37 protein-coding genes and 4 pseudogenes (1 of these 41 cut by a window edge) are annotated in these 57,671 nt (G+C 68.4%); 18 read left to right on the top strand and 23 right to left on the bottom strand.

All coding sequences use genetic code 11. The annotated features are described in order from the left end of the window. From ABT063_RS17090 to ABT063_RS17080, 3 genes are all read right to left on the bottom strand, one after another. Nucleotides 1-504, bottom strand: partial view of a TetR/AcrR family transcriptional regulator gene (locus ABT063_RS17090; protein ID WP_351058239.1) — the 5' portion only. It extends 252 nt beyond the left edge of the window; the window shows 504 of its 756 coding nt (coding positions 1-504); the start codon lies at nt 502-504; the stop codon falls past the left edge of the window. A gap of 117 nt (nt 505-621) precedes the next feature. Next, complete coding sequence (locus ABT063_RS17085; protein ID WP_351058143.1) at nt 622-1,029, bottom strand: VOC family protein; 408 nt, start codon at nt 1,027-1,029, stop codon at nt 622-624. A gap of 198 nt (nt 1,030-1,227) precedes the next feature. Continuing rightward, a complete protein-coding gene (locus ABT063_RS17080) occupies nt 1,228-4,695 on the bottom strand; it encodes a DNRLRE domain-containing protein (RefSeq protein ID WP_351058142.1) in 3,468 nt (1,155 codons plus the stop codon). Nucleotides 4,696-5,117: 422 nt separating this feature from the next. On the opposite strand from ABT063_RS17080, the gene ABT063_RS17075 reads away from it, so the two are divergent. From ABT063_RS17075 to ABT063_RS17065, 3 genes are read left to right on the top strand one after another with little or no spacing between them, the layout of a single operon-like run. Beyond that, entirely contained in the window at nt 5,118-12,350 is a 7,233-nt protein-coding gene (locus ABT063_RS17075; protein WP_502990828.1) for a polymorphic toxin-type HINT domain-containing protein, read from the top strand. A gap of 19 nt (nt 12,351-12,369) precedes the next feature. Next, the gene (locus tag ABT063_RS17070) at nt 12,370-12,804 is read left to right on the top strand and encodes a DUF4259 domain-containing protein (RefSeq protein ID WP_351058141.1); all 435 of its coding nucleotides are present in this window, start codon (nt 12,370-12,372) and stop codon (nt 12,802-12,804) included. Beyond that, nucleotides 12,801-13,580 carry a hypothetical protein gene (locus ABT063_RS17065; RefSeq protein ID WP_351058140.1) on the top strand — a complete coding sequence of 260 codons (780 nt, stop codon included), beginning with the start codon at nt 12,801-12,803 and terminating at the stop codon, nt 13,578-13,580. The genes ABT063_RS17070 and ABT063_RS17065 overlap by 4 nt, the downstream gene beginning before the upstream one ends. Before the next feature lie 107 nt (nt 13,581-13,687). Here the strand turns inward: ABT063_RS17065 and ABT063_RS17060 are convergent, their stop codons facing one another. From ABT063_RS17060 to ABT063_RS17020, 9 genes are all read right to left on the bottom strand, one after another. Continuing rightward, complete coding sequence (locus tag ABT063_RS17060) at nt 13,688-13,885, bottom strand: DUF397 domain-containing protein (RefSeq protein ID WP_351058139.1); 198 nt, start codon at nt 13,883-13,885, stop codon at nt 13,688-13,690. A gap of 10 nt (nt 13,886-13,895) precedes the next feature. After that, a complete protein-coding gene (locus tag ABT063_RS17055) occupies nt 13,896-14,282 on the bottom strand; it encodes a DUF5753 domain-containing protein (RefSeq protein WP_351058138.1) in 387 nt (128 codons plus the stop codon). Between the two features lie 134 nt (nt 14,283-14,416). Then, a complete protein-coding gene (locus ABT063_RS17050) occupies nt 14,417-15,193 on the bottom strand; it encodes a hypothetical protein (protein WP_351058137.1) in 777 nt (258 codons plus the stop codon). Between the two features lie 86 nt (nt 15,194-15,279). Then, the gene (locus tag ABT063_RS17045; protein ID WP_351058136.1) at nt 15,280-15,894 is read right to left on the bottom strand and encodes a Uma2 family endonuclease; all 615 of its coding nucleotides are present in this window, start codon (nt 15,892-15,894) and stop codon (nt 15,280-15,282) included. 196 nt (nt 15,895-16,090) lie between these two features. Then, nucleotides 16,091-16,870 carry a succinate dehydrogenase iron-sulfur subunit gene (locus tag ABT063_RS17040; RefSeq protein WP_351058135.1) on the bottom strand — a complete coding sequence of 260 codons (780 nt, stop codon included), beginning with the start codon at nt 16,868-16,870 and terminating at the stop codon, nt 16,091-16,093. After that, on the bottom strand, nt 16,870-18,624 hold the full coding sequence (gene sdhA / locus ABT063_RS17035; RefSeq protein WP_351058134.1) for a succinate dehydrogenase flavoprotein subunit: 1,755 nt from the start codon (nt 18,622-18,624) through the stop codon (nt 16,870-16,872). The genes ABT063_RS17040 and sdhA overlap by 1 nt, the downstream gene beginning before the upstream one ends. 19 nt (nt 18,625-18,643) lie before the next feature. Continuing rightward, nucleotides 18,644-19,126, bottom strand: a complete 483-nt coding sequence (locus tag ABT063_RS17030; protein ID WP_351058133.1) for a succinate dehydrogenase hydrophobic membrane anchor subunit — start codon at nt 19,124-19,126, stop codon at nt 18,644-18,646. A 5-nt stretch (nt 19,127-19,131) separates the two neighbouring features. After that, nucleotides 19,132-19,512 carry a succinate dehydrogenase, cytochrome b556 subunit gene (gene sdhC / locus ABT063_RS17025; protein ID WP_216377600.1) on the bottom strand — a complete coding sequence of 127 codons (381 nt, stop codon included), beginning with the start codon at nt 19,510-19,512 and terminating at the stop codon, nt 19,132-19,134. 171 nt (nt 19,513-19,683) lie between these two features. Further along, nucleotides 19,684-20,277, bottom strand: a complete 594-nt coding sequence (locus ABT063_RS17020; RefSeq protein WP_351058132.1) for a 2-oxo-4-hydroxy-4-carboxy-5-ureidoimidazoline decarboxylase — start codon at nt 20,275-20,277, stop codon at nt 19,684-19,686. A 155-nt stretch (nt 20,278-20,432) separates the two neighbouring features. Between ABT063_RS17020 and ABT063_RS17015 the strand changes: the two genes are divergently transcribed. From ABT063_RS17015 to ABT063_RS17005, 3 genes are all read left to right on the top strand, one after another. Then, a complete protein-coding gene (locus tag ABT063_RS17015) occupies nt 20,433-22,106 on the top strand; it encodes a beta-N-acetylhexosaminidase (protein WP_502990827.1) in 1,674 nt (557 codons plus the stop codon). 105 nt (nt 22,107-22,211) lie between these two features. Beyond that, a complete protein-coding gene (locus tag ABT063_RS17010) occupies nt 22,212-22,727 on the top strand; it encodes a hypothetical protein (protein WP_351058131.1) in 516 nt (171 codons plus the stop codon). 77 nt (nt 22,728-22,804) lie between these two features. Continuing rightward, entirely contained in the window at nt 22,805-23,386 is a 582-nt protein-coding gene (locus ABT063_RS17005) for a hypothetical protein (RefSeq protein ID WP_351058130.1), read from the top strand. 24 nt (nt 23,387-23,410) lie between these two features. On the opposite strand, the gene ABT063_RS17000 is transcribed toward ABT063_RS17005, so the two are convergent. Next, nucleotides 23,411-23,872 carry a DUF1877 family protein gene (locus ABT063_RS17000; protein WP_351058129.1) on the bottom strand — a complete coding sequence of 154 codons (462 nt, stop codon included), beginning with the start codon at nt 23,870-23,872 and terminating at the stop codon, nt 23,411-23,413. Nucleotides 23,873-24,038: 166 nt separating this feature from the next. On the opposite strand from ABT063_RS17000, the gene ABT063_RS16995 reads away from it, so the two are divergent. Continuing rightward, the gene (locus ABT063_RS16995) at nt 24,039-24,431 is read left to right on the top strand and encodes a hypothetical protein (RefSeq protein ID WP_351058128.1); all 393 of its coding nucleotides are present in this window, start codon (nt 24,039-24,041) and stop codon (nt 24,429-24,431) included. A gap of 148 nt (nt 24,432-24,579) precedes the next feature. On the opposite strand, the gene ABT063_RS16990 is transcribed toward ABT063_RS16995, so the two are convergent. The 3 genes from ABT063_RS16990 to ABT063_RS16980 all read right to left on the bottom strand — a co-directional run bounded on the left by ABT063_RS16990 (nt 24,580) and on the right by ABT063_RS16980 (nt 29,125). Beyond that, a complete protein-coding gene (locus tag ABT063_RS16990) occupies nt 24,580-27,267 on the bottom strand; it encodes an FG-GAP-like repeat-containing protein (RefSeq protein WP_502990835.1) in 2,688 nt (895 codons plus the stop codon). 213 nt (nt 27,268-27,480) lie between these two features. Next, nucleotides 27,481-28,419, bottom strand: a complete 939-nt coding sequence (locus ABT063_RS16985) for a L,D-transpeptidase family protein (protein ID WP_351058126.1) — start codon at nt 28,417-28,419, stop codon at nt 27,481-27,483. Between the two features lie 220 nt (nt 28,420-28,639). Further along, nucleotides 28,640-29,125 (bottom strand): hypothetical protein, encoded by a 486-nt coding sequence (locus ABT063_RS16980; RefSeq protein WP_351058125.1) that lies wholly within the window; start codon nt 29,123-29,125, stop codon nt 28,640-28,642. Nucleotides 29,126-30,396: 1,271 nt separating this feature from the next. Between ABT063_RS16980 and ABT063_RS16975 the strand changes: the two genes are divergently transcribed. After that, the gene (locus ABT063_RS16975) at nt 30,397-38,121 is read left to right on the top strand and encodes a golvesin C-terminal-like domain-containing protein (RefSeq protein ID WP_351058236.1); all 7,725 of its coding nucleotides are present in this window, start codon (nt 30,397-30,399) and stop codon (nt 38,119-38,121) included. Nucleotides 38,122-38,255: 134 nt separating this feature from the next. Beyond that, complete coding sequence (locus tag ABT063_RS16970; protein ID WP_351058124.1) at nt 38,256-38,705, top strand: hypothetical protein; 450 nt, start codon at nt 38,256-38,258, stop codon at nt 38,703-38,705. Nucleotides 38,706-38,844: 139 nt separating this feature from the next. Here the strand turns inward: ABT063_RS16970 and ABT063_RS16965 are convergent. Then, a pseudogene (locus ABT063_RS16965) lies at nt 38,845-39,594 on the bottom strand (IS110 family transposase); the annotation flags it as partial. Nucleotides 39,595-39,764: 170 nt separating this feature from the next. Between ABT063_RS16965 and ABT063_RS16960 the strand changes: the two are divergent. The 4 genes from ABT063_RS16960 (at nt 39,765) to ABT063_RS16945 (ending at nt 42,970) form a co-directional block, all read left to right on the top strand. Next, nucleotides 39,765-40,196, top strand: a complete 432-nt coding sequence (locus tag ABT063_RS16960; RefSeq protein WP_351058123.1) for a hypothetical protein — start codon at nt 39,765-39,767, stop codon at nt 40,194-40,196. Continuing rightward, complete coding sequence (locus ABT063_RS16955) at nt 40,193-41,044, top strand: hypothetical protein (RefSeq protein WP_351058122.1); 852 nt, start codon at nt 40,193-40,195, stop codon at nt 41,042-41,044. Before ABT063_RS16960 ends, ABT063_RS16955 begins: the two co-directional genes overlap by 4 nt. Before the next feature lie 118 nt (nt 41,045-41,162). Next, nucleotides 41,163-41,780, top strand: coding sequence for an RNA polymerase sigma factor (locus ABT063_RS16950; RefSeq protein WP_351058235.1), 618 nt, complete (start codon nt 41,163-41,165; stop codon nt 41,778-41,780). A 239-nt stretch (nt 41,781-42,019) separates the two neighbouring features. Continuing rightward, nucleotides 42,020-42,970 carry a hypothetical protein gene (locus tag ABT063_RS16945; RefSeq protein ID WP_351058121.1) on the top strand — a complete coding sequence of 317 codons (951 nt, stop codon included), beginning with the start codon at nt 42,020-42,022 and terminating at the stop codon, nt 42,968-42,970. Between the two features lie 890 nt (nt 42,971-43,860). Here ABT063_RS16945 and ABT063_RS52200 read toward each other — a convergent pair. Continuing rightward, nucleotides 43,861-44,325 carry a hypothetical protein gene (locus tag ABT063_RS52200; protein ID WP_502990826.1) on the bottom strand — a complete coding sequence of 155 codons (465 nt, stop codon included), beginning with the start codon at nt 44,323-44,325 and terminating at the stop codon, nt 43,861-43,863. Between the two features lie 281 nt (nt 44,326-44,606). Here ABT063_RS52200 and ABT063_RS16935 point away from each other — a divergent pair. Next, nucleotides 44,607-44,732: pseudogene (locus ABT063_RS16935) on the top strand (IS5/IS1182 family transposase); the annotation flags it as partial. An 89-nt stretch (nt 44,733-44,821) separates the two neighbouring features. On the opposite strand, the gene ABT063_RS16930 reads toward ABT063_RS16935, so the two are convergent. Then, complete coding sequence (locus tag ABT063_RS16930; RefSeq protein ID WP_351058120.1) at nt 44,822-45,472, bottom strand: uridine kinase family protein; 651 nt, start codon at nt 45,470-45,472, stop codon at nt 44,822-44,824. 564 nt (nt 45,473-46,036) lie between these two features. On the opposite strand from ABT063_RS16930, the pseudogene ABT063_RS52195 reads away from it, so the two are divergent. After that, nucleotides 46,037-47,115, top strand: a pseudogene (locus ABT063_RS52195) (IS630 family transposase). A 124-nt stretch (nt 47,116-47,239) separates the two neighbouring features. Here ABT063_RS52195 and ABT063_RS16910 read toward each other — a convergent pair. Next, on the bottom strand, nt 47,240-47,560 hold the full coding sequence (locus ABT063_RS16910) for a hypothetical protein (RefSeq protein ID WP_351058118.1): 321 nt from the start codon (nt 47,558-47,560) through the stop codon (nt 47,240-47,242). Nucleotides 47,561-48,167: 607 nt separating this feature from the next. Between ABT063_RS16910 and ABT063_RS16905 the strand changes: the two genes are divergently transcribed. Further along, nucleotides 48,168-51,446 carry an RHS repeat-associated core domain-containing protein gene (locus ABT063_RS16905; RefSeq protein WP_351058117.1) on the top strand — a complete coding sequence of 1,093 codons (3,279 nt, stop codon included), beginning with the start codon at nt 48,168-48,170 and terminating at the stop codon, nt 51,444-51,446. 410 nt (nt 51,447-51,856) lie between these two features. On the opposite strand, the pseudogene ABT063_RS16900 reads toward ABT063_RS16905, so the two are convergent. Beyond that, nucleotides 51,857-52,602, bottom strand: a pseudogene (locus ABT063_RS16900) (IS5 family transposase). Between the two features lie 172 nt (nt 52,603-52,774). Continuing rightward, a complete protein-coding gene (locus tag ABT063_RS16895) occupies nt 52,775-53,647 on the bottom strand; it encodes a glycoside hydrolase family 3 C-terminal domain-containing protein (protein WP_351058234.1) in 873 nt (290 codons plus the stop codon). A 962-nt stretch (nt 53,648-54,609) separates the two neighbouring features. Here ABT063_RS16895 and ABT063_RS16890 point away from each other — a divergent pair. Both ABT063_RS16890 and ABT063_RS16885 read left to right on the top strand, forming a co-directional pair. After that, complete coding sequence (locus tag ABT063_RS16890) at nt 54,610-55,272, top strand: RNA polymerase sigma factor (RefSeq protein ID WP_351058116.1); 663 nt, start codon at nt 54,610-54,612, stop codon at nt 55,270-55,272. After that, entirely contained in the window at nt 55,272-56,366 is a 1,095-nt protein-coding gene (locus tag ABT063_RS16885; protein ID WP_351058115.1) for a hypothetical protein, read from the top strand. Before ABT063_RS16890 ends, ABT063_RS16885 begins: the two co-directional genes overlap by 1 nt. A gap of 277 nt (nt 56,367-56,643) precedes the next feature. Here the strand turns inward: ABT063_RS16885 and ABT063_RS16880 are convergent, their stop codons facing one another. Continuing rightward, on the bottom strand, nt 56,644-57,501 hold the full coding sequence (locus ABT063_RS16880; RefSeq protein WP_351058114.1) for a L,D-transpeptidase family protein: 858 nt from the start codon (nt 57,499-57,501) through the stop codon (nt 56,644-56,646). Between the last annotated feature and the right edge of the window lie 170 nt (nt 57,502-57,671).

Here is a 57,671-nt window from a genome sequence, read left to right as displayed (position 1 = left end):
GTCCCGCAGTTCCTCCGGCACCTTGGTCCTCGTCGCGCCGGCCAGCACCTCCCGGTGGACGCTGATGGCCTCCACGCGCGCGTGCTCCGACTCGGAGGAGAAGGGGCTGAGCGGGCTGTCGGGATCGGCGGCGTTCTTGAAGAACTGCACCGCGAACTCGTGGTACGGCGCCGCGATGTCCAGCCACACTTTCAGGACGCCCGCCAGCCGCGCCTCCAGGTCGCTCTCCCGGGCCAGCACGTCCCGGACCGCCACCTGGTGCTCGGCGGCGATCCGGTCGTAGAAGCCCTGGATCAGGTGCTCCTTGCCCGCGAAGTAGTAGTACGCGTTGCCGACGGAGACCCCGGCCTCCTTGGCGATGGCCCGCATGGTCGTCTTGTCGTAGCCCCGCTCCTGGAACAGCCGCATCGCCGTCTCCAGGATCAGGGCGCGGGTCTGCTCGGACTTGCTGGGGGTGGCGCCGTCGTCGGGGTCGTCGTCGGGGTCGTCGTCGTTCGTGGGCACGGAGTTCGCAGGCACGGAAAAGAGCCTAACGAGTGGCGCGGGGAGCGCTGTCGCAGGTGGTCCAGGGCCAGGAGCTGCCGGTATCCCTCTTCGGGCACGGAATGATCGAACTCGCCCTTACGATCGCCCGAGCTCCGGCCGCTTGGAGTAGTCCGTGAACCCGATGACGTTGCCCCAGGGGTCGGCGACCTCGACCGTCCAGCCGGTGGCCACGGAGAAGGGCTCGTCCAGCGGGACGATGCCGGCGGCGGCCAACTCCCCGGCGGCGCGGCGCGCGTCCGGCACCTCCAGCCATACGCGCGGAGAGGGCCAGGGGGGCGGCCGATGCCCGAACTCCTCCTCCTGCCTCAGCAGAATGCCGGGCGTCTCACCCCCCACCTTGAGCAACGCGATCCCGCCCTCGTCGAACCGGAACCCCACCGCGAACCCGGCGCGCTCGTAGAACCCGACGGCCTCGGCGAGGTTCCCGACGGGCAGGAGGACGTTGTCGAAACCGAGCAGTTCGTACGACTCGTCATCTGACATGCGATCAGATTAGGTGCGGGGGCGCCGCGCGCCGGGCGGACCGACCCGCGAGGTCACTCATTGGGCCGAGGCGTCGGCCGCCACGTCTCGCCCGACCTGGCCCTCATCCCTGGCCGAACCGGGTCCCTCACGACATTCCGCGCCGGCTCGGCCCGCTGGGCCACACGTCCGACAGTCCTCGGCCGAGGGCCCTTCCACTCACCCGATCGCGATGCGCTTCGCCCAGTAGCTCGCCTTGGCAACGATCTCCGTACCGGACCCCGACAAGGCGGTCTTGCTCCCCGCGTAGAAGCGCACGGATCCGTCGGACCGCACGGTCCAAATGTCGGGGACGGAGTCGCCATTGGCGTCGGGCGTGCCCATCAGCAACGGGATGCTGTCGCTGTGCCAGCCGGAAGCCCCGTACTCGGTGTCCAGCCCGCCCGCGGAGTTCGCGGCGGACGCCAGGGAGTTCAGAACGGTTCCGCCGCCGCTCGCGGCGATACCCTTGCGCAGCAGCAGTCGCCCGGACACGTCGGAACGGAAGACGATGTCGGCGGCTCCGTCACCACTGACGTCCTGGACGGTCACCAGATCGCGCTCGGTCCAGGCCGAGGAGGACAGGCTGATCGCTTGGTCGACGGTCGCCCCGTGGTAGCCGGTGAAGGCCCACAACGCGTCGCCGACCGTGGCGAGGAAATCGGTACGGCCGTCGCCCGTGATGTCGCCCGCGGCCACGATCTGGGTGAGGGCGGAGGGGCTGGGCGCACCTGTCGGCAGCAGGATCTCCTGACGGCGGTCGATGTTGACAGCCCCGTAGCCGTCGCCGGGATACACCCAGAGCCTGCCCTCGACCCGGACGACCAGGTCCTGGAGGCCGTCGCCGCCGTAGATGTCGCCGTTGTGGGTGATCAGGGCGCCCTTGAAGTGTCCACTCGGCGCGGCGACGTAGGGAGGCAGGTCGTCCCCGTTGGGATCCTTGTCGGGGTTGGCCCGGTAGGCGCCCGCCATCGAGTAGTCCAGGTCGCCCGTGCCCTTGGCCAGATCGGTGGTGGCCTGGGAGGGGTACAGGCCGAGGTTGCCGAACTCGGTGACCACCATCATGTCGGGCAACTGGTCGCCGGTGAAGTCGCCCGCTTTGTCGGCCTGGTCGCGCGGGGTGACGTAGAAGAAGTACTTGGTCGGCTCGGATACGTTGCCGGCGCTGTCCACGGCCCGGACGTAGAGCACGTTGGGCCCGGCGGTCGGCGGCTTGGCGTTGGAAATCGTGGCGCTGACGCTGGTGGCCGTGCCGTTGGTGCGGCCGACGCTGCCGGTGTAGGTGGGTGAGTTGAAGCCGTACTCGTAGCGCACGACGTCGGTGTTCAGGGCGCGCACGGTGAAGGTACCGGGAGTGCCGAACTTCTTGGTGGACCAGTTGGCGTCCTCGGCACCGCTGCCGAAGCCGTTCTCGCTGCCGTCCGCGTTGGGGAAGTCGGTGGAGCTGACCTTGGGCGGGCGGGGCGCGGTGGTGTCGAGGACGAACCGGCAGGGTGTCCTCGGGTACCAGCCGGAGGTCGTGCCGGCGTCGTCGATCGCCCGTACCCGCCAGGAGTACGTGGCGCCGCTCTTGAGCGTGCTGGTGGGGAACTTTCCGGTGGTCCGCAGCGCAGTGTCGGTGTCACCGCCGGCGGACACCTTGCCGATGGACTTCAGCAGGTCGCCGGTGGTGTCCCACTGGCCGGTCTGCCACAGGTCGAAGTCGAAGTAGTCGAGGTTCTTGTCCTTGTCGGCGGCCTTGGCGGTGAAGGTCAGATCACCGGAGCCCATGCGGACGTACGGCTTCGTGGTGGTGCACTTGCCGTCCGGGCCCAGGTCGAGGGAGTTGGAGACGATCGACGGCTTGCGGTTGTAGACGAGTTCGAGCGCGGGCGCGTGGTCGCCGTTGGCCTGGAACTTCTTCCACGCGTACTGGGCGTTCTCGTCCCGCGCCCGCAGACCGAAGGTGATCATGTCCTCGCCCTTGTCGGCGGCTTTCTGGGCGCCCTTTCGCACGTCGAAGGTCTCGTAAGCGTCGCGGCAGCCGGACTTGTAGCCGTGGGCGAAGCTCTTGGTGGCCAGTTTGTTGCCGTCGTGCAGCTTGGGCGCGTTCTTCCAGTTGGTGTGCCCGTTGATCTCGCTGGTGAGGTGGACGCTCATCGAGCGGGCCTGGCAGGACCAGGAGTAGGTCTCCAGCACGTGCAGCTTGGCACTGGTGATCTTCGTGCCCTTCAGGTCCTTGTCGAAGAGGATGTTGAAGTATGACCGCGAGGTGCCCCAGGTGTCCGACTCGAAGCCGACGCGGGCCTCGTGCGTGCCGCCCTTGTTGAATCCCTTGCCGTTGTAGAACGTGGCGTTGGGGTGCCGGTTGTAGGCGGTGGTCCAATTCTGGGTGTGCTTCTTGACCGAGGGGTCGATGAAGACCGGGTAGGTGGTGGCCGGGTCGTTGAGGAAGTCCTGGTCGGGGGTGAGCATCCACTTCCCTGTGGCCAGGTCGGCCTCGACGAGTTCACCGCGCGAGTCTGGGGAGGGGCCGTCGAGCGAGGGCAGGCTCAGCGTGGCGGCCGAGCCGGTCTGCGCGGGGGCCGGAGTCGGCTCGGCCGGTGCGGTCGGCAACGGGGACTCCGCCGGTGTCGGTGCGGCGCCGTCGGTCGCCGACGGCAACACCTCGATGTCGGTGTCGCTCTGCTCGTCCGACTCGACGGTGTCTTCCGTGGGGCTCGCAATGTCGCTGGGCGCGGGGTCGGCGGAGTCCGGGGGGTTCGGGCTCTCGGGCGCGGTCGGCTGGGCGGTGGCGCCCACGGTGCCGTCGGTCACGGCCGGCTGCCCGCTGCTGTCCCACATCAGCGGGGTGGGCGACATCGCGACCTCCGCGTCGTCGGCGTTCTCGGCGCTGACGATTCCCGACACGGGGTCGAGGCGGAAGGTGAGGCGGGTGGAGTGGAGGCCGTACACCAGCTGCTGAACGTGCGGATCAGCGGCCGCCTGACGGTTTTTCAGGACGACGAGCTGCCCGAATCCGTCGTCGTCGGCGGTGAGCACGAGGTCACCGCCCGGGAAGATCTCCGGGTACAGCGCGCGGCTGCCGTCGATGATCGGGGCCGGGACGGGCCCCGGCCAGGTGAGCTGTATCGGGTACTCGCCGGCGGCGCCAACGTACAGCGTGACCAGGGGAGTCTCGGTGCCGTCCGCGGCAGCCCGCTTCAGCAGGGACACACGCCGTACGACCGAGCGGGAGGCACGCTGTCCGTCGCGCCCGCCGGAACCGGCCGAGAACACCATCCGGGTGTTGGTGGCCGCCGGCTCCCAGCCGGCCTCGGTCCGGTGCAGACTCGGGTCGATCTTCTTCCACTCACCGCCCACCTTGGCGCGGACCGGCGAGGAGTACAGCCGCTTCGTCATGAGGCCGTCGGGACGGGCCCAGGTGCTGGAGCGCGCGGTGCGTGCGGCCGTCACCTCGACGCTCTTCCCGGTGCGTGCTGCCCGGGTCAGGGCGGTGGCTTCGGTGACGGTCTTCGTACGCCGGTCGTGGCGGCTGTCGCTGTCGCCGTGAGTGGTGTCGCCGCTCAGCCGGAGCCCGGCGTAGACGATGCCGGTGGTGGCGACCACGGTGGCGAGCAGCGCCGCGCCGGCCCGACGTCCGGGCGTGCGGCGCCAGTTGCGCGTCATCGGAGGTGTTCCCCTTCCACCTGGTTGCCCCTCGGCACCGGCGCAGGGCAGGGCGCGGCCGGGCCAGCCGATGATGACCTATGGGGGAACTGTCGTCACCCTGTGGAGATGTTGCGATTCACTCCGGGTGCAGGGGCCGCCTGAAGGACGAGGTGCGTCGAGCGACCGAGGCGGAGGCGCAAACGGGGGCAAACGTCATCAGCTGAAGGGGAATTGGTGACTGTTTATTGCACCGTCAAGCTCTATTCAGCTTTCGGATGCATTCGTAGCGTAGTGATCCATTGCGTGCCGCGATGATCATCACATCGCCCCACCCCCTCTGGTGCTTCTTCACAGTGTGATCACAGAATCTGCGCTGTCTGCTAAGTCGTCACGCGTGGTCCGTCATCGGTCCCGCTCCAAGTGGTCCGGGGGACCCTGTCGTGTTCGATCGACTTTCGCATACCCGCAGGCGTCGCCTGGCGCGCACGGCCGTGCCGGTCACGGCTGCCGCGCTGTTGGTCGGACTGCTCCCTGCGCAGGCGCTGGCCGTGCCCCCGAACCCCGCGAAGGAGGAGATCGGGCGCGAATCGCTGACGCTTGAGGAACTTGAGCAGGAGGCGCTGGTTCCCGGCAAGGAATCCAGTAGGCACCTGGAGACGCTGCGGGCCGATGTCCCTCAGGACCTGCTCGCGGCACCGACCAACACGACGACCACGCCCGTCGGGACGGGCTCCGTCGTCTTCGGCACGACCACGACACCGGCTTCCGCCCGAACGGCCTTCGCGAGCGCGGAACAGACAGCGCTGAGCCCCGCCGGCACCCTGCCCGTCAGCCTCGGCCAGGCCCCCGACCAGCCGGCGCCGACGGGCACCTGGCAGGTCACCATCCCGGAGCGCACCTCCACGACCGGCCAGGGCGTGGACGGCGCCGTACTGGTCGTGGAGGCTCCCACCACCGGCTCGGTCCCCGTCTCCGTCAAGCTCGACTACTCCAGGTTCAAGAGCCTCTACGGCGCCGACTGGGCCTCCCGCCTGCGTTTCGTGCAGTTCCCCGACTGCTACCTGACGACGCCGGACGACGAGGCCTGTCAGACGTACGAGGAACTGGAGACGACGAACGACACGGCGTCGAAGTCCCTCACCGCCACGGTCGACCCGGCGGCCGACGGCACGGTGACACCGGCCTCGACGACGCCCTCACCGTCCCCCGGCTCCGGTGTCGTCCAAGCGTCTTACCGGAAGCCCGCCTCGGCGATTCCCGCCGCGGTCGTGGGCAGCAGTACGGCGGTCGTCGGCGCCGTCGACTCCGGCAACGGTGGAGGTGGCACCTTCAAGGCCACGCCCCTGGCCTCGGACGGAAAGTGGGAGGCGGGAGGATCGTCGGGCGCGTTCGCCTGGTCCTATCCGCTGACCGTGCCGAGTTCGCCCGCCGGCCCGGCGCCCAAGATCTCCTTCGACTACAACTCCCAGACAGTCGACGGCCGTACGGCGGTGTCCTCACCCCAGGCCTCCTGGATCGGCGAAGGCTGGTCCTACGACCCCGGCTCCATCGAGCGCCGCTACCGCTCCTGCCAGGACGACCGCAAGCCACTCAAGGCCGGCACCCCCAACAACACGGCCAAGAAGGACAAGACGTCCGACCTGTGCTGGGTGTCGTACAACGCGGTGATGTCGCTGGGCGGCAAGACCACCGAACTCGTCCGGGACGCCGCGTCAGGCAGCGACCCGGAGAAGGACACCGAGATCTACCGCCCCCAGCAGGACGACGGCACACGCGTCGAACACCGCGTCGGCGGCACGAACGACGACAACAACGGCGAATACTGGGTCGTCACCACCACCGACGGCACCCAGTACTACTACGGCCAGAACACCGTCGGCGGCGGCCACGCCATCACCAAGTCCGTCTCCACCGTCCCCGTCTTCGGCAATCACCCGGGCGAGCCCTGCCACGCCACCGCCTTCGCCGACTCCCGCTGCGGCGCGGGCAAACGGCAGGCCTGGCGCTGGGGCCTGGACAAGGTCGTCGACGTCCACGGCAACACGATGATCGTCAACTGGACGCAGGAGACGAACCACTACGCAGTCCGCAAGAAGTTCACGTCGCCCGAACAGTACGACCGTTACGCCTACCCGTCCTCCATCGAGTACGGCATGCGCCCGGACAGCATGACCAAGCCGTCGGCGACCGTGGACTTCGGCGTCAAACAACGCTGCCTGAGGTCGGAGACGGCGTGCGCCGCGACCAACTTCGCCAAGACCGACGACCCGGGTGCCTACCGCCCCTGGTGGGACACCCCCGGCAACCTCAACTGCAAGTCCACCTCCAAACTCTGCCCGCCGTTCCCGTCGTTCTGGACGCAGATACGCCTGGACACGGTGACGACGAAGGCGGCCCGCGCGGGCCAGACCGGCCTCGGTCCGGTCGACAAGTACACCCTGCGCCAGTCCTTCCCGGAGGACTGGTACGACACCTCGCCCGGCCTCTGGCTCAACTCGATCACCCGAACCGGCTACGCCCCCGGCGACACCACCGGCACCCTCCAGTCCAAGGACGGCATCAGCTTCGCGCACTACACGGTCGGCGCCACCTCGCCTCTCCGCACCCGGCTGAAGGACCGCCAGCTGCCCAACCTGGTGCTGAAGGGCAAGACCGACCAGCGCCCCGGCTTCACCCGCCCCCGCATCGGCACGGTCTCCACCGAGTACGGCGGCGACATCGAGGTCGAGTACACCGGCGGCTGCGCCGCCGAGCCTGCGGAGGACAAGGGCAAGAGCAACGGCACCTGCTACCCGGTGCGCTGGTCGCCGGACGGCGACGAGAAGACCCCCGCGAAGTCGTGGTTCAACAAGTACGTCGTGGCTTACGTCACAGAGGTTGACAAGGTCACGTCGCACGGCCGGCCCGTCGTCAGCAAGTACACGTACTCGGGCCCGGCTTGGGCGAAGTCCGACGACGAGTTCACCCGCCCCGCACTGCGCACCTACAGCGACTGGCGTGGCTACCGCCAGGTCAAGGTCACCAAGGGCAGCAGGTCGACCTCCGAGGTGGGCGTCCCGCAGACCCAGTCGCAGTCCGTGACACGCTACTTCCAGGGCACCGGCGGCGAGGTCAAGGACTCCACCGGCACGTACACACTGCTGTCGGACGACGCGCCGCAGTACGCCGGCATGACCGCCGAGACCATCACCTACGTCGACTCCGACGGCAAGATCCTCAAGCGCGTCCTGAACCACCCCTGGTCCAAGCAGACCGCCTCCCGCGCCCGGGAGAACGAGGACGCGACGACCGCGGACCCGCTGCTCGCCCACCGCACGGGCGTCAAACGATCGGACGAAATCCAGACGATCGGCACAAGCTGGCGTGCCGTCCGTACCCTCACCACGCCCGACGACACCTACGGCCTCCCCATCCAGGTGGAGACGGCGGTCGTCCGACCGAGCGGCACCTCCGAGGTGCTCTCCGACCAGACCTGCACCAAGACGGCATATCTGCACAACACCACGGCCTGGCTGATCGGCCTGCCCAAGGAGCAGCGCACCACGGGCACGTCCTGCGCCGGCTACGACACCGCCGACCCGGCGACGAAGCTCAAGTCGGCCGTGAGGAACACCTACGACGGGCTGGCCTACGGCGCGACGCCGACCAAGGGCCAGATCACCTCGATGGCCGAGATCGACGGCGCCGGCGCCTCGTACTCCGTCGTCACCAACACGACATACGACGACCTCGGCCGCGTCCGCACGGTCACCAAGCCCGGCGCGGGCACCACTGAGACGCAGTACACCCCCGCGACGGGCGGCCCGGTCACCCAGACCAAGACGTTCAACGCCAAGGACCATGCCGTCACCGCGGCCTACGACCCCGGACGCGGCCTGCCGCTCACGGTCACCGATGCCAACAGCCGAGTGACGCGCACCGAATACGACGCCCTCGGCCGGCTGGTGAAGGGCTGGTCCCCGTCACGCTCCTCGGGCGGAAAATCACCGAACGTCGTCATCGACTACGCCCCGGCCATCGCCTCCCAGAGCGAGAACCGCCCGGCCGCGGTAACCGTCAGCACACTCAAGGACGACGGCTCCTACGCCCGCGAGATCACCCTCTACGACGGCCTGATGCGCGAGGTCCAGAAGCAGACCGAGGCCCACGGCCCCGGCCGGATCATCGTGGACACCGACTACAACGACCACGGCCTGGTCGTCGAGAAGACCGGTGGCTACCTCGCGAAGGGCGAGCCGAGCACGGAACTGTTCGCACCCAGGTCCGAGTCGCTGATCCCCATGTCGACCCAGTACCGCTACGACGGTCTGGAGCGCGAGCACCGCGCGTCGGTCTACCACGGCGGCGCGTACAAGTACGAGACGTTCCGCTGGTACGACGAGGTCAGCACCAAGGTGAACCCGCCGGGCTCGACGGCCCCGATCACGAGGACGTACTTCGACGCTCTCGGCCGGGTCACGTCCGTCAGGCACTTCGCCCAGGACTCCTCCACCACGACCGCCGTGCGCACGACCGCGTACGAGTACGACGCCCGGGGCAACCGCCACAAGGTCACCGACCCGGCGGGCAACGTCTGGTCCTACACCTATGACGCCCGGGGCCGAGTGACGTCCGCCACCGACCCCGACACCGGCACCACGGACACGTGGTACGACGCGGCCGACCGCCCCAACCGCGTCAAGAACGCACGCGGTCAGGAGACCTTCACCGAGTACGACATCCTCGGCCGGGCCAGATACGTCCGGCATGGCTCGGCAACCGCTACCCCCGTCAAGGAGTTCAAGTACGACGAGGCCCCCGGCGGCATCGGCCAGCCCTCGGAGTCCATCCGCCACACGGACACCGGTGACTACGTCAACCGCGTCACCGGCTACGACGCCGCTTCCCGCGCCACAGGCAGCGAGACGGTCATCCCGGCCAACGCGATGACGACGGGCCTCTCCGGCACGTACTCCTACACGTACACCTACACACCCACGGGCAAGCCAGAGTCGGTCACCCTGCCGGCCAAGGGCGGCCTGGCCAAGGAGAAGGTCGTCACCCGCTACAACGGCGACGGCCTCGCGGAGTCGACCTCGGGCCAGAGCTGGTACACAGCCGACGCCACCTACTCGCCGTACGGCGAGGTCCTGCGCACGGTCTCCGGCTCTCAGCCAGCCCGCGTGTGGACGACGAACTTCGTCGACCCCCACACGGGCCGCCTCCAGCGCACGGTCACCGACCGGGAGACGGCGGGCCCACACCGCATCACGGACAGCTACTACTCCTACGACGCGTCGGGCACGATCACCTCCAACGCCCGTGAGCTGGCGGACGCGGCCGGTACGGCGTGGGACACCCAGTGCTTCACGTACGACGTGATGGGCGAACTGGTGAACGCCTGGACGTCGCAGCTCGAACCGGACGGCAACGGCACTGGCTGCAAGGCGGCGAACGGCAGGACGTGGGGCCCGCGCACTTCGTACGCGTTCTCGTCGGGCCCGGTGGCGGACGCCCCGGACGCGGAGGCGGACGCGTCGGCCCCCGACAACTCCCTGGCCTCGACCCTCGCCGCAGCGGCCCCGGACGCCGCCACGGTGTCGACGGGCGCGACGGCCTACCGCCAGTCATACACCTTCGACTGGATCGGCAACCGGGCGAAGATGACCGAGTACGACCCGGCGGACGCGACCAAGAACGTCACCTACTCGTACGGCTACGGCAAGACGGTCACCGGCAACGGCACGACCCCGTCATACAAGACCCAGCCGCACACGATGACGTGGATCACCTCCAGCCCAACGGGCCGGGACAGTGCCTACACCTACGACGCGACGGGCAACACCCAGGTCCGCGATCTCCACAACACCACCCAGAACCTGGTCTGGTCGCCGGAAAACAAACTCGACTCGATCACCGACGACGGTAACAAGACGACGTACGTCTACGACGCCGACGGCAACCGCCTGCTGGAGAACTCGACGACGGGCTCGACGCTGTACCTGGGCGAGACGGAGCTGACGACAAACACAGCGGGCACGATCACCCGCGCCTCACGCTCGTACGCCCAGGCCGGCGCCCCCACGGTGGTCCGCACCACAACCAACGGCGCGACGACGGGCCACAAGCTCAACGCGATGATCGCCGACCATCTGGGCACGGCGAACACGACGGTCGAGCTGTCCGGCACCCAGCCGGTGACGCGCCGGGCCTTCAAACCGTATGGCGAGCTGCGTGGGCCGAAGCCGGCCAACTGGCCGAACAAGCGCAGCTATTTGGGCGTGGGGATTGACGACGCGGCCACGGGGCTCACGCACATCGGAGCACGCGAGTACGACCAGAACTCAGGCCGTTTCCTCTCGGCGGACCCGATCATCGACATCGCGGATCCGCTGCAGATGAACGGGTATGCCTACAGCAATAACAGTCCCATCAGCAAGAGCGACCCCACCGGGCTATGCCCGAAGGACATTTGCGACGGCTATGGCCAGAACACTGACAGCGGCGGAACCCCGCAGCAGGACGAGCAGGACGAGAAGGCCACCTCGGACTGGATAGCGAGCCAGACTCCGGTCACGAACGACACCCAGAGTCTCCAGAACATTTTCTCGGAGAGCAGCCCGAACGGACACGCGCCGGATGGCAATTACTGGTCCAACCCCATCTATGAGAACAGCGGCCAGAGCAATGCGTGCTTCGGTCGGCTGGCCTGCGCCAAGGCCTACAGGTTCCTGCTGCGCAGCGACGACGTGGCAGAGGCCAAGCGTATAGCCGCCACTTACTGCATCGAGAATTTCAGCGTGTGTGAGGCAGACGCCCGGGCGTATGACCGAGGCAAACTGATCGAAAGCTTCGCAGCTGCATTGATCAGCGGCGGCAGGGGAGTGAAGGGGTTCAAGGGAGCCGCTGGCTGCAAGTGCTTCCTGGCCGGTACGGACGTCCTAATGGCCGACGGCACCACGAAGGACATCGAAGACATCAAGGTTGGGGACGAGGTCCAGGCCACAGACCCCGAGAACGGAGAGAGCGGTCCCCGTAAGGTGACCCGGCTCATCCGTACTGAGAGCGATAAGTACTTCAATGAGCTGTCCATTGCCACCGAGGACGGCGCCGAAGAGCTAACGGCCACGCACGAGCACCCCTTCTGGTCTCCATCCGAGCGCGACTGGGTCACGGCCGGTGACCTCAAGCCGGGCATGACCCTGCTGACTGATGACGGCGACACCGTCATTGTCACGGGCAACCGCGCGTTCACCAAGCACGCGCGGACGTACAACCTCACAGTTGAAGACCTGCACACGTACTATGTGCTGGCGGGGGAGACCCCGGTCCTGGTCCACAATTCGAATTGCGGGCCAGGAGCGCTGCCGGGAACGCGGTTCGACGTCTCTGAGGAGCCGGGCATCTACACCATTCACCTAAATGACGGGACGAAGTACGTAGGGAGCTCTACCGCAAGCATCAGAGAGCGAGTGAATAAGTCGATGCGGTCCAAACATGCGGTCCGCAGAGCTGGATACACGGCGGACGACGTCGTGAACGTCACTTACTTCACTTTGCCCGGCGGTACGAGTAAAACAACGATTCGCCGTATAGAGCAGACGATGATGGAAGGGGTAAAGGAGAGCGGTGGGACCCTCTTGAATAGAAGAGACCCAGAGATCGAAGTTCCAACCGGCGGATACCTGCCGTAAGTCTCTACTGGAGTTTGTGATGGGAACCTGGGGATCGGGTCCGTTCGACAGTGACACCGCTGAGGACTTCCTCGATGAGCTGGAAGAACAATCCGCACCGCAGCGACTGGCGGTTGTCGAGCGTACGTTCCGTGCCGCCATCGAGGCGGGCGGTAGTGCAAACTCCTCTGTGCTGCCTGAGGAGGTAACGGCTGCTGCTGCTGTGGTTGCGGCAAATGTTCCAGCGGGACGTTCTTTGACCTGGAACGAGGACTATCCGAGCATTACGGAATGGCTGGCGCAGCCGATTGCTCCCGCCCTCGCCTCGTCCGCGATTCAGGCGCTGGAAGTGACGTTGCCCGCAGACGGCTGGTTCTGGAGGAGCTGGGTCGACGCTGGCGAGAAGGAAGAGGCTCAGGCTGCGATCGACAGCTTGAGGTCTGTATTGCGCCCCGTAAGTGAAGGGGTGACGTGATCAAGCAGGTGCACAAGGCCGCAGTGGTTCTCGCGGGAATCCTTGCCTTGTCTGGACGTGGCCACGCAGAGTCAGGGGACGCGAGGTCGGTGTCGGAGAGCCCAGAGGAATATCCGGGCATCGCGAGCGAAACTGTGAATTCAAATGGCAGGAATCCGCCGGCGAACAGCATTTCGCCAAATCCGTGGACCGAGACGGATCTGAATAGAGTGGCGCTCTCTGACCGCGACGGATACGACGTGATGGGTTGGATGCCGCAGAGCACCTATCCTTCTGATAGGACAGCAGTTCCTGCTGATTGCAGTCCGATTGTCCAGACGTTGGGCCAGAGCAGCAGTGCCTACCCTGCCAATGCCCGTGTCCATCGGATGTTCAGTCCGGAAGGTGCGGGCTCTGGTGCAGTTATGACTCTTGCATCGCACAGGGTCGACGATGCAAAGCGGGCGGTGCGAGCATTCCGTGTGGCAGCTGAGAAATGCACGGCATTCAAAGACGTTGAACAGTCCTTCGACTACGGCGATGGAGAAGTGCAGCCTGACCCTGAATACGGAGATGAATCCGTCGCCTTGCGGCTTGTTCAGATATTTGCGTATCCGGATGGCGAGTCGCTCAGGGTTCCCCATGCAGTGGTGGTGGTCCGAAAAGGCACGACGGTCGCGATGTTTCATGAGTCCAACACGTCAAAAGGGCCGGACGGGAAGAAGTCGGCCACGATTCCAGATGATCTCATCAGGGCGCAATTGAGCAAGATTGCAAAGTTCGGCACCGCTGAGTGAATTGGGTAGATGGTACTCGTGTTTGCGAGGTAATTATCTATCGCGGCATTCAGGCCCTTGCGGTTCGATGTCGAGCATCCCGTCTGATGTGGATTTATTGAGCTGGGCTACGTCCGTATTGCTATTGCCGTGCCGAGTCTGAGGGCTGCTATCAGGGCGCGGAGTTGGTCTGGGCCGGTGGTGAGGATCGTCTCCGGTTCGTCGCTCTCGCGGAGGAGAACCGTTCCGGTGGGGGTAGCGGCGAGGTAGACGCAGGAGGATGCTTCTTCGCTGTACGTGGACTTCTGCCAGTTGAGTTCGGTCACGGCTCGGCTTTCAGGTGTCTTGGGCGATGTGGTGGATGAGGTCGCGAGACTGGGTGGGTTCAAGGGTGGCCTCCTCCATACGGTCCAGGATGAGTCGATACTTGGCCAACTGTGCGACGGAGTCGATGAGTTCGCTGCCGTGTGCCGCGTCGAGCTGTGCCGTGTCGAGAGCGGGTACGGGGCCGTAGACGTAGTCCAGCCCGTGGCCGACGGTGGGGAACGCCGTTCCGTCGAAGGGGATCACCCGGAGAGCGATGTGCGGCTGCTCGCTCATCTTGACGAGGTGGTCCAACTGGGCGCGGGCCACCTCCCGGCCACCGAACCGCATGCGAAGGGCGGCTTCGTGGATGATCGCTGCGTGGACCGCACCGGAGTCAGCCGCCGTCCGCCCGCTCACCGCCCAGGCCGTGAGCGCTATCGAACCGTCGGGTTACACCCCAGGTCCGGCTGCGGTCACGGCCTGCGCCGCGTTGCCGCTCGTTGAGGTGAGGGGGCTGTCACCGGGCGATCACCGCGACGACGGGCCGGCCGTCAGGCCCCGCACCCGCCCACCCGCCGCGTACTCACCGCAATGTCGTCCAGCCGGACGTCGTACGACGACGGAGTCGGGTCCGCCTGGTACAGCTGCCAGCCCAGCTTCAGCTTGTCGAAGGTCGGGAAGACGAAGTCGTCCGTGGTGCCGCCGTGGTTCTTCGTGGAGACCGTCAAGTCGGACTGCTCCACACCGTTCAGGTACACCGTGACCCGGTTGTCCGTGGCGTCCAGGTGGAATTCGGCGCACTGCCACTTCCCGGCGACCGCGGGTGCGGATGTCTTCCAGGCCGTCCAGTCGCCCGTCGGGCCGAGGTCGGAGCCGACGCCGAAGAAGTTGCCCCGGTCGGTGGGGGCGTACTGGCCGCCCAGCGGGCGGACCAGGGTCGGGGAGTCCGAGCCCGATGCCTCCGCGATCGTCCAGTGGGCCCAGTCGGGGGCCGTGGGGAAGTCGGCGACGCGTAGGCGCATGCGGGCCCAGTAGCTGTTGCCCGGCGGGGCGAGGTCGGGGAAGACGAGGAACGCGCGGCCGTTGCCCTCGGTGCGGATGCGGAGTTCGCGGCCGTGGCCGGTGGTGCTCGGGGCGACAGTCAGGGTGCCGTTGGATGCGTCGGTCGTCCAGCCGCGGCCGGCCGTGACCGGGCCGAGGGGGAGGCGGTCGAAGGTCTCCCGGGCGAGGGTTCCGTGGGGGGTGGGGGCCGCCGAGGCCGCGGGCGGAATTGCGAATAGCGCGGACGCCGTGGCGAGCAGTGCGGCGGCTTTCCTCAGGAGTGCCATGAGCGCAGTCTCGCAACAGGAGTTTCTCCTGCAACAGCAGTTGCGCTGCAAAGTGGCCGAATGCCTTCGTCTCTGGCTTGATCAGGTCAGGGGTTCTTCTTCGTCTGCCCCGCTGCGAGGATCTCGGCGACGTCCAGAGTGACCTTCGCCCCGAGTGAGTCGGGGAGGGCGACCACTTCGCCGGGGGCGTGGACGCGGTGGGTGGCGTACTCGTCCTCCGCGGGATCGGTGAGGACGTGGAGGCGCTGGTGCTTGCGGTCGACGATCACGTAGACCGGGACCTCGGCGTTGGCGTACGCGGTGACCTTGGTCTGCAGGTCCGTCTTCCAATTGCTGGAGGTCACCTCCAGGACCAGGCGGAAGACGACGGGGTCGTAGCAGTTGCGCTCGACGTGGTGGTCGTCGATGTCGGCGTCGACGACGCAGAGGTCGGGCGTCGCGAAGTCGTCAGGGGTGTCGGGAAGCCAGATGCTGACGTTCTGAAGGACCTCGGTCTCCCCGCCGTGGAGCCCTGCCGCGGCGAAGGGAAGGACAAGATTGGTCAAAGCGCGGGCGTGAGGAGCGCCCGGGGATGGGGTCACGAGGATCTGGCCTCCGATGATCTCGACGCGATACCCCGGATGGCGCTCCATGATCTCTTCGGCCAGGGCCGTCAGAGAGACGTCGTCGTGCGGCTGCTGCTCGACGGCTTCTGCGGACATCGGTGCCTCCTGTGGGCTGGTGCCGAGAGCATCATCGTAGGCCGGGCGGGCCGCACGAGTCCCGTTCCCACCGCTTCACCCGATCGTGGCCCCGCACGCCCGAGGGCCCCGCTTCCACCGGGAAACGGGGCCCTCACGGACGTACGAAAACGAGAAACGTACGAAAACCAGAAACGCACGAGACCGACGAACGACCTCAGTAGCGACGCGTGATCAACGCCCGCTTGACCTCCTGGATCGCCTTCGTGACCTCGATCCCTCGCGGGCACGCGTCCGTGCAGTTGAAGGTCGTGCGGCAGCGCCACACGCCGTCGCGGTCGTTCAGGATCTCCAGGCGCTGCTCGCCCGCCTCGTCACGGCTGTCGAAGATGAAGCGGTGGGCGTTCACGATCGCCGCCGGGCCGAAGTACTGGCCGTCGTTCCAGAAGACCGGGCAGGACGACGTGCACGCGGCGCACAGGATGCACTTCGTCGTGTCGTCGAAGCGTTCCCGGTCCTCGGCGGACTGCAGGCGCTCGCGCGTCGGCTCGTTCGTGTCCTTCGTGATCAGGAACGGCATGACGTCCCTGTACGCCTGGAAGAACGGCTCCATGTCCACGACCAGGTCCTTGAGGACCGTCAGGCCCTTTATGGCCTCGACCGTGATCGGCTTCTCCGGGTTGATGTCCTTGATCAGCGTCTTGCAGGCCAGACGGTTCTTGCCGTTGATCCGCATGGCGTCGGAGCCGCAGATGCCGTGGGCGCAGGAGCGGCGGAAGGTCAGCGTGCCGTCCTGCTCCCACTTGATCTTGTGCAGGGCGTCGAGGACGCGCTCCTTCGGGTCGATCTCCAGCTGGAAGTCTTCCCAGGTCGCCTCCGCCGAGACCTCGGAGTTGAAGCGGCGGATGCGGAAGGTGGCCGTGATGTACGGGGAGTCGGCGAAACCGGGCTCGGGGCTGCCTGCCGCGTCCGCCTTGTCCAGGGTCGGGGTTGCCATCAGTACTTACGCTCCATCGGCTGGTAGCGGGTCTGGACGACCGGCTTGTAGTCGAGACGGATGGACTCGGTGCCGTCGTCGCCCACCTCGCGGTACGCCATGGTGTGGCGCATGAAGTTGACGTCGTCGCGGTTCGGGTAGTCCTCGCGGTAGTGGCCGCCGCGGGACTCCTTGCGGGCCAGGGCCGACACCGCCATGACCTCGGCGAGGTCGAGCAGGTTGCCCAGCTCGATGGCCTCCAGGAGGTCGGTGTTGAACCGCTTGCCCTTGTCCTGGATCGAGACGTTCAGGTAGCGCTCGCGGAGTTCCGCGATCTTCTCCACCGCTGTTTTGATCGTCTGCTCGGTGCGGAACACCATGACGTTCGCGTCCATGGTCTCCTGCAGCTCGCGCCTCAGCACCGAGACCCGCTCGGTGCCGGTGGCGTCGCGGAGCCGCTCCACCTGGTCGAGCACCAGCCGCGCGGGGTCCTCGGGCAGCTCGACGAAGTCGGCCCTCTGCGAGTACTCGGCGGCCGCGATACCGGCCCGCTTGCCGAACACGTTGATGTCCAGCAGCGAGTTGGTGCCGAGGCGGTTCGCGCCGTGGACCGAGACGCAGGCGACCTCGCCGGCCGCGAACAGGCCCGGGACGACCGTCGTGTTGTCGGCGAGGACCTCGCCCTCGACGTTCGTCGGGATGCCGCCCATCGCGTAGTGCGCGGTGGGCTGGATCGGGATCGGGTCCGTGTACGGCTCGATGCCCAGGTAGGTGCGGGCGAACTCCGTGATGTCGGGCAGCTTGGCGTCCAGCTGCTCCGGCGGGAGGTGGGTGAGGTCCAGGTAGACGTGGTCGCCCTCGGGGCCGCAGCCGCGGCCTTCCCGGATCTCCGTGTAGATCGAGCGGGACACGACGTCACGCGACGCCAGGTCCTTCATCACCGGCGCGTACTTCTCCATGAAGCGCTCGCCGTCCTTGTTGCGGAGGATGCCGCCCTCACCGCGGGCGCCCTCCGTCAGCAGGATGCCCATGCGCCAGATGCCGGTCGGGTGGAACTGGAAGAACTCCATGTCCTCCAGCGGCAGGCCCCGGCGGTAGACCGCCGCCTGGCCGTCGCCCGTCAGCGTGTGCGCGTTCGACGTCACCTTGAAGAACTTGCCGCAGCCGCCGGACGCGTAGATCACGGCCTTCGCCTGGAAGACGTGGATCTCGCCGGTCGCCAGCTCGTACGCGACGACGCCGGACGACTTCTTGACGCCGTCGACCTCGGTGATCAGCTGGTCGAGGACGTAGAACTCGTTGAAGAACTCCACGCCCTCCTTCACGCAGTTCTGGTACAGCGTCTGGAGGATCATGTGGCCGGTGCGGTCGGCCGCGTAGCAGGAGCGGCGGACCGGGGCCTCGCCGTGGTTGCGGCTGTGACCGCCGAAGCGGCGCTGGTCGATCGTGCCGTTCGGCGTGCGGTTGAACGGCAGGCCCATCTTCTCCAGGTCGAGGACCGAGTCGATGGCCTCCTTCGCCAGGATCTCGGCGGCGTCCTGGTCGACCAGGTAGTCACCGCCCTTGACCGTGTCGAAGGTGTGCCACTCCCAGTTGTCCTCCTCCACGTTGGCCAGCGCGGCGGCCATGCCGCCCTGCGCGGCGCCCGTGTGGGAGCGGGTGGGGTAGAGCTTGGTGAGCACCGCGGTGCGGCTGCGCTTCGTGGACTCGATGGCCGCGCGCATGCCCGCGCCGCCGGCGCCGACGATGACGGTGTCGTACTTGTGGATCTTCATGATTCTCGCAGCCCCGTGCCTAGCGGATGTTCGGGTCGAAGGTGAAGATCACCAGCGTGCCCAGCAGGATGGTGAACACCGTGGCGGTGTAGAGCAGGCCCTTGAGCCACAGCCGGGTGTTCGGGCGCTCCGCGTAGTCGTTGATGATCGTGCGCAGGCCGTTGGCGCCGTGCAGCATCGCGAGCCAGAGCATCAGCAGGTCCCAGACCTGCCAGAAGGGCGACGCCCAGCGGCCGGCCACGAACGCGAAGCCGATCTTGGAGACGCCGCCGTCGAGCACCAGCTGGATCAGCAGGTGGCCGATGACCAGGACGACCAGCACGATGCCGGACAGCCGCATGAACAGCCACGCGGCCATCTCGAAGTTGCCCCGCGTGGTCTTCGGGGTCTTCTTGGTGCGCTTGCGCGGGGCCTCGATAACCGGGGCCGGGTTGTCGACGCCGTAGACGGAGGGGCCCTCGACGGGGCCGATTCCGGACGCGGTGGTTTCGGTGGTGGACATGGGCGTCAGCTCCCGAACAGTTCACGAGCGGCGTGGCCGAGGACGGGGTAGATCGCCCCGAGCATCAGCACGACCCACAGGCCCATGACGGACCAGAACATCTGCTTCTGGTAGCGCGGGCCCTTCGACCAGAAGTCGACGGCGATGACGCGCAGACCGTTGAGCGCGTGGAAGAGGATGGCGGCGACGAGGCCGTACTCCAGTAGCGCGACGATCGGCGTCTTGTACGTGGCTACGACCTTGTCGTAGTCCTCGGGGGAGACACGGACAAGTGCGGTGTCCAGTACATGGACGAACAGGAAGAAGAAGATGAGGACGCCGGTGACTCGGTGAGCCACCCAGGACCACATTCCTTCCCGGCCGCGGTACAGCGTTCCAGCCGGCACGGAAGAACCCTCCGGGAGCGGGGATTGGGGCCGCGCCGGCTTTCTGTGTCGGTCGGGCCCGGCCGGGTACGGTCCACCGGCCCCCAGCATCGTAGCGATGCGCCGCCGCTGGGCTTAGCCGGGGGTTGGGGGTGTGATCAAAGTGGCATGCGGATGGGTGCAGTCGGGTGGCTACCGGGGTGGGATGTGCGGTGATTTGCCGGGTGCGGCACTGTTTGGGCTGGTCGCGCAGTTCCCCGCGCCCCTGAAGTGACTCACCAGCCGCCCTCTTGCAAGGCGCCGGAGTTCATCTGCCGTCACCGTCCGTTCTTCCTCCGGATCGTTTGTCAATCGTGACCGGATGCCCTCCAGGACCCGGTCGAGGGCCTCGTTCGGGGACAGGTCGTCCAAGCAGATGACGAACCTGTGTCCGAATCGGGTCTCGTATGCCGCGTGTGCCGCGCTCAGTGCCATGCGGGCGGCGGAGTACGCGCCCTTCGGCAGTACCGGCAGTGACTCTTCCGCCAGCGCCTCCGTCAGATCGCCCGGCGTCAGGTCGTACGCCGCCTCGTCCGATGCCGCCAGGAGGGCGTCCAGGGTGGGGTAGGGGCGGTGGTCGGCGATGCGGTGGGCCCAGTGGGGGCTGTGGAGGCAGGTGAGGAGGATGTGTACGGCGTCGGCCGCGGGAGCGGTGTTGAAGTGCTCCAGTGGGGAACGCGTGCCGGGCGTCGTGCCCCGGGTCTGCTCGGATATGGCGACTTGGCCAGGAAGGTGTGTGGGCGTCACGTGCGTTTCGGCAGGGGGAGCTGTGAGAGATGTAACGTCACGTTATCGAGAGTGGATGTGACGTGTCCGACGGTTGCCCGAATTTCATCCGAACGGGAGTGTTTCGGAACGCGTGGTGGACGCACGCACGTGTCCGGAGGGCCTAGGTTGGCGCCGTGAGTCAGCACAGGCGGAGTCAGTACGGCCGGGCGTCGGCGAAGAGGGCGTTGCAGCAGACGTGGGTGCTGATCGTCGCGGTGGTCGTGACGGTGGGGGCCGGAGTGGGTCTCGGCCTGTGGGCCGGCGGCGGCAGTGATGAGAGCGGGCCCGCCGGGTCGGCGCAGGGGCAGCCTTCCGGCGGTACGTCCGCGGGCTCGCCGCAGGCCGGCGAGAAGACCCCGAGTCCGTCGCCCACGCGCTCGTACCCGCTGTCCAAGAGCCCGCGCACGATCCCCGCCGTGCGCGCGCACACCCCGGCGCGCGGTCCCGGCTGGAGCCCGGAGAAGGGGCTGCGGGTCGTGGTGAGCGACCGGGACCTGGCCGACGAGGGGCGGCTGCTCGCCGGTGAGCTGGGGCTGTCGTACGCGGGTGAGAGGGACGACGTGCGCGCCGGGGACGTACGGCTGGCGCTGAGTGGTGACGAGGGGGCCGACCCGGAGTCGTACACGATGACCGTGCGTGGTGGGCGGGTGACCATCAGCGGGCCCGCGGACGCGGGTGTGTTCTACGGCACCCGCACGCTCAAGCAGGAGGTGCGCGGCGGCGGTACGGCGCCGGAGGGCGTCGTGCGTGACGAGCCGGCCAAGCCGGTGCGCGGGTTCATGCTGGACATCGCGCGCAAGCACTTCACGGCGGACTGGATCGAGGACCGGGTCCGGGAGCTGGGGGACCTCAAGTTCAACCAGATCGGGCTGCACTTCTCCGACGACCAGGGGTTCCGGATCGAGTCCGACTCCCACCCGGAGGTCGTGTCGAGGGATCACCTGACCAAGGCGCAGGTGAAGGAGATCGTCGGCCTCGCGGCCGGCCGGCACATCACCGTCGTGCCCGAGATCGACTCGCCCGGGCATCTGGGGGCGGTCATCGACGCGCACCCCGATCTGCAGTTGCGCAACGCGCAGGGCGTCGCGGCGCGCGGCGCGGTCGACATCTCCAAGCCGGAGGCCGGCGAGATCGTCGACGACCTGCTGAACGAGTACGCGGACCTCTTCCCGGGCGGCCAGTGGCACCTCGGCGGCGACGAGTACCGGGCGCTGATGGTGTCCGACCCCGAGGCGTCCTACCCCCAGCTGGCCAGTGCCGCGCGGGAGGCCTACGGCTCCGGCGGGACCGTCGCCGACCTCACCACCGGCTGGCTCAACGACCGCGCCGACACGGTCCGCGCCCACGACAAGATCCCGCGGGCCTGGAACGACGGCTTCTTCCGGGGTACGTCCGTGCAGCCCGACAAGGACATCCAGGTCGCGTACTGGACGGGCAAGGAGATCGGCGCGCGGCTGCCGACCGAGTATCTGAGCGCGGGCCGAAAGCTGATCAACTACAACGACGAGTTCCTGTACTACGTCCTCGGCCAGCCGCTGACCTTCGTCTATCCGACCGGACAGCGGATCTACGAGCAGTGGACCCCGCTCGTCGTGCGCGGCACGCGGGCGGTGCCCACGAAGTACGACGGCCAGATCCTCGGCGGCTCCTTCGCGGTGTGGTGCGACCTTCCGAACTCCCAGACGCAGGCGCAGGTCGCGGCCGGGATCCGGATGCCGCTGCGGGCGACGGTGCAGAAGCTGTGGGATCCCGGGAAGCCGGAGCTGTCCTGGACGGAGTTCAGGGCGCTCGCCGACCGTTTGGACTGAACCCGGGGGCGCTCCAGGGGCGGATTGTCCCGTACGGCTGCGAACGGGCGTACGACTGTGGTGTATTCGGGCCGAGTCGTAGCGAACAGCCGGGGGGAACCGGAGATGGGTTACTGGGGGTACTTCGTCGTGGGCCGTGGTGAGCGGCCGCTCGCGGAGTCGAAGGCGTTGTCCGGCGTCGAGGGGATGACCCTGCGGGCGTCGGCGCCCGGTGGATGGCAGGTGTGGGAGTACCCGAGCGGTGACGGCGACGTCGGGAACATGAACGCCCTCGCCCTGGAGACCGGGGCGCCCGCGCTCTTCGGGTATGTCATGGACAGCGCCTCGGTGGTCGTGGAGGCGGCGGCGCCGGAGAGCGGGGCGTGGACGACCTGCCTGGGGCGGGCCGCGATGGCCGGGTACCTCGGGGCCGACAAGGAGGGGCTGACCCTGGAGGACTACTTCCTCCAGCCCTCGGACGCCGCCGAGCGGGGCGTCTACTGGGCCGCCGAGGCCGGGCACACGGTGGAGGAGCGGCCGCTGCTCGACGTACTCGGCGCCGACACCGACCCCACGACCGACCAGATGGCCGAAAACCTCTTCTTCCAGCTGCTCGACCGGCTCGGTGTGGTGCCCCTGTGACACTCCGGCGCCGTCGCACGCAGTAAGGGGAAGTGCGGGTTCCGTAAGGGCGGACCGCCCGGCGAGGGAGGCGTTGAATGAGCCTGGTGGAGCTGATCGCTCAGGCCGACGAGCGCGGACTGGCCGCCAGCGGGTTGGCTTGTTTGGATCGGTGTCTGCCCTTGCTGGGCGGCGACGACGAGGTCCTGCGGCCCCTGTGGGCGGACCTCGCCGACGGCGGTGACTGGGGCGAGCGTCTGGAGCAGGTGCGGAGCAAGCTCGGTGACGCGGGGGCCTGCGACCTCGGGCCGGAGGCCTCTGTCACGGACGAGGCCGCGCTGCTGGCCCGCCGGATGCTCGACGCCGCCCCCGCGACGCGGTCCCATGCCGCCGTGCGGGTGTGGGCCGACGCCTGCTCCGTCGCCGCGCTGCGGATCCACCGGCTCCTCGAGGGCGCCGCCACCGACGAGGCCGGGGAGTCCTTGGCCGACGCCCGCCGCGAGGGCCGTACGGAGGGGATGTCGCCCCTCGTCGCCGCCGAACTGCGCCGCCAGATCACCGTCCTGGAACTCCTCGCCGGTCACGGCGCGGCCGGCATCCGCCCGGCACTGGAGGTGTCGACGGAGGGGCGGCGGATCCTGCGCGCGGTGGTGTCGCGGCGCACGCGGCGACGGGGCTGAGCGTCGGAGAACCCACCCGGCACCTCACCGCACCAGCCACTTCACCACCGTGTCCCCGTACCGCGCGGTCTGCGTGTAGAACGCGGTCAGGTCGCGGTGCGCGGCCGCGAAGAAGGCTCGGGCCTCCGGCTCCAGGTCCGGCCCGCCGTATCTCGGAAGCAGTTCGGCACGGGCGGCCTCCCACTGCGCCTCGAAGTCCGCCGACGTGAGGAAGGCGGCGACCTGGGCCGTCTCGGCCGCCGTGAGCAGCAGGAACGGTGGTGTGTCGGGCTCGGCAGGGTGGACCGGGCGGCCGCCCAGGACCACGTCGGTGCCGGTGTAGAGGTGTTCGTGGTCGAGGTAGCCCTTGTCCAGCACCTCCTCGCGGTGCCGGCCGATCCGTTCGCGCACGGTGTCCCAGTCGTCCTCGAACAGCCGTCGCAGCCAGGTCGCCTCGGCGCGCAGGGTCGAGGGCGGGACCGCGCGGAGATGGAAGTACATGCTCATCGCAGAGAGGAGCGCGCGGGAGGGGCGAAACATCACTCCCGCGTAAACCTCGCTCCTGAGAGAGTCCTGTGACTGCCCTGCGGTGGAGGTGGGGCGGTCCTGCACCGGTTGTGGGTACCCGCCGGATCCGCGTGACGGATCACCGCGCCGCGACGCTCTTCCGGGTGTGACGACACATCAGGAAACCAGGCCCTCAGCTGCGACGAAGCCGGTGCGGTGGGCGGCGGACGCGGTGGCGACCCTCCGCGAGGGTGCGCGGCTGCGCCTCGACTACTCGGCGCAGAGCCTGTGGCGCGTCGACCGGATGATCGACGGGATACGGCGGGAGCAGACGCCGTACCCCGCCGTCGAGACGGTGTTGCGCGGTCTCGGGGCGTACGCGGGGGAGGTGATCGTCCGTCAGACCGGTGCCGAATGGTGGGCGGGCGGCGGCGACCACTGGGTCCGCACCCGCGACGGGCGGCTGTGGGACCCGATCGACGAGGCCCGCCGGTGTTTCGCCGGGGACGGGTCGCTGCGGTTGCTGTGCCGGGACGCGACGAGCGGGTCGTTCCCCTAGGGCGTGTGCCGGGCGTCGCGGGGCAGGCGGGACGTCCGACACACGCCCCAGGGCGTACGGACGTACGGGGTCGGCGCTGGAGGTCTGGAGTTCCCGCCGTGTCGTCCGCGGAGGGGGCGCGGACGACACGGCGGGGGCCGTGAGGGCGTTACGGCGTCAGGGCCTGGCCGAGGTGGGCGCCCGTCGGGGTGCCCAGGGTGCCCCGGGTGTAGTACGCGTAGCCGCCGGCGTTGATCCCGGAGCTGCCGCTGTCCAACTGGAGGATGACGCCGTTGTAGGTGTCCTCGCCCTCCACGCCGATGGCGAGGTCGGCGCGGCCCCAGCCGGAGAGGTCCCGCAGGACCACGGCGGAGCCGAGCTTGTCGTTGGACTCGGTCACGCCGCCGATGCCGCTGGTGTCCTGGGTGAACGCCTTGGCGCCGGAACCGGTCAGGCCGGACGAGGTGCCCTTGAGCAGCATGACCATGCCCGCGTTGGTGCGGCTGACGCCACCGCGGGTGATGTCCTCGCCCGGCAGGCCGGTCAGGACGTCGACGTAACCGTCGTCGTTGTGGTCACCGGCGGAGACGGAGGCGCCCATGATGTCGCCGGACTCGCTCGCGCCCGGGACGCCGCTGGTGTCCTGGTGGACGGTGCGCATGCCGGTGGTGGTGAATCCGGTGGACGTGCCCGGGACCACGGTGACCTGGCCGCCCTTGTTCGCGCCGGACTCGGCCGTGGAGGGCTGGCCGATGACGATGTCGTCGTAGCCGTTGCCGTTGACGTCCCCGGCGGCGAGGGAGCGGCCGCCCCTGACGGACAGGACACTGACCTTGACCAGGCCGGAGGAGGTGCCCTTGAACCAGGTGACGCGGCCGGTGCCGGACTGGTCGCGGTAGTTGAGGGCCACGTCCGCGTAGCCGTCGCGGTTGAAGTCGCCGGTGGCGGCGTCGACGTAGGCGACCGAGCCGCTCGCGCCGGTGAGCTTGCCGTACTTCGTGGCGCCGCCGGTCAGGCGGGCGTTCCAGCTGCCGCTGTTGCCGGTGCCCGCGGTGAAGACGTCGGCCTTGCCGTCGGCGTTGAAGTCGCCGACCGTGACGGTGGAGCCGAACTTGGCGCCGGTCTGGGTCACACCACTGGTGGTGTACATGTACCCGGAGCTCAGGCCGGGACCGTACAGGACCGTGACCGCGCCCCGGTCCTTCGCGGTGGAGAGGTCCTCGCCGGGAGAGCCCACGGCGAGGTCGGCGTAGCCGTCGCCGTTGACGTCGCCCCAGGCGGTGGCGGCACCGAAACTGTCGCCGGACTCGGAGCCGCCGGGCACGCCCGGGCTGGACTGGCTGAGCCTGATCCGGGCGGTGCCCACGGGACCGTCGGTGCCGCCGGGCACGACGACGACGTTGCCGACGCCGCCCGAGGCCCGGGGCACATCGGCGACCAGATCGTTGACGCCGTCCCTGTTGAAGTCGGCGGTCGGGATCGCGGAGTTCTTGCCGGCGCTCGCGGCGTAGCGGCGGATCTCGCCGAGCTTGGAGTAGAGGTTGGCGCCGGGGCACGCGGTGGCGTAGGCGTCGCGGTGGCCGGAGATCACGTTGAGGGTGGCCTGCTGGCCGTTGTCGAACACTCCGGTGTCGCCCTTGGCGGTCAGCGTGACGGTGCCCTTCGGGTCGCCGCCGTACTGGCCCAGCTTCCAGGCCGCGACGCGGGCCACGGACTCCAGAGCCGCCCGGGTCGGCCGGCCCGCCGGGATGCCCTTGGCCGCGTTGCCCTCGAAGTCACCGAGCACGGTGATCCCGGTGGAGTAGCTGTTGAAGCCGTAGGTGTGCGCGCCCTGCACGGGCAGGTCGATGCCGCCCGCGCGGCCCTCGAAGATCTGCCCGCACTTGTCGACGACGAAGTTGTAGCCGATGTCGTTCCAGCCGTTGCCGTCCACGTGGTACGCGAAGAGCCCGCGGACGATGGACGCGGACTGGGCGCAGCTGTAGCTGTTGGAGCCGGCCGTGTGGTGCACGATGACGGTCTCGACCTTGTCGATGTACGTCGGCGGGTCGTCGACCCTGGACTCGTCCGCCCCCCACTGCGCCCGGCTGATGACGGGCGGCCGGGTGACGGTGGACGCAGGAGCGGTCGGCACGGTCTGGCTCGGCGACGGCGAGGCGGAGGCCGATTCCGTCGGGGCCGCGGAGTCGGAGGGCGACGCGGTGTCCGTCGGCGTCGTGGCGGGGGCCGAGGTGCTGGGTGAGTCGGTCGGGGTGTCCGTGGGGGTGACCGCGTCCGTGGGCGTGGCGGAGTCGGTGGGTGTGGCGGCGGGGTCGGTCTCGGCGGCGAAAGCGGCCGGCTCGAACTCGCTGCCGACGGACTTGGTCTCGGCGGCCGTCACCACCCCCGGGTCGACGAGGTTGACCTCAAGTCCCTTGGGCAGTCCGGCACTCGACGTGCCGTCCTCGCCCACGACCTGCACCTCGACGCCGTCGGACGGGCCCACCCACAGCGGATCGGAGGCGCCGCGCATGCCCGGCTCCATCTTGTCCGGTCGATCGGCGTCGAGCTCCAGGTCCTGCCAGGCGCTCCACTCACCCGTCTCCAGGCTGCGGGTACGCACCTGCGCGGTGCCGTCGATCCGCTTCGCGGCCCCGGTCCAGGAGACACCCAACAGCGAGAACTGCTCGGTACTGGTGCGCGCCAGCTCCCGCTCCCGGCTGCCGGTGCCCTTCAGCGCGAGGTCGTAGACCTTCACGGGCCGCTTGGCCCGGCCGGTCGCGCCGGGCTCCTCGGACGGGTCGGCCAGGGCGTACGTCGCCACGCCCCCACCCCCCAGGAGCACCGCACCGAGCGTCAGCCAGGCTCTGCGCTTCAGGTTCAGCGGTCTGTACGCGTGCGACGTACGACGCGTACGTCGAGTACGACGGCTCAAGACGAATCCACCCCAAAGAAGGCCGTACAAGGCCAGAGAACGAAGAAAGACACGTGAGGCACATCCGTCACACGGACGCCCTGCTTCAGCCAGCGTTTTGCATTGGCTAAACGTCACTGCTCGGCAAGTGTAGTGAGGTAGATCACTTCGGACTGGTCAGCCGATGGCGATCCGGGGGTGGGCGGACGGCGTGATCCAGCCCATGATCCGGTCCATGGTGGCCCGAGGCACCGACACGCAGCCCGCCGTCGCGCCGCTGCCGTTGACGTGCAGGAAGATACCGGCGCCGCGGCCGGGTGTGGCGGGCCGGCGGTTGAAGTTGATGACGAGTGCCTTGGCGTACTGGACGGGATAGTTGATGAGGTGCTCGCTGCCGCGCTCGCCGGACTCGGTGAGCGGGAAGTCCGCGCCTTCCTCACCGTGCATGGAGTTGTAGAACTTCGACTCGGGGTCCTGCACCCACCAGTCGTCGTCGGTGACCACGTGGTACGGCATCGCGGTGCCGCCGGCCTGGTGACCGAAGCCCTCGGTGATGGTGTACGTGCCGGTGGGGGTGGTGTAGGTGCTCTGCCGCCGGGTCGCCCCATCGGTCACGCCATTGGAACCGACCCGGCCGGCGCTCGTGCTGAACTGCGCCTTCCAGCCTGCGGACCCCTTGGCCCAGGCGGTGACGGTGGCGTAGGAGCCGCTGGCCTTGACGGTGATCAGCTGGGTGGCGTCGCCCGCTTCGACCGGTACGGGGAAGTCGGGTGCGGTGGGCGCGGGGGCCGCCGCATCGCCGGACCCCGTCCCCGAACCGCTGGTCTCCTTCGCGGCGCCGGCCGGCGCGGAGGCGGACGCCGAGGCCGAGACGGACGCGCGGTCGGAGGCGTCGTCGGAGGCGGAGGGGCCGGCGGACGTGGGCGCGGAGGCGGAGGGGCTCGGTGACGGGGAGCCGGAGGCGTCGGCAGGGCTCTCGTCCGGTGTCTGCGGTACCTCGACCGAGTCGGCGGCTGCCGCCTGTGAGTCGTCTTGCCCACCGCAGGCGGACGTCATCGCCAGCACGCTGACGACGACGGCGGTGGTGAGCAGAACCTGACGGGGGAAGACCTGCACGCTGAGCTCCTTGCGGGGGATGGGGCGTACCGGGGCTCGTCCGACCGGGCGGCGGACGCGCCGGGTGCGACGGCATGGTGACGAGACCGGGCGGGCGTGTGCCGCACGGTCTGTGAGAGGTCATGGACTACCGGCTCGGGGTTGTAATGACGCGGCCGAACCGGTGTCAAGCGCGGTGACAAAGGGGTTGGGCAGGGGGCGAACCACCCCATTGAGGCCCTCAGGTGCGGGGCAGGGCGCCCGAGCAGGTGGCGCGGCCGAACGCACCGGTGGCGGTGGAGCCCTGGACGTACTCACCGCGGATGGTCAGGGTGCACCGGGCCTGGCCGCCCTTCCCGCCGAGGACGATGCTGACGATCGGCTCCTCGCCGAGCGGCACGTCGACGGTCTTGCGCCAGGGCAGCGTGGCCGCTTTGACGACGACGGCCTCGCCGGTTTCGCTGCGGGCCTGGTAGGTGATGTCGGCCGTGCCCTGGCCGGTCACTTCGTACGTCACCGCGGCGGTGGGGGTGCGGCGTTCCGGCTTCCCGCCGTCCTCGCCGGTGTCGAGCGCGCCGTAGAGGGCGAGGCCACCGCAGGCGGCCAGAACGGCGCCGGCGGCGAGCAGGGCGGTGCGGTCGCCGGTCGGCTTCCTCGGTTTCTCGATATCTGATTCCACCGCCTCATGCGATTCCACCGCTTCTGATTCCTGGGATCTGGTGCTCATGGTCGAATTCCTTTCGAAATTCGGAATGCTCGGGTGCTGGGGCTGCAACCGGGCGGTTATACACGATGCCGTCGGCCGGTGGCCAGTGAGCGGAAATATCGGACACCCGGCGGCCTTTTTGGTGTCAGTTGTCCTCGATGTCTGGACGCTTGACACTGCTTCGCTGAAATGAATAGAAATCCGGCGCCGCTGCCTGTGGTCTTTCCTGTTATGCGGGTGGGCCAGGTTTTCTGCGGCGTGTTTAGTCCGTGACGTACGAGGAAAGGTTTGGCGTGAGACCCAGACTGGGCAGGCTCCTGGCGTGCCTGGTGGTAGCTGCGGTGACCAGTACCGCGCTGCCCCAGGTCGCGTATGCGGCACCCGCTGATGATGGTGACGGCAAGGGAATTGTCGACACCGTCAAAAGCTGGTTCGCGGATGACAGCGATGAACGCGATAAACCACCGTCCCACGACGAGTTGGCTATCGCCGACCGGGAGAATCCCTCCTGGCCCAAGAGTGACCCGAAGGCGAAGCGCGTCAGGGAACTTACGGGTAAACGTACGGCAAACGCGCGGTTCTGGCAGTTGTCGGACGGTCGAATAGAGGCGGAACTCTCGGCGGTGCCGACGTCGTTCCGGTCCGGTTCGGGCAAAAAGGCGACCTGGAAGTCGATCGACACGACGGTTCGCCCGTCCAAGGCGAAGGGCTTCGAATTCGCCAGCACGGCGAACGAGGGCCGGAGCTGGTTCGGTGCGGATGCCGACCGGCTGGTGCGGTTCCAGTCACCGGACGGCCGTGCGGTCACCCTCGGCATCGAGGGCGCGGCCGGCGCGCTGAAGCCGGCGGCGAAGGGCTCCACGGTCACCTACCGGGACGCGCTGGGCGGCGCGGACCTGGAGTACCAGGTGGGCCCCGGCCGGGTGAAGGAGAACATCGTCCTCGCCGAACGCCCGGACGGCCCGCTGAAGTTCACCTTCACTCTGGACACCGACGGGCTGGTGCCGAAGGCCCGCAAGGACGGCTCCATCGCGCTGTACGGCGAGCTGCCCCACACGCCGGTGATGGTGATCCCGGCGCCGTACATGACGGATGCGAGGAAGGCGGAGAAGTCCGTCTTCGGCAAGACCTACAGCACCAAGGTCACGCAGAAGCTGACCCGGGACGGGGACTCCTGGAAGCTGACGGTCACGCCGGACGCGAAGTGGCTGGCGTCCAAGGAGCGGCGGTACCCGGTGGTGATCGACCCGACGATCACCATCGCGCCGTCGCCTTCCGACTCTCAGGATGTCATGGTCCTGTCGGACCAGCCGACGACCAACTTCAACACCACCTGGAAGCTGTCGGCGGGCCGCACGTCGAGCACGGCGAACGCCCGCTCGCTGATCAAGTTCCCGCTGGACGAGGTCCCGTCGGGCACGAAGATCGACTCCGCCCGCCTGGAGATGTACTTCGACCAGGCGCACACCACGGGTGGCACGAACACGCAGATCGGCGTGTACCGGGCCACCGGCGCCTGGGACGAGCTGTCGGCGACCTGGGACAGGACCAGCTCGCTGGTGGGTGAGCAGTCCGCCACGACGGTCCAGGTCGACGACGAGGACGCGGGCACGGCCGCGGTCGGGACCTGGCCGACCTCGGGCGCGACGGCCAACGCGGTCGGGGACACCTTCCGCTACAACCTCGACTCGATCACGGGTGACAGCTTCACCTGGCCGTTCAGGGTGCCGGAGACGGCCACCTACCGGGTCGACGCGCACTATGTGCAGGGCGCCAACCGGGCCACCAACGCCCCCTACACGGTGACCGCCGCGGGCGGCGCCACCAGCACCTACAACGTCAACCAGACCTCCGGCTCCGGCGGGGTGTGGACGCCTCTGGGCGGGGACGCCAACGAGCTGAGCTTCAACAAGGGCGGCGCCTACAAGGTCGAACTCAAGGACACCGGGGTGGCCACCAGCCAGGCGCTGATCGCGGACGCGGTCCGGCTGGTCGACCCGGCGAAGATCACCAAGTCGGCCGGGCAGTACAACCGGTGGCACAGCTTCCCGGTCGCCGACACGGTGCAGAAGTGGGTCAACGGCACGGCCGTCAACCACGGCTTCGTGCTGAAGTCCACCGACGAGGCGAACAACCCCCTCGGCGGCCCGCGCTACGAGGCCGGTGACGGCGACTACGGCGGCGAGACCTCCACGATCCCGCGGCTGACGGTGACGTACGGCAAGGTCGGCACCGAGCTGAACTCGCCCACAGTGATCCACTCCACGGGCCCGGAGCTGAGCTGGAAGCCGTACAGCAACACCACGGGCGATGCGGACCTGAACCTCGTCGAGTACCAGCTGCACCGATCCACGAAGCAGGCGTTCACACCGTCCGCGGCGACGCTGGTGGCGCCGCTCGACAAGTCGGCGACCGCCTACACGGACACCACGGCGACCCCGACCCCGGACTCGTACTCGGGGGAGATCGGGCGGTCGTACTACTACCAGATCGCGGTGAAGACGCAGGACGGCCAGCTGCTGGGCTCGCCGACCCGGATCGTCGGCGTGCCGAAGGCGGGCCGCACGATGCGGCTGATCCAGGGCACGTCCGGGGTGACGGACACGACCCTGTCGTCCGCGCAGCCGACCACCAACCAGGACACCATCCAGTCCTGGGACGTGGGCCAGAAGTGGCTGAGCGTCGGCAACAACTCCGCCACGTACGGCAAGACCCGCGCGGCGATGAAGTTCTCCACCAGCGCCATCCCGACCACGGCCTCCGTGATCGAGTCGCGGCTGTTCATGTGGGCGGCGGAAACCACCACCGACACCAACGGCGCCCGCTACAACCTGCACGCCCTGACCAGGGACTTCGACGAGACCACGGCCACCTGGAACAACGCGTCCACGTCGACCGCGTGGTCCAGCGCGGGCGGTGACCACTCCGGCACCGTCTCGGACTACACCCCGCAGTGGAGCAACGAAGTCGGCCGGCACTACTGGGACGCCACGTCCCTGACACAGGGCTGGATCAAGACGCCGTCCAGCAACAAGGGCGCCCTGGTCAAGCTGGCCGACGAGTCCTCCACCGGCCCACAGGAACGCACCCTGTTCCTGGCCTCGGAGGCCGCCGACCACCAGCTCGGCCCGCTGCTGCGGGTGATCTACGTCGACTCCACGACCGAGGACACCTACTACGCCCCGCAGACCCCGTCCCGGATGACCCCGAACTCCACGTACACGGTGGACTTCACGGTCACCAACGCCACGAGCTCCGCGTGGGCGGCCGGTGAGCGGGAACTGTCGTACACCTGGAAGCTCCCCGACGGCACGGACGTGACCACCGGCGGCAACCAGCTGTCCACGGCGATCCCGGCCCTGGCGCCCGGCCAGTCGGCCACGATCCAGGCGCAGGTCAAGACGCCGATCAACTCCGACTCCGGCAACAAACGCACCGAGTACGTCCTGGGTTGGGACGTCCGCAAGGTCTCCGACGGCAGCTGGCTGTCCGCCGGCACCGGCGGCATCCCGTCGCTGAAGCAGAACGTGGCGGTGGAGGACCCGACGTCCAACTCGCTGGGCCTGGAGAAGTTCTACTCCTACACCGGCAAGAACACCGGCGCCGGCTCGACGCTGATGAACAACCTCGCGTCCGGCAACAGCGTCTGGTCGTACAACGCGTTCACCAACCCCGGCCGCGGTCTGACCACGTTCGCCAGGTTCGCGTACAACTCGCTGGACACCTCCGACACCGTCACGGGTGCCGGTTGGTCGGCACAGCTGGCCGGGCCGATCCGGCTGGGAGCGCCGCTGGACTTCCACCCCAACCCCAACCCGACGGAGATCCGCCTCCCGGACGGTGACGGCACCACGCACGTCTTCACCAAGCAGGCCGACGGCACATGGAAGGCCCCCGCGGGCGTCCACTACCGGATCACGGCGAAACCGGGCCTTGACTGCACCCCGGACAAGGACAACACGCCCGACGCCTGGACGCTGCTGCGCCCGGACGGAACACGCTTCCTCTTCGGCTGCGACGGCTACCTGACCTCGGTGGTCGACAAGAACGGCAACACGCAGACGTACACCTACGAGGAGCGCAGGTCCAACAACAAGCCGACGAAGTTCCTCAAGTACATCACCGACCCGGCGGGCCGCAAGTCGCTGCGCGTCGGCTACTACCTCAAGGGCGACGCGACCTACTCGTACGTGAACGACAGCGGCGCCCTGGTCTCGGGAACCAACCTCAACAACTCCAAGATCTACGACCACGTGTCGTCCATCACGGACATCTCCGGGCGCAGGATCTCCTTCTACTACACCGACAAGGGCCTGCTGGGCCGCCTGGTCGATGGCAGTGGTTCCAGCCAGCCGAAGGCCTTCAAGTTCACCTACGACGCGACCCAGGGCAACAAGAACGTCAAGCTGGTGACCGCCACCGACCCGCGCGGCAACGGCACCCAACTGGCGTACTACGCCCCGCAGACGGGTGACGACCCGAAGTACCACTGGTGGACCAAGACGATCACCGACCGTCTGGGCCACGACACGGGCTTCGCGTACGCGGCGAACACCACGAACACGAAGTTCACCGACACCACCGTCACCGACGCCGAGTCGCACGCGGCCAAGTACGTCACCGACGACTTCGGCCGCCCGGTCCAGACGACCAACGCCAAGTCCCAGACCGCCAAGATGAGCTGGGACGCGGACAACAACGTCACCTACCTGGAGGAGGACAACGGCGCCAAGACCGCGTACTGCTACGACCAGAAGACCGGCTACCCGCTCTGGCAGCGTGACGCGGAGAACAACAAGTCGGGCGTCCCGCCGTCCTCGGACTGCGCACCGGGCACCTACCCGGCCAACGCCGCCAAGTACGAGTACCAGACGCGCGACGACGGCTACTCGGCCGACCTGGTCCGCAAGACCTCGCCCGAGGGCCGCGCCTGGACGTTCGGCTACGACTGCTTCGGCAACCTGAAGACGGTCACCGACCCCAAGGGCACGGCCTCCTGGACCACGGGGGTCTGCGAGCCGACCACCAGTGGCTACACCACGAAGCACGAGTACAACGCACATGGCGAGCTGACCAAGGCGACCGACGCCAACGGCAACCCGACCAGCTACAGCGGGTTCGGGCCGACCGGTTACCCGTCGACCATCACGGACGCGAAGACCAACCCAACGACCTTCGTGTACGACGAGCGCGGCCAAGTCACCCAGGTCACCGACGCGCTGGGCAAGAAGTCCACGCAGACGTACGACACCTTCGGGCGTCCGCTGGTCAGCACGGTGCCGAAGGACCAGAACGGCGGCGTCCTGATCACGATGCCCGCCCCGGAGTACGACGCCAACGACAACGTCACCAAGGCGACGGCGCCCAACGGGGCGGTGTCGACGGCGGTGTACGACGACGCGGACCAGGTCACCTCGGCGACGGCGCCGACGAACAACAACACCGACCCGCGCACGTCCGCGTACACCTACGACAAGGTCGGCAACGTCAAGACGGTCACCGAGCCCAAGGGCACGCTGACGACGTCGAACCCGACGGACTACGTCACGACGAGCCACTACGACCAGATCAACCAGCTCACCTCGGTGGTCAACGCGGACGGCGACAGGATCAGTTACGAGTACGACAACGTCGGCAACGTCACCAAGGTCATCGACCCCAAGAAGAACGCCACGGCGGACACGACCGACTACACGACCAGGACCGACTACGACCTGAACCATCGGATCACGGTCGTCACGGACGCGGCGGGCAAGACCACCAAGCGGGGCTACGACAAGGACTCCCTGGTCACCTCGACCACGGACGCCGAGAACAACACCACGACCGTCACCTACGACGAGCGCGGCGCGCGGACCGAGGTCAAGGTCCCGCACGACGGCACCACGTCGATCACGTACCGCACGACGAAGTACGAGTACGACCAGGTCGGCAACGTGTCCAAGGTGATCACGCCGCGTGGCACGGCGACGGCGACCGCGGACGACTTCACCATCCGTACCGATTACGACGAGCTGAACCGGCCGGTCAAGCAGTACCAGCCGTACGACCCCAACGACGCTCGCTACAACAAGCCGGACGTCTATACCCAGACCACGTTTGACGCGGTCGGCCGGGTGGCGAAGACCTCGCTGCCGCCGTCCGAGGGTGAGACGGTCCGCAACGACACCACCTACGCCTACTTCGACAACGGCTGGGTGAAGTCCTCCACGGACCCGTGGGACATCGTCGCCACGTACGACTACAACGAGTTGGGACAGCAGACCAGACGCACCTTGACCTCGGCAGGCGGCTCCTCGGACCGCACGATGTCGTGGTCGTTCTACTCCGACGGCTCGCTGAGGACGAAGTCCGACGACGGCGTCCCGGTGGGCAAGTCGGTCGTCCTGGTGGACAACTCGGACACCCAGCACACTTCCTCGACCGGTACCTGGACGAAGGGGAACAGCACCGGACAGCAGGGGTACGACCACGCTACGCACGCGGCGGGCACGGGTACCGATGCCTTCACGTGGACGCTCAACATCCCCAAGGACGGTACGTACACGGCGTACGCGAAGCTCCCGCAGGTGACGGGCGCCACGACGACGGCGAAGTACACCGTGACCCACGACGGCGGCACGACCGACAAGACGATCAACCAGACGTCGAACACCGGCACCTGGGTCTCGCTCGGCTCGTACTCCTTCAAGCAGGGCAACGCGGCGAAGCTGCAGCTGTTCGAGAACAGCGGCGGAGTGGTGGTCGCGGACGGCGTCAAGCTCGTCCGTGACACCAGCGGCGACCCGGCGGACACGGAGAAGAAGAACTTCGCCTACTCCTACGACCTCAACGGCAACCTGACCGAGATCGACGACACTTCGTCGACCGCGAAGATCGACGCCTACACGGTCTTCTACACCGGCCTCAACCAGGTCGACAAGGTCACCGAGTCGCTGTCCGGACAGGAGAAGGAGTCCACTTCGTACACCTACGACGCGAACGGCCTGGTGGAAACGGTCACGCACCCCGACCAGTCCTCCAAGTACACATACGACCTGCGTGACCTGGTGAAGACGGTGTCGGTAGGTAAGACGCCCACCGACTCCTCGCCCAAGGTCACGTCGTACACGTACACCGACCGCGGCCATCCCCTCCAGCAGACGAAGGCCAACGGCAACACCGTCGACCACACGTACTACCTGGACTCGGCGCTGAAGTCGATCACGGAGAAGAAGGCCGACGGCACCACGCTGGTCGCTTCGCACGCCTACGCCTACGACGCCAACGGCAACAAGGCGCAGGACGTCGCGAAGAAGATGAACGCCGACAACCACGCGGCGTACCTGGAGTCGACCACGGACTACACCTACGACCCGGCCAACAGGTTGGCGAAGGCGGTGAAGACCGGCAACGGCGCCGGCACGGACACCTACGTTCACGACGACAACGCCAACGTCATCAGCCAGACGGTCGACAACGTCACCACCAGCTACGACTACGACCGCAACCGCCTGCTGTCCATGACCACGCCGGGCGCGACCTTCGCGTACAACTACGACCCCTTCGGTCGCCTGGAATCGGTCACCTCCACCGGAAAGGTCATCGAACGGAGCGTGTACGACGGCTTCGACCACGTCGTGGAGTCCCAGAAGATGGACGACACCGGCGCGATGAAGTCGACGACCTACACCTTCGACCCGTTGGACCGCACTGCTTCCAAGACGGCCGACGGCAAGACGACGACCTTCCAGTACCTGGGCCTCTCCACCGAGGTCCTGGACGAGAAGGTCGCCGGTCAGCTGACCAAGTCCTACCAGTACAGCCCGTGGGGCGAGCGCCTGTCGCAGGTCAAGCACAACGCGGACGGCACGACCGAGGACGGCTACTACGGCTACAACAGCCACACCGACGTCGAGACGCTGACGGACGACAACGGCGACACGAAGGCGACGTACGGCTACACCGCGTACGGCAAGGACGACGACTCCGAGTTCACCGGAATCGACAAGCCGGAAGCCGCCGACCCGACCCAGGAGGCCTACAACCCGTACCGCTTCAACGCCAAGCGCTGGGACGCGAAGTCGGGCACGTACGACATGGGCTTTCGGGAGTACAACCCGGGCCTCAACCGCTTCACGACCCGGGACATGTTCAACGGGGCCCTCGCCGACATGAACCTCGGCACGGACCCGTTCACCGGAAACCGGTACGCGTTCGGCGGCGGCAACCCGACCAGCTTCGTCGAGCTCGACGGACACCTGCCGTGCGCGGAGGGCATTCGCGATGTCTGCGGTGGGGGCGCGACCTCGGCCGGGGCCTGGTGCATGGTCTGCCTGCAGAACTTCAACCCGGGAATGAGCAAGCCCCGAGCTCATGCGCCCAAGGTCGACAGCGCAGACCTCAAGAAGATCATCGGAGAGCTCTATGCCAGGGAGTTTGTCGACGACTCAGCAGTGAAGGGAGACGGCCGGACGGCCACCGCGCTGATCCACGAGTACAACACGGGTAAGCCGGTTGGGACGTGGCATGCGGAGAAAGCGTCCAACAAGCTGGCCGGACTGGCAAGCCTTTTGGAGAAGGACAGAAAGGCGAGACTCAAGGGTGGTAACGGTCTACTTTCCGAAGCGGACCTCAAGGTCGCCAGAAACGAGGCCAACGACCTGTGGAAAGCGCTCAACTCCCGAGATGTGACAGGTGCTGTGACCGCTCATGTGCAATCCAACGCGGAGACGCTGAAGGCGGTGAACACGAACAGGAAATCCGTCATCAATTCGGTGGCCATGGCCGACATCACGGGGCAGGGCTTCGAGCAGCACCACCCCAAGGCCGCACCACGGCCCGTCGGGCAACCGGCGAACCTGCGCGGTGGGTACAAGGCCTTCGGAATCGCTGGCGGGGTCGCCGTCGGGGCACAGGCTCCGAGCTACGTCCGGCAGTACGGCTACGCCGGTGGAGCTTGGGAGATGTTCAAGGACATGATCGACCCACTGGGTGCACATGACCTACTCGAACCCGGTCCGGCTCCGGTAGCCTGACGGACCGAGTTTTTGCGGGGCCGGGCCGTGTGTCGCCCGGCCCCGCGCCATGTCGTATCTGTCATATGTACCTATGAACGCGATCCCCTCTCGCGTGGTGGGTGAGCGCCCAGCTGGCTGTATGGAGGCAACTGATGGAGCGTATCGAATTCGGTGACATTGTCCAGGCGTACCTGAGAATCGTGCCGCAGGCAGAGGACGTCCTACGGGCAATCCCTGATCCGCCCAGATCAGATTTCGAAGCATGGCCCGACAAGGATTCTGATCTATACGATTTCCTGCCCATGGCATTCATGCACCCGATCCTCTTGCCGAAATTGAGGGAGGATCCAGTTGATCGAGAAACCCTGGATGCTTGCTTCGAGTTCATCGAAGGATTGGCCATGAGTCGGAATACCTATGTTCAAGGTGCTCTGTATTTCGAGGTGTACGAACAATTTCTCAGAGGACGAGAAATTTTGATCAGAGCGTATGAGTTCAGTCGTCCTGTTGCTCGTGCACGTATCCACGAGATGCTGACCAGAGATTATCCGGGGACGTTGGAGAAGGTGAGAGAGGACATTGAGGGGCGCCATGAGTCCTGAGCCGAGCTCAGTGATTCCTAATGCGGTCTGTCACGCCGAGCGCACGGATCGAGCAGGTCGGCCGGGGAGACGTGCTGTCCCGGGTCGGTGACGACGTGGCCGGTCACTTCCAAGGGCATCCGCACGGCCATTCCCACGGCCCGGAATCGCGGGGCACCGGGGCGACACCGGCGAGGCGGTCGGCAGTGCCGAAGACCGTCATGTCGCCGCCGACGTCGAAGGCGTGGTGGTCGCGAAACCTGGCCTCGATGTCTTTGTCGAGGTTGGTGACCTGCCGGTTGAGAGCCAGCACCTCCTGCGCCGGCGTGTGCACCGGTTCGGCGGCCAGTTGCTCGCCGATCCGGCGGATGGCAGCTGGGGTCCGGTAGCCGGTCAGCGAGGTGAGCGGGCCAGTGTTGGTGAGGTCCAACGCCCGTTCCAGGCCGGGGAAGATGCCGGTGAGCTGGGCCCGCAGGCGGTTGACCGTGCGGGTGCGGTCGGCGACCAGGTCCATGCGCCGGCCGGTGAGGATCTTGAGGTCGGTGACGGTGTCGTCACCGAGGCGTAAGGGGCGCAGGTCGCGGCGGACGCGGAACTGGTCGGCGATGACGGCGGCGTCCTTGGCGTCGGTTTTGCCCTCGCCGCGGTAGCTTTCGGAGGCGCGGTGGATGGCCCGGCCGGAGATGCAGCGCACCGGCTGGTCGTGGTTGAGGAGGGTCGTGATGACCAGGGCTGCTCCGCCGTCGGCCAGGTCGATGCCCCAGGTCGCCACATCGCCCAGGGCCAGGACGTCGGCGAGGAGTTCGAGCAGTTCGGGTTCGTCGTTGACGACGCGTCGGGACAGCAGCCGTCGGCCGCTCTCGTCGATCGCGACGCAATGGTGGTGGGTCTTGCCCGCGTCCGCACTCACCCCGCCTTCACGGACACACGAGTTGCCCCAAGGTTGTACGCCTTCTGCGATTTCCCTGTGTGTGAAGGGACACGTCCGTTACCCGTGATGTCCGTGAGGTGACGTCCGCTTGGTCAGCGGGAGGACCAGAAGGAGTTCTTCCGCTGACTGAGCGAAGGGGTGGGGCCCCCATGGGCACAGTGGACGGACGCACGCCGTGCGCCCGCGAGATGCGGGCGTGCGCGGCGGCCTTCGTCACCCGCGTCACCGCCCGCAACCGGCTGCCGCTGGACTACTCCGTGGCCAGCCTGCGCATCGTCGACTTCCTGATCGACGGGTTGCGCAAGGGCGGGGCCGACCGGGAGCGGGCGCGGGAGACGCTGTGCGGGCTCGGTGCCTACGTCGGTGAGGTGCTCGTGCGCCGCGCGGGGGCGGCGTGGGTGGACTTCGACGCCGACCAGCGCACCTACTTCGGCCAGCCGGTGGGGGTGTGCATGCCGGACGGACGGGTCTGGAACCCGCTCGGCAAGGTCCTCAACCGCTTCGAGGTCGGGGGGCCCGGGGAGTCGCTGCAGATCTTCTATCTGACGCTGCACGGGCGGGAGCGGAGGGAGGTGGCATGAGGAGACGCCTTGCCGCGGCGGCCGCGTTCCTCTCCGTCGCGCTGACGGGGTGCTCGGCGGATGACCCGCCGCCGCCCGTCGAACCGAGTGGCCGGGCCGCAGCCGCCAAGGCCCAGCCCCCGTCCGAACCCGAACCCGAGACGCCCGCCGAGTTCCTCGCCCTGGCCGAGAAGGCGATGGCCGGGGAGAAGGGCTGGACGTTCGCCGTGAAGGGGAGCGAGGAACTGGTCCTGCGGGGGCAGAAGAGCGGCGCGACCTATACGGCGACCGTGCGGCGGACGACCGGTGAAACGTGGGCGCTGCACTCCACCGGGACCAGCCGCAGCAAGGGCGTGGCCACGCCAGAGGAGATCTACGTCCTCGACGGGACCGGGTACGTCAGGGAGGGCGGCGCCACCTGGACACACGGGCCGCTCTCCGACCCGGAGATCGCGGACAAGGTGGAGGATCCGGTCGCCGCGCTGGAGTCGTTCCGGGACTACGGCGACGCGGTCACCCTGGCCGAGCGGGCCGACGGGCAGGTCGAGCTGCGCGTCCGTACGGCGCCCGCCGCGCTGACCGCCGTACGGGACCAGAGGGTCGTACGGAAGGCACTGCGCGAACTCACGCCGACCCTGGAGCAGTTGCGCGCGGCCGGTGTGACGGCGTCCGAGAGCGGGATCACCGTGGAGCGCGCCGACGAGTCGGTCGTCCTGGACTCCTCGACGTACCAGGTCGTTTCGCACGCCTTCCGGTGCGTCTTCCGCATCCCGTACGAGGGGCAGAGCATGCGCTACCGCCAGGACGTGACGGAGCGGACCTCGGGGACGTACGACGGGGCGATCACGCTTCCGGCGGGAGTGGGATGACGGGAGAGCTGTGACACTTATCCCCGACCCGGCGCTGATCACCGTAGGAGACAAGGGCAAGGGCGGCCGTGCCGCACGGTACGCGGTCGCAACGAAGCGGTACGGACGAGGACAGTTCTTGGGCCAGGGAGGCGAACCCCGCCGCGGGCAGGCATACGACGGGGAACTGGGCGCGGCCGTCGCGCTGGCCCAGGAAGGGGACGAGGCCGCCTTCGCGGTCGCCTACCGGCTCGTGCAGCCCGGACTGCTCGGGTACCTGCGCGGGCTCGTCGGCGACGACGCGGAGGACGTGGCGTCCGACGCCTGGCTGGAGATCGCCCGTGACCTCGGGCGGTTCAAGGGCGACGGGGCCGGGTTCCGCGGCTGGAGCGCGACGATCGCCCGGCACCGGGCGCTGGACCATCTGCGCCGCCAGAAGGTGCGGCCGCGGCCGACGGCGCTCGAGCAGGACGTACTGGACCTGCCCGGCCCGCACAGCACGCACGACCAGGCGCTGGAGTCGCTCTCCACGGAGCGCGCGCTGGAACTGGTCCGCGGGCTGCCGCGTGACCAGGCGGAGGCCGTGCTGCTGCGGGTGGTCGTGGGCCTCGACGGCCCCGCCGCCGCCCGCGTCCTCGGCAAGCGCCCCGGCGCGGTACGCACGGCCGCCTACCGGGGCCTGAAACGGCTGGCACGCCAGCTGGGCACCGAGAGTGTGACGGATGAGACCCCCCGGACGCTGGGGGAGTCGACATGACGGACGACGCCGACAGGGCGCCGAAGGGTCAGGACGGACCGGTCCCGCCGATATGGCGGGGCGGGTCGAGCAGGCCGGACCGGCCGGCCGCGTCGAGCGGGCGGGGCGGGTCGGACGGGCAGGATGTGCCCGTCGCGTCGAGCGGGCGCGGCGGGCGGAACAGACAGGACGGGCCGGCGGCGCCGAGTGGGCGCGGCGGGTCGAGCAGCAAGTACAGGCCGGACAGGGACGGACACGGTATGGGTGAGCGACAGAGCGGCAACGGGGTTCCCGGCCGTCGACGCGTGCGCCCCGGTGACGCCCGGGCGCGGCATGGGGCCGCCCACCGCGACACCGCCGCGTTGGAGGCGCTGCTGGCGGCCGCGATGCGCGGGGGCGAGGTCGGCGGTGAGGGCGAGCAACGCGCCGTGGCCGCTTTTCGGGCCGCTCGGGACGCGGGGCGGCACGGGGCACGTACCCGGCGCCGTGACGACTGGCGCCCCCGCGAACAGCGTATGCCCCGCTCGCTGAAGGCCACGCTCTCCGTGTTCCTCGCCAGCCTCACGCTGGGCGGTGTCGCGTTCGCCGCGATCGGCTCGGGGAGTTCGCCCACGCACGACGCCGATGACGACCGGGGCCGTCCCGGTTCCTCGACGGGCGCGTCGGCCCGGCCGAGCGCCGTGCCCTCCGCCCCGGACTCCTCCTCAGCCCCTGCCGACCGCCCGACCACCGCCCAGGACACCGAGGCCCACTGCCGTGCCTACGAGCAGGTCAAGGGCCGCGGCAAGGCGCTCGACGCGAGGGCCTGGCAGCGGCTCGTCGCGGCCGCGGGCGGCGAGGCGAACGTCAGTGACTACTGCGCCGAGCAGCTGGCGCGGGCGGCGGACGACAGCAAGCCGGGCCAGGGCCAGACCGGTACGCCGGGCACCACGGGCGGCGGCACCGGCGGCGCGGAGGACAACGGCGCGAACAAGGGCAACGCGGGCACCGGCAGCAGTGGCAGCACGGGCACCGGCAGCACCGGCAGCACCGGCAGCACCGGCAGCACCGGCAGCACCGGCAGCACCGGCAGCACCGGCAGCACCGGCAGCACCGGCAGCACCGGCAGCGCCGGCAGCACCGGTGGCGACGGCACGGGAAGCGGCAGCGCGGGCAGCGGTGCCGACAACGGCCAGGGACAGACCGGCAAGGCCCGGGGGACGAAGCCGTAGCGCAAGGAGCGGCAACCCAGGAAGCCGTAGCGCAGGAAGCTGTGCCGCGAGAAGACGTACCGCCATCCGCCCCGGCGTCCCCACAGGCCCGGCGATCCCGCCGAGGCAACGGCCGGGGCCGCCACCCCTGGCCTGGTAGAGGCGTAAAGGCCTCTGACCAGGTGCTTTGCTGTCTCGGTACAGGTTCCCGTTTTCCGTCTAGCTCGGTCCTCATCTGGGTGATTCCGGCTGTTCCTGACCGCTACTGGTCACGCGCTGGTCACGTGACCAACCGTCGGGGGCGGCCCCTGCGAAGCTTCTCGACGACGTCCTCGTTGAGCTGCGACGGCTGGCCGACCCGCCTGCCCCGACCCCCCAGCGGCCACTCCTGCTCACGCTGTACGAGGCGTACAAGGGTGGCAGCGACACCGTCAAAGCGGCGGTGGTGGCCTTCGGGATCCACCGGGCAAGTGGTCGGGGACGTGGCGGCCGCCGTCTCTACTCTGCACCGTGGGCCGGAGATAGGACGCCGGGGCCAGGATGGGCGGAAGCCCAGTGCGTAGCTCCGCCGAAGGCGTCCTTGACGGCTCGGCACGGCTCGCACACTCCACGAGCGGGCGGCCCTGGCTCGCCACCTGCGAGGTGCTCGCTTTCGCTCCCCACTCGGTTTGGTAACGGAGCAAGTGAGGCGACGAGTAGTCCTGGCCGAATCCAGAGATCCTCATCAGGATCATGCGCTCCGGGTTACTCGGACGCCTGCCTCCCGCTGCCCGTACGGTCCGCTCGGGCGGGGCCGCCCGTGCCCGCTTGGAGGGGAGCAGACCATGACCAACGTCGCCATCGATGGGTGGACTGGTGCCGGGAGGCCGTCAACGTGTCGGTGGCGGCCTCCCGGTGTTCATGCGCTCTGATCAGCTCAGCTCGTCGGGGTAGAACGGTCCGGACCTGTTGATCACCCTGCGGGTGTTCCAGTCGATCTGGTCGACCCACTCGGTGATGCGGGAGTCCACCTTCTTCTGGGTGGTGGTGATCCTTTCGAGGTCCCCGCCGAGGAAGCCGGCGCGCAGCAGCGGATGCTGGTCACCCGATGCGAGTTCGCGCTCGAGCCACTGGGATGCCAGCGGACGGTAGTCGCCGCGCATGCCGGAGACCAGCAGGTGCGGCGTACTGATGTAGTTTCCAGCGTCCTCCTGGACGAGCAGGCGCAGGTACTCGAAGCGCTCCCATGCCTCGGTGAAGGCGCTCTCGTTGGCCACCACGTGCCCGGTGAAGATGGGCTTGAGGTACCCGTGTACCCGTGCCGCGGAGGTGCGCAGGCCGAGAACCGTCTCGGGCCCGAGCAGGGCCGCCGCGGTGACGATGCCAAGCCGCCGCACGTGCGCGTACTCGGTCTTCGTCCTTCCACTCCCAGCGGGTGAGGTCGGGGTCGACGACCATGTCCACGGTGAGGTCGAAGGTGTCGAAGCCGTCCGTCGTACGGCGGGTGGGGTGTTCGAAGTTGGGTGCGGCTCTTCTGTGGTGAGCTGGTGATGCCTTGCTCCGTTGCCGTTCTCCAGGTCGAAGACCTCTCGGGCGGCATATCACTTGAGGCATCGGATGATCTCACGACGGGTCTTGCCCTCCTGGGTGCGGCGTTCGTATTGACCCTGGGTGCGGTCTTGGCGAGCAGGCCATGGCTACCCTCAAGGGCTGGCAGCTCCTGCGGAAACTCCGCTGCAGCACTAACCGGATCACCGACGTCGTGAAGGCCGTCCTCGTCCTCCACCACGTCACGTCAGCATGAGGTTGGATTAGGCCCAGTGAAGTGGGCCAGCTCCGCGGCCGAGTTCCGCTCGAACCGCTCACCCGCGTTCTGCGGGTGGGTCGGCCGACCTAAGGGCCGGTCGGCGGGGCGACCACCAACTCGGTGTCCGGGTCGTGGTCGATCTGCGGAGGGCCGGCGACGATCATGGTGGCTCGGGCCCACGGCTGTTCTCGCAACATGAACGGCAGTTCCTCCAGCAGCCAGTTCGCCACCTGCTTCAGCTGCTCGGGGGAGTCACCGTCGCGGACGACCAACAAGCGCTCTTGCTCATCGAGGTCACCCTGCATCCACACCGAGGCGTCCAACCACGGGGCAAGCTCTTCGCGGATGATGCCGGTGCCCTCGACCCAGATGAAGTCGGCGCCGGCGGGGATGGTGATCGATCCGGGCCGGTCGTGGGTGATCCAGGCATCAGGGCGGAAGTCCACCGCCTCACCCCGGTGCAGGGGTTGCAGGAGGTTCTCGACGAGCACGGCGCCCCAGTCGAAGCAGGCGTGGTTCCAGGCGATGTCGTCGGTGTGCACGATGGCGGAGTTGGGCACCACCTTGCGTAGCCGCTCGGCCAGGGTCGTCTTGCCGGCGCCACCCCGGCCGTCGATCGCGATCACCCGCGGACGTCCGGTGACGTCGGGTGACGCATCGCGCAGCTGCCGGACGGCGTCGCGCACGGTCACCACCCGCCAGCCAACGGCCTCGGTCTCGCCTGGATGCAGATGCATCGACAACCTGTCTCCGCAGGTGAGGACACGGGTCCGGCCTGCCCGGACGGTCCGCCGGGCGCCTGACTCTATCGACGTCATGGTCGAGAGGACACGTCGGTGTCGGCGGCGACACTCGATCCATTTCGCCGGCCCCTGTGTCGGCCGCGGGATTGGTGGCGAGTGCCGTGGAGTGGCGCTGGAGACCACCAGACGGGCGATCCAGCGGCTGGTCTCGCCACGTCAGATCTCAAGCCGGGGAGCCGTCCACACGATCAGGCAGGTTGAAAAGAGGTCACTGGCGATTGTCTCCAACGGCACTGTGACGTTGTGGGACGTAGCCACCAAGCGCACCTCCAACGTCGGAGAATCCAGGGGAAGCGTCGACGCGGTGGCTTCAGCCCGGACGGCAAGACCCTGGCCATCGCTACCTACGACAGGACAGTCATCTTGTTGGACTTCGCCACCACCCGCACCAGGGCCACCCTCAAGGGGCATACCCGCGAAGTACTGACTTCGGCGTTTCGGGGTCTGGATCTGTGTCGGGACGGTGACGCGGTCCGTCCGAGCTGGTACGCCGGAGGCATGCGGTATCCGGACGGGGGCGGGCTGACCGCCGAGCAGCGCAGGCGCCGGGAAGAGGTACGGATGCGGGCCGTTGACCTCGTTGAAGAGGGCGCGTGGAAGTCCCGTGCATCGCCCGGGAGTTACGGGTGAGTGAGAAGTCGGTCTACCAGTGGCGCCGTACCTGGAGGACGGGCGGACGCGAGGCTCTGCGTTCCAAAGGCCTCTGCGGCTACGACTGCCGGCTCGGCCCTCACCTGCAGGCCAAGCTCGCGATGTGGCTGGAGGAGGGGCCGGCCGTGCACGGCCGGGCGACGACCAGGTGTGGACCGCAGCAAGGGTACGCACGCTGATCGGGCGGAAGTTCCACATCTCCTACAGCGTCTCCGGGGTGACCCGGCTACTGCACCGGATGGGCTACAGCGTGCAGATGCCCGCCCGGCCCGCCGCACGAACGCGACGAGGAGGCGATCACCGCGTGGCGGGAGGCGACCTGGCGGGAGGTAAAACCCTCCGGGCGGCGACCGGCGCGTTCATCTGCTTCGAGGACGAAGCGGGTGTGACCGGTCGGCCGCCCAAGGATCGCACCTGGGGCCGGCGCGGCATCACCCCGAGGGTCAAGGTGTCCGGCCGCAGTCGGGGACGGCTCTCTGTGGCCGGGCTGCTGTGCTACCGGCCCGGCCTGCCCGCCCGCCTGTGCTTCCGGCTGCGTCGGCACGCCGGCCGCAAGGGCAAGCGCCGCTCGCTGGGCGAGAGGGACTACATCGGCCTGCTGGATGGCGTCCACCAGCTGCTGAAGGCCCCGCTGATCGTGGTGTGGGACCGGCTGAGCACCCACATCTCCAACACGATGAATGCACTCGTTGCCGAGCAGGACTGGCTGACGGTGTCCTACTGCCCGGGTATGCGCCCGACCTCAACCCGGTGGAGGGCCTGTGGGCGCACATCAAACGGAGCCTGCCAACCTGGCCGCCCGCACCCTCAGCGAGCTGGAGACTCTGCTCCGCAGGCGGCTCAAGGCGCTGCAGTACCGGCACGCCGTCCTCGACGGATTCCTCGCCGGGACGAGGCTCGCTCTCGACAGACCTGACGGACCCTAATACGCCGAAGCAGTAACGACCGGAACGGACCCCGCTGTCGGCAGCGCCCGTGTCGAGGTCGTCGTGATCGCGCCGGACGACGACGAAGGGTTCCCGTTCGAGTGCCCTCCTGGCCCTGCGGGTTTCAGGCGGCGCGTTCCCACTCGTCCTGGCAGGGGTCTTCGTCGTCGGTCGGCGGGCCGCCGGTGTTCTTCTCGCGGGCTTGCAGCAGCACCCAGGTGAGGGCGGAGGCGCCGGTCAGGATCCAGGGTGCGGGCCAGGTGTAGGGCCACCAGTGGGCGCGGGGGTCGAGCAGGATGTCGGTGGCGGCTGACGCCATGGCGGTGGCGAGGCTCCAGCACAGCAGGCGGCCGGCGTACTGGACAGCGCGATCGCGGCGGTCGGGAGTGGTGCGGTGGCGCCTGCGCGCGCGGCATAAGCGCGTGGGTCTGCCGGGATCGGTCATCGCGGGAAAGTCCTCTGCGGAGAGCGGCTGCTGCTGCCGCGGATGCGGGCGGGCTCGCCGGACGCCGTAAGTGTGCATTCGGTGAAGGGCCGTGCAAAGGGGCGTTCTTGGGGCGGACGTGACCTGCAAGACAACTTTCCGCACTGGGCGTATCTGCATGAAACGGAACACAGTGCCCCTGTAGCGGTGGTCGAAGCGTCCGCCGGGCTGCGTCAATCTGTCTCGAATCCGGTGAGTGAAGGCCGGGCAAGGGACTGGAACCTGGGTGAGGAAGCACTTTCGGTCAAGCCCTCTGTCATATTCCAGACCGGAAGTGAGTATTCCTCACTTTTCAAGAGGTGATTCTCCCCTTGTTGTCCTGGTCTATGGGCGTGAAGAGGTAGGGCTGATTCCGGCCCGTATCGGAACGCGGTTGGCGGGCACGCCGCGCCGTTTTGTGTGTCTCTTGTGACAGCTTGTGCGTCGTCTGTGACCGCTGGGGTCACGGTTTCTGACTTCCTGTGGGGGGAAGCTGATGCAGTCGCGTGCTGCGCGTACGCCGTCTCGGCGTGCCCGGAGATCACCCAGAATCGCTCTCACCGCCGCAATCACTACCGCGGCTTTAGTCGTGGCCGTCGCACCAGCTGTGGCGGCCCCGTCCGAACCGGAACGGCCCAAGCAGGAAAGCCCGTGGACCAGCCCGACGAAGGTCGACGTCCCGGCCACGCCGGCGGGCGTGACGAAGGCCCCGGACTCCGAGGCGGAGACCGAGGTGTCGTCCGAGGTCGCAGCCTGGCGGGCGGCACAGAAGGCCCGTACCACCGGCCCGCCGGCCACGGCCGACGGACGGAATGCCACAGGCCGGGCGGCGATCCCATATCTGCCCGAGGGGCAAGGCCAGGTTCCCTGGCACCGCATCCTCGACACCCGCCTGAACGACGCGACCGTGGCCCGGGTGAACCTGTCCAACGGCAACCTGATGCTGGCCGCCACCGACTTCGACATCGCCGGCGTCGGCCACAAGCTCCAGCTCACGCGGACGTACAACAGCCTCGAAGCGCCCTGGGGCAAGGTCTCCCAGCGCTGGTGGCAGGGATACGAACGCTACCTCCAGGTCAACGACGGCGAGGTCGACGTCTTCGACGCCACCGGCGACCTGCTGCGGTTCACCGCGAAGACCGGCGGCGGGTACACCACCCCCACCGGCTACTCCAAGGACCTGACGAAGAACGCCGACGGCACCTACACCCTGACCGACCGCAAGTCCGGCAGCCGCGACACCTACAATGCGAACGGCACCCTGACCAAGGTCACGGACAAGAACCGCGGCACGATCACCGTCGAGCAGCACGACGAAGGCGGCGAGCACAGGGGCTTCAAGCTCACCGAGAACCGCTCCGGCCGCTGGATCGACCTGGTCAAGACCGCCGCCTCTCAGTGGCAGGCCAAGGACCACACCGGCCGCACGGCCGTCTTCGACCTGGACGCGGACGGCAACCTGGCCAAGACGACCGACACCGCAGGCAAGGCCACGGCCTACGAGTACGACGGGGACGGCCGGGTGACGAAGGTGACCACCCCCGAGGGCACGGTCACCCTGTTCACCTACGACAGCCAGAGCCGGGTCACCTCCATGCAGCGGGCCACTGAGTCCACCGGCAGCGGCCACACCGGCCCCACTTGGAAGTTCACCTACTCCGCGGCCACTCCGGCGGCCGCGGGCACGACGACGGTGACCGACCCGGACGGCGACGACACGGTCTACACGCACAATGCGGACGGCGAGGTCACCAAGGTCACCGACCCGCTCCAGCACTCCCGCCACACCAAGTACACCAACCACTTGGTGCAGACAGCCACCGATGCGATGGGCACGGGTGCGGACGGCACCGGCGGCAACACCACCACCTACGGCTGGGACGCCCGCAACAACACCACCTCCGTCAAGCTCCCCCTGGGGGCGACGGCGTCCGTGACGGCGTACCAGACGATCGCCGGTACCGATCTGCCCAACGACTTCACCAGCGCGGACGGCCGCAAGGACACCTTCACGTACGACACCAACGGCAACACCATGTCGGTGACCACCTCCGGCACCGCCGGCGCGACCCGCTCGTACAGCTACAACCCTGCGACCCCGACCTGCGGCGGCTTCGAGGGCCAGCGCTGCACCGCCAAGGACGGCAACGCCAAGACCACGTCGTTCACCTACGACGCCAAGGGCAACCTGTCCAAGGTCACCCCGCCCGCTCCGCTGGGCGCGACGACGTACACCTACGACGCGCTGGGCCGCGTGGAGACGGCAACCGACGGCCGCGGCATCAGGACCGTGTACACGTACGACAGCCGCGACCGGGTGAAGACGGTGTCCTCGACGAACTCCACCGTCACCTACTCCTACGACGGTGACGGCAACGTCGCATCCCGCACTGACGCTTCCGGTACGACGAAGTGGGACTACGACGAGCTCAACCGGGAGAGCGTGCGCACTCTGCAGAACGGTGCGCAGACGGCGCTCGCATACACGCCGGGCGGTGATGTCGACTACTACACCGACCCGACCGGCGAGACGGACTACACCTGGGACAAGGCCGGCCGCCTGGACTACCTGACCGACCCGGTCGGCAAGAAGACCGACTTCGACTACGACAACAACGACAAGCGGACCAAGACCGTCTACCCCGGCGGCACCACCCAGTCGTTCACCATCGACAAGAACGGCCGCCCCTCGGCCGTCAAGACCGCCTCGGGCACCACGACGCTGGCCGACCTGACCTACAGCTACGCCAGCGCGGGCAAGGACACCACCAAGATCCGCACCCGTACCGACAACGCCACCGGCCGCAAGACGTCCTACACCTACGACTCCCAGGACCGGCTGTCCTACGCGCTGGAGGCCGACTCGGCCGGCGCGCGGACGGCGTCGTGGCTGTACTGCTGGGACAAGGCCGGCAACCTCACCAGCCAGGACGGCACCGCCGCCACCTGCCCGGGCAGCGCGGTGTTCACCTACAACGACGCCAGCCAGCTCACCTCCCAGACCGGCTCGGCCACACCGTGGTCCTACGACAAGAGCGGCAACGAGACCGCCGGCGGACGTACCACCGCGACCGCCCGGACGAACGAGACCTGGACCGACCACAGCCAGCTGTCCGGCATCACACAGGGCGGCACCAACTCCGACCTGGTCCACGCGGGCACGGACAACTCCGAGCGCACCAAGCTGGGTTCGACCTGGTTCCACCACACCGCGCTGGGGCTGGCGTCCACGACGACGAACGGCGTCGACACCGGATTCATCCGCGAACCTGCGGGCACTCTGAACTCCATGACGACTGGGGGGAAGTCCTACTACTACCTCACCGACGCCACCGGCAACGTCCTCGGCCTGGTCGACGATGCGGGCAAGCGCACCCACACATACGCCTACGGCCCCACCGGCCTGCCCCGCACCACCCCGACGGAGGCCGTCCCCCAGCCGTTCCGCTACACCGGCGCCTACCAGGACCCCACGGGCCTGTACAAGATGGGCGCCCGCTACTACGACCCCCAAATCGGGCGGTTCAACCAGCCCGATCCTTCCGGCCAGGAGACCAACTCCTACCTCTACGCCGCCGGCGACCCCATCAACAATGCCGACCCGTCAGGACTTCTCAGCATCGGAGGCGTCCTTGAAGGACTAGGAAAAGGAAGCGACCTAATCAATACGGGAATCGCCGCTTTTCAGGGTGACACCCGTGCTGCGTGGGCGAGCGTCGCCGGCTGGGCCGTTGGAACCGCAGCCGGACTCACGTGCGGCGCTCTGACTGCCGGAACAGGAGTGGGAGCGGCAGCAGCTCCCGCCGTGTGCGCCGGCGTCGGCTTCTACGCCGGTGAAATCGTCTCAGGTGCCATCAAGGGCGACTGATCTACCGGTGAGAGGGGGCACAGCCCCCTCTCACCGGTACTACGGATACGGAGGAATGAGCATGGGCCCGGGGAGCTTCACCCACGCCGACAGAACCCGTAGGAACCTGAGGTGGGCGACCATTGCCACTGTCCCCTGCGTCTTGTTCCTGATCTATCTGATAGTGGCACAAGGAATTACCGAAGCTTGGGTCGGTTTGGTCATCCTGGGCGCACTCTGGGCTCTTGTAGTTTGGCGCTTCAAGGGGGTCGGCAGTAAAGGTCTTCCTCCTCAACGCTGAACCTGGATCCACCACGCGATAGTCGGTCTGTCGACGATGAAATGCGAAGAGGTACCTGCTGACCTGGGATGATGGGAGTTCCTACGCCCTCATCAGCCCCACGAAGCAAGGCACCTCGTAAGACCGTGTCCTACGTGGTGAGGCGGACGAGGCGTTTGTAGCAGCACAGGGCGGCGGCGAGGCCGAGAAATGCCAGGTAGTTGTGGGGATGGCGCTCGTAGCAGGGGCTGAGTCTGCGGTAACCGGACAGCCACGCCATCGTCCTCTCGATCACCCACCTGCGACGCTCTAATCGCTGACTGGACTCGATGCCTTTGCGGGCGATGCGGACGCCGATGCGCTTCCATCGCAGCCACCTGCGCAGGTCGGTTGGTGACCCTCGATCATGGGCTTCAGGCCCTCACCGTCGTGGGTGTTGGCGGCCGAGACGCCAACAAGGAGGGGCAGCCCGTTCGCGTCCGACAGGATGTGCATCTTGGAACCCGGCTTGCCTCGGTCCACGGGGCTCGGACCTGTGTGTTCGCCCCCCCTTTTAGCCCTCACGTGGGCGGTGTCGAGGACGACGCGGGAGACGTCGATCAGGCCGGCGTCGTCGAGTCGGTGCAGCACGGCTTCGTGCAGGCGGCCCCAGACGCCGGCCCGGGACCAGATCAGAAACCGGCGGTGAGCAGTCGACTTCGATATGCCAAAGCACGGCGGCAAAGCCCGCCAGGCACAGCCGCTGACCAGGACGTAGACGATGGCCGCGAACAGCGTCTCATCAGGCGTGTCCTGCGTACCGCCGCCCTGCGGCCGCACCCGCGACGCAGGGATCAGCGGCTTCGCGATCTCCCACAGCCCGTCCGGAACAATCCAACTCCACCTACCCCGCCCCATGTTGAATCAACGTCGGCCTCACCACATAGGACACGGTCTTAATCGAGGCTCGTTGGGGCGGGTGATTCAGGTGGACGTGGGAACCGGTGGCGTCCACGATGAGGCTCCAGCAGAGAGCGACCGGCGGACACGTGCCGCAGCCGTGGAGCGCGTGCCCGCCGGAGCGCCGGGATCACCGGCACGGCTCGCTCGGTATGTGGACGGTGAGATCGGCTGTGAGGTGTACGGCGCCGGCGGAGGAGCCGATGTCGACGTGGAACGTGCCCGGCTCGAGGTTCCAACGGCCGTCTGTGGTGTCCCAGTGCTGGAACGCTCGCGTGGTCAGCCGCACCGTCGCAGTGACCTCTTCGCCCGGTGCGGCACTGATGGCGGTGAACCCGGCCGGCCAGCGGGCCGGGCGTTCGATGGCGCTGCCGGGCCGGTGCAGGTAGACCTGCACAACCTTCCGGCCGGGGCGTCGGCCGCTGTTGCGTAGGTGGACGGTGATGTCCACGTCCCTGTCCAGGTCTACGCTGGTCGGTGCGTCGATCGACAGGTATTCCCACGTCGTGTAGCCCAGGCCGTGTCCGAAGGGGTACCGGGGTGCTGGGGCGCCGGCCCGGTACCTGCGGTATCCGACGTGCAGTCCCTCGTCGTAGCGCAGCGCACCGTCGGTGGGTTGTGTGGACGGTAGAGCGTGTTCGGTGTCGGGCCAGGTGGTGGGCAGCCGGCCGCCCGGTTCGACGAGGCCCAGCAGGACGTCGGCGAGGGCGTTGCCGAACTCCTGGCCGGGAAACCAGGCGAGCAGGATCGCGGAGACGTCGTCGGCCCAGGGCAGCAGCACCGGGGCGCCGGAGTTGACGACCACGATGGTCCTCGGGTTCACCGCGGCTACCCGCCGTACCAGTTCGTCCTGTCGTCCGGGCAGCGCCAGGCTGCTCAGGTCGAAGCCCTCGCTTTCCACCTCCTCGTTCGTGCCCACGACCACGACCGCGACGTCGGCGTCACGAGCCAGCGCCACGGCCCGTTCAAGGTCGGCCTCGTCGGTCGGGCGTGGCGGTTGCAGGTTGACCTGGAAGCTGGTGAAGACGCCGGGCGGCGCCGATTCGCTCGCGGCCTCGAGGTGATGGGTCAGGATGACTTCGACGTCCTCGCCCCCGTCGAGGTGGACGGTGTGCGTACGCTGCGGGGGGGGGCGACATGGCGGTCATCATGTCGGCTTCCGGTGGCAGTTCGAGTTTGGTGTCGAAGGCGGGTGAGCCGTCGATGGTCAAGTCGAAGCGGCCGATGCCGGAACAGCCGACCTCGTAGGCGCCCGGCTCGATGGCCCGTATCCGTGTGTGTACCCGGATTGCGGTGACCGCGTGGGCCGGCAAGTCGGGGCCGAAGGAACCTAGCCAGGTGTAGGAGCCCGCGGTGCGTGTTTCGCCGGCGAGTACCGTTCCGTCGGCGGCGAGGAAGCTCACCCGTACTCCGACGCCGGTGCCGTCGGGAAGCCGCAGCCAGGGCGCGCGGGCGATCGGGGTGCGGGTGACGAAGGCGCGCGTGCCGCCACCGGTGCACCCCTAGTGGAACGCTCGGGCGAGGGGCCCAAGGTGCTGATGTGGGCATCGGTGCCGGGGCCGGTCCAGCGCATCAGGCTCGGGAAGAGCGGCGGGTTTCTGGATGCGCTGGTCACGTGCTGGTCATGGAGACGCCTCGTACCTCGGGCAATACCAGGTCACCTGGGGTGGAACGCGAGACGGCCAGAGCCGCCACCCCCCACAGGAGAGGCCCCGGCCGTCGCGCGGCACGGGCCGCGCGGCGGCCCGTACTTCCTACAGCGCCATGGGTGCGTTTTCTGTCACACCCACCGAGTCACCCGTCGTATCACAAGGTAGTTGCATCTTGTACGGACATGGACGAGCAGCGGTTTCAGGTCGTAACGTGCCTTTCGCGCCGGGGCGTGGAAGTTGAAATGATCACCGCAATCATCGACGGCTCGAAGCCGCGACCATCGACTCGACCAGGTATTGAGGATCTACACGGGTGCTGGGGGACGACGCGGAGCTGACGACCGCGGTGCTTGCGGCACAGGACGGGGACGAGACCGCGTTCCGGACTGTGTACCGCGCCGTGCATCCACGGCTGCTCGGATACGTACGGACGCTCGTCGGCGACCCCGACGCCGAGGACGTCACGTCCGAGGCCTGGCTGCAGATCGCCCGTGACCTGGAGCGGTTCAGCGGCGACGCGGACCGCTTCCGCGGCTGGGCCGCCCGCATAGCCCGCAACCGCGCCCTGGACCACATACGCATGCGCGGGCGCCGCCCCGCGATCGGCGGCGACGAGACCGAGCTGACCGGCAGGCCCGCCGTGTCCGACACCGCGGGTGAGGCCATCGAGGCCCTGGCCACCGACAGCACGCTCGCCCTCATCGCCCGGCTGCCGCAGGACCAGGCCGAGGCCGTCGTCCTGCGTGTGGTCGTCGGGCTCGACGCCAAGACCGCCGCCGAGACGCTCGGCAAGCGCCCGGGGGCCGTACGGACGGCCGCGCACCGCGGTCTGAAACGGCTCGCCGAACTGCTCGACGACGATCCGGAATCGGCCGGCGTCCTCGGCGCGATGCCTCCCCAGAGAGAACCGCACGACCGCGCGGTGACGTCCGCCAGTGTGACGCATATGCGTGCGCGGACGCAGAAGGACATGTGATGGCCGACGAGCAGTACAGGTGGCTGGACCGCGAAACGGCGGAGCGTTTGCTGAGCGGAGAGTCCCTCGAAGCCGTCGACGCGACCGCCCGCGATCAGGCCGAACGGCTCGCCAAGACGCTGGACGCGCTGTCCGTGGAGTCCCCGCCGACCAGCGCCGAACTCCCCGGCGAGGCAGCCGCGTTGGCCGCCTTCCGCACAGCGCGCGCGGAGCGCGGCGGGGAGCGGGCCGACGAGCCGGCCGCCCTCGGCGACCGCACCCGCGGCCGCTCCTCGGACGCCGGTCTCGTCCGTATCGGCGGCCCGGACCAGGACACCCCGCGCCGCCTCCGGGCCCGTGCCGTGCGCCTCGGGCTGGCCGCCGCGCTGGCCGTCGGCATGGTCGGCGGGGTGGCCGTCGCGGCCGGAACCGGAGCGCTGCCGACACCGTTCGGCGATGCGGAACCGGAACCCGGCGCCTCGGTCTCGGCCGCCGTGACACCGAAGCAGCCGTACGTCTCCCCGTCGCCGCGGGCCCCGCGGAGCGAGCCCTCGCCCGACGGCGCCGCCGGCGGCTCCTCCTCCGGCCAGGGCTCCGGCCAGGGCTCCGGCGAGGACTCCTCCCGCGACACGGCCCGCGGCGGCTCGGCCAAGCCGGACGACGGCACCGGCCCCGACGCCGGGAAGGGGCGCAACGGGAGCCGCCCGTGGAACGGAGCGGCATCGGCCTGCCGGGCCGTGCGCGACGGCGAGGACCTCACCGCCGACCGCAGGCGCGCCCTGGAGGGCGCGGCGGGCGGTTCCTCGCGGGTGCCGAAGTACTGCAAGGGCGTGCTGGCGGGCACCGGCTCCGCCGACGACCTCAAGGGCGGCGGCAAGGGCGACAAGAGTGGCAAGGACGGCAAGGGCGACGAGGGCGACAGGGGGGACAGGGGGGACAACGGCAAGGGCAACGGCAACGTCGGCAGCCACCCGCACTTCGGCGGCAGCGCCGCAAACGGCCGCGACGGCGGCGAACGGGGCGGCGACGACAACACCCCGCCGTCCGCCGCCCACCCGAAGCGGGCGATGACCTCGCCCGGCCCGGCGCCCGCGCCGACGTACAGCGCGCTCTGATCCTCGGGAAGGCACTCGGGTCCTCGCCGAAGACACTCCGAAAACGCCTTGACCTGCGGTTTCTCCGCCCCTGCTGAACTCGTCGAAGTTTTTTCCCGACGGGTGTGACGTTTTCGGCCGCCGGAGCGCAGTAATGAGTGAGCCGACTGGTCATCGGCCGTCGCACTGAGCCGGGGTTCCCCCCGTACCCACGGCTCGTGCACCTTGGCGCGGGCGGGACACGTTCCCCCGGTCCCGCCCGCGCCCCGAATCCCCTGCCGGTCTCACGAAGCCGGCGTCACCAGTACACGACGACCTTGTCGCCGCTCCTCACCTGCGCGTACAGCTCCGCGATCGCCCTCTCGTCCCGTACGTTGACGCAGCCGTGCGAGGCGCCCGCGTAACCGCGGGCCGCGAAGTCCGAGGAGTAGTGCACGGCCTGGCCGCCGCTGAAGAACATCGCGTACGGCATCGGTGAGTCGTACAGCGTCGACACGTGGTGGCGGGATTTCCAGTAGACGCTGAACACGCCCTCGCGCGTGGGCGTGTACCGCGAGCCGAAGCGGACCGCCATCGTGGACACCGTCCGGCCGTCGATCATCCAGCGCAGGGTCCGGCTCGTCTTGTCGATGCACAGCACGCGGCCGGTCAGACAGCGCGGGTCCGGCGCGGCGGCCGGCTGTCCGCCCATCAGGTACAGCTCCCACTTGCCCGGCTCGTGCGTCATCCGCAGCAGCCGCTGCCAGGTCACGGTGTCGGTCTCGCCCGTCCTCGGCAGCCCGCGCTTGCCCTGGAAGCCCTTGACCGCCCGCTCGGTCAGGTCGTCGTACGTCCCCGTCGGCCCGTCGAACAGCCAGGCGACCTGCCGCAGCCGGGCCTGCAGCTCGCGGACGTCCCGGCCGGAGTCGCCGCGGGACCAGAGGACGGCGGGCGGGGGCTTGGTGGGCGTCGCGCTCGGCTTGTTCTCGTTGCCGCCCTTCTCCTCCGCCGGCGTCGAGGGAGGGGCGCTGCTCGGCAGCTCGATGCGGACCGGCGAGCGCTGCTTCCCGCCCCCGTCCGCGGCCTGCACCGTACAGCCGCAGGCCGTGGCCAGGGCCAGCAGTGCGGTGATCGATCTCCCCCAGCCCGTCATGCCCCTCATGCCCGTCATACGCATTGCGGCCCCCCGCCGTCTCACCGATGCGCTCAGGTGTCGTCTGAAATCTTCCCCAGGACGCCCTTGAGACGTCCCTGAGATGTTCCCCTGGAATGACGGTTCGTGAACGGCGCGGCATTGTTGTGACCGGGACCGCAAAAGGCCTGTGAGCAAGGTCCCAGCGTGCTGCC

Source organism: Streptomyces sp. NPDC002838 (genome assembly GCF_040295365.1).
Classification (GTDB): Bacteria; Actinomycetota; Actinomycetes; order Streptomycetales; family Streptomycetaceae; genus Streptomyces.
Note: the sequence above shows the minus strand (reverse complement) of the source record. Positions and strands in the feature narration are given on the sequence as shown.

Bases quoted from the DNA above. Each gene is read 5' to 3' on its own strand.
- ABT063_RS16960 (WP_351058123.1), top strand. From the start codon at position 39,765: ATGGGCACAGTGGACGGACGCACGCCGTGCGCCCGCGAGATGCGGGCG.
- ABT063_RS16970 (WP_351058124.1), top strand. From the start codon at position 38,256: ATGGAGCGTATCGAATTCGGTGACATTGTCCAGGCGTACCTGAGAATC.
- ABT063_RS16955 (WP_351058122.1), top strand. From the start codon at position 40,193: ATGAGGAGACGCCTTGCCGCGGCGGCCGCGTTCCTCTCCGTCGCGCTG.
- ABT063_RS16930 (WP_351058120.1), bottom strand. From the start codon at position 45,472: ATGCATCTGCATCCAGGCGAGACCGAGGCCGTTGGCTGGCGGGTGGTG.
- ABT063_RS17005 (WP_351058130.1), top strand. From the start codon at position 22,805: ATGAGCCTGGTGGAGCTGATCGCTCAGGCCGACGAGCGCGGACTGGCC.
- sdhA (WP_351058134.1), bottom strand. From the start codon at position 18,624: ATGAAGATCCACAAGTACGACACCGTCATCGTCGGCGCCGGCGGCGCG.
- ABT063_RS16880 (WP_351058114.1), bottom strand. From the start codon at position 57,501: ATGCGTATGACGGGCATGAGGGGCATGACGGGCTGGGGGAGATCGATC.
- ABT063_RS16910 (WP_351058118.1), bottom strand. From the start codon at position 47,560: ATGACCGATCCCGGCAGACCCACGCGCTTATGCCGCGCGCGCAGGCGC.
- ABT063_RS17010 (WP_351058131.1), top strand. From the start codon at position 22,212: ATGGGTTACTGGGGGTACTTCGTCGTGGGCCGTGGTGAGCGGCCGCTC.
- ABT063_RS17045 (WP_351058136.1), bottom strand. From the start codon at position 15,894: ATGTCCGCAGAAGCCGTCGAGCAGCAGCCGCACGACGACGTCTCTCTG.
- ABT063_RS16885 (WP_351058115.1), top strand. From the start codon at position 55,272: ATGGCCGACGAGCAGTACAGGTGGCTGGACCGCGAAACGGCGGAGCGT.
- ABT063_RS16945 (WP_351058121.1), top strand. From the start codon at position 42,020: ATGGGTGAGCGACAGAGCGGCAACGGGGTTCCCGGCCGTCGACGCGTG.
- ABT063_RS17085 (WP_351058143.1), bottom strand. From the start codon at position 1,029: ATGTCAGATGACGAGTCGTACGAACTGCTCGGTTTCGACAACGTCCTC.
- ABT063_RS17070 (WP_351058141.1), top strand. From the start codon at position 12,370: ATGGGAACCTGGGGATCGGGTCCGTTCGACAGTGACACCGCTGAGGAC.
- ABT063_RS17080 (WP_351058142.1), bottom strand. From the start codon at position 4,695: ATGACGCGCAACTGGCGCCGCACGCCCGGACGTCGGGCCGGCGCGGCG.
- ABT063_RS17030 (WP_351058133.1), bottom strand. From the start codon at position 19,126: ATGTCCACCACCGAAACCACCGCGTCCGGAATCGGCCCCGTCGAGGGC.
- ABT063_RS17040 (WP_351058135.1), bottom strand. From the start codon at position 16,870: ATGGCAACCCCGACCCTGGACAAGGCGGACGCGGCAGGCAGCCCCGAG.
- ABT063_RS17000 (WP_351058129.1), bottom strand. From the start codon at position 23,872: ATGAGCATGTACTTCCATCTCCGCGCGGTCCCGCCCTCGACCCTGCGC.
- ABT063_RS16980 (WP_351058125.1), bottom strand. From the start codon at position 29,125: ATGAGCACCAGATCCCAGGAATCAGAAGCGGTGGAATCGCATGAGGCG.
- ABT063_RS16975 (WP_351058236.1), top strand. From the start codon at position 30,397: ATGGTCCTGTCGGACCAGCCGACGACCAACTTCAACACCACCTGGAAG.
- ABT063_RS17050 (WP_351058137.1), bottom strand. From the start codon at position 15,193: ATGGCACTCCTGAGGAAAGCCGCCGCACTGCTCGCCACGGCGTCCGCG.